Consider the following 57,671-nt stretch of genomic DNA (forward strand, 5'->3'; position numbering starts at 1 on the left):
AATTGAACTTTTTGTTGTTGATCTAGCATAGGTAAAAGAATATTTTTACTCTTTTAAGATACAAAAAAAGGAGTAGAAAATCTTCGATTTCTACTCCTTTTCATTACTATTTAAGTCTTAATAGACTTTTTCAGTGGCCTCAGATTTTCAGCCTCTTTTTTTATACCTTTATCCCATGCAAGAGCAAACACAAATTTTTGGTATTAGAGCTATTATTGAAGCCATAAACGCAGGTGAAACTATTGACAAAGTATTTCTTCAAAAAGGCTTAAAAGGAGAGCTTTTTAGTGAATTAGAAAGCTGTTTAAGAAAAAATGCTATTAACTCCTCTTACGTACCTGTTGAAAAGCTTAACAGGCTTACAAGAAAAAACCATCAAGGTGCTGTTGCTCAAATTTCTCCGATTGAATTTCACAATATTGAAACTTTAGTATTAAATGTTATAGAATCTGGTAAAACGCCGTTATTCTTATTACTAGATCAATTAAGTGATGTTCGCAACTTTGGGGCTATTATACGTACTGCTGAATGTACCGGAGTTGATGGTATCATTATTCAAAAAAAAGGAGGCGCTCCAGTAAATGGTGATACCATAAAAACAAGTGCTGGTGCTGTTTTTAAAGTGCCTATTTGTAAAGTTGACCATATTAAAGATGCCGTATTTTACATGCAAGCATCTGGCATAAATGTTATTGCGGCTACCGAAAAAACAAATAATGCCTTATACGATGTTTCTTTTAAAGAACCTTGTGCCATTATAATGGGGTCTGAAGGAAGAGGTATAAACCCTTCTACATTAAAAGTTGTTGATGCCAAAGCTAAGCTGCCTATATTGGGCGAGATTGAGTCTTTAAATGTCTCGGTGGCTTGTGGTGCTTTTTTATATGAAGTGGTAAGACAACGTCTCTAAGCCTCTTTGTCTTTTTTGTATGTATAGTTTACAATAGTGTTTTCTTCTTCTGTTTCAATATCCTCTATAAAGTTACCATCTGCATCAAAATGTTTTAAAAACGGATCATTATTTTCATTATAGTTTTCTTGTTCCCAAACATATTTTTTAGGCTTTGCAATTTCTTTTCTAAAGAAAAAAGCAAATAATACTCCGGTAATTAAACCTGATAAGTGGCCTTCCCATGATACGCCCTCTTTAATAGGAATGGCATACCATATTAAACTTCCATAAAGAAAAATAACTAACAGAGATAACGCTATAAGTCTATAATGTTTGGCCAAGACACCTTTAAAAAAGGTAAAACTTACTAAAACGTAAATAAGACCACTAGCACCAATGTGATAGGACGGTCTACCTATACACCAAGTGAAAAATCCTGAAAATAAAATTCCAAAAAATATAACCTTCCATGCAATAGGTTTATAGAAATAAAACAAAGCCATAGAAAGTACAAACAATGGAATCGTATTATGATAAATATGTTCTATATCACCATGAATAAATGGACTTAAAATGACGCCTCTTAATCCTTTTAAAGTTTGAGGATACACACCATATTTACTGAAATTATAACCAAAACGTACTTCGTACCAAAACACTAACCAAACAATTAGTACAAATAGTACTGGATATATAATAACTCCTGTCGAGAATTTAAAATGGTCTTGGGGCTTCATCTGGATCTATTTATAGTTTTCTATTTGGTCATGCTCATTCATTACATTAAAGATAGCAAATAGTTAACCAGATTTCACATAAGTGCTAAAATGTCAGATTAGTAAACTAAGAGATTGATATAATATCCTTTTCCGCCTTACTCCACGAAAAGGTATAGCGAAAAGCCCGACTTCTTTTAAAGGGTAAGCAAAAAATAAATATTACCTTTAACTTCCTAAATTCTTTGGAGAGGTTCTTACCTCCGCAGGAATAAATACTTTAATTTTATATTATGAATGAACCTTTAGCCGAACGTTTAAGACCAAAAATCCTAAGCGACTATGTAAGCCAAAATCACTTGGTTGGTAAGCAGGGTAGCTTAACGCAACACATAAAACAGGGGCTAATTCCTTCGATGATTTTCTGGGGACCACCGGGTACGGGAAAAACAACACTTGCTAATATTATTGCTTCAGAATCCGGTAGACCTTTTTACACTCTTAGTGCTATAAATTCTGGGGTAAAAGACATTCGTGATGTTATTGATAAAGCGAAACAAAGTGGTGGATTGTTTACTACAAAAAACCCTATTTTATTTATTGACGAAATTCACAGGTTTAGTAAATCACAACAGGATTCTCTTTTACAAGCTGTAGAAAAAGGTTGGATTACATTAATTGGAGCAACTACTGAAAATCCTAGCTTTGAAGTTATTTCAGCACTTTTATCTCGCTGTCAGGTTTATATTTTAAATGCGTTTAATAAAAACGATTTAGAAACACTTTTAAGGCGTGCTATCGAACAAGATGAATATATCTCCAAAAAAACAATTAAACTAAAAGAAACAACTGCTCTTATTAAGCTTTCCGGTGGCGATGCCAGAAAACTACTTAATATTTTTGAACTTATTGTAAATTCTTATGAATCTGATAAGGTAACCATTACTGATGCATCTGTTTTGGAAAAAATTCAAAGTAATACGGTTCATTACGATAAAACCGGTGAGCAGCATTACGATATCATTTCTGCATTTATAAAATCTATTCGTGGTAGCGATCCAAATGCAGCTGTATATTGGTTAGCTCGTATGGTAGAAGGCGGTGAGGATGTAAAATTTATTGCACGGAGGTTACTCATTTTAGCTAGTGAAGATATAGGGAATGCTAATCCAACTGCTTTAGTAATAGCAAATAATACATTTCAAGCAGTTTCTACAATTGGCTATCCGGAGTCTAGAATTATATTAAGTCAATGTGCGACATACTTAGCATGTTCACCTAAAAGCAATGCTGCTTATAAAGCCATTGGTAACGCACAACAGTTGGTTAAAGAAACAGGTAATTTATCGGTGCCATTAGAAATAAGAAATGCGCCAACCAAATTAATGAAAGAATTGGGTTATGGTGATAATTATAAATATGCTCATAATTACGACCTCAACTTTGCCAATCAGGAGTTTTTACCGGATGAAATTAAAAACACAAAACTTTATGATCCGGGAAATAATGCTCGTGAGGATGCTCATAGAGTATTTTTAAAACAGCGTTGGAAAGATAAATATGATTATTAGCCACTAACCAGGCTTTTGTTTGAACAAATTAATCACAGACAGAACGTAACTCTAAGGAGTAAAGCGACATAATAATCTCTTTACCAATAAACAAAGATTGCTACATCACTATTCGTAATGACGCTATTTTAAAAACTTTAGAATTTAACATTCAATATTTCCTGCTTTAAGACATTATCTACATAATATTCAATAACCCAACTATCACTTTTCATATAAATAATAGCGCTCTTATTTTCTACTAAAAATACGTTATCAAGTTTAGTCTTCCTTATTTTATATATTACTTTTGGAGAACTATCAACTAATTGAAACCCATTTTCAATTTCTTGGGCATATAGAACTTCAGATAACATCTTTTTTATGCCCGCTTCCATAGCAGCTTCTTTTTTAATTGAAGGTACTTCTGCTACTGTTCCAACTTCTGGTTTTGGAGGAGCTACTACCACTTTCGGTTTATTTGCTACTATTTCTTTTTCTTTTTTGAGGTTTTGAATTTCTTGCTTTAATTCCTCAATTTCTTGAGCTACTTCATTCTTTGCATTTGTAGTACTTTGATTTCCTAAAGCTGTTACACTTTCGCTAGGCTTATATTTATAATTAAGTGCCTCGATAGATTTGAAAGCCGCCCTTAGAGCCTCCGTATATGATTTAGAATAATCTTTTTCCCTACTTTCTCCTTGCTTCGATGTATATACTACTCGATCATTACAATCTTTAAGCTCTACCATTAATTTAGTCTTAAACATACCTGAACCCTTCAATACATCAGATTTCAATCCTAAACACCTATTTCTAATTAAATCTTCAGGGTAGTCACTCCCTTCCATTAAAGCTTCAAAGCCATATTTCTTAAATAAGAACTGTGCTAATGAATTTAATTGGTATTTATCTTTTTCCTTTAAAAAATCAAATTTATGAGGAACAATCACATACTTATAGTCGTTCAGATTAGATTGCGAAAAAACAGTAGTAACAATAAAGCATGCTATAATTGCAGAAAAAAATTTAGTCTTCATTTTTATTAAATATATAGTTAAACCCTAGTTGTAAAGATACACTTTGTGCATTATATACGTTTCTTAATTCTAAAAAATTATCTGCCATAACATAAAAATTTACTCCTTTTAGGTTAGCAGACATTCCCAAACCTATATTAGTCATAGAATATGGGTCTATTGTATACGTGGTTTTAACTTGTAGGCCATTAAACAAACGCCTATAATAATATAATGTTAGTGCTAATTGGGGTTGCCTAGGTCTACTTATAGCATATAATTGTAAACCTGTTTTATTTTGATAAATATCTTCTTCGTTTTCACAATTACATATATCGTCTATTTTTTTACCAAATGCATAATTTAATGAAGCATTAAGTTTAACTGGCCGCCATGTAGTATATTTAGTTGCCGTTGTATCCAGTTTAAATAAGTCTTCAAAATTGGTTTCAATATCACTCCAATACTCTTCTGCTGTTTGTCCATTTCCTGTATCAGGAAAAATGGGGTTTATACCTTCAAAAACATAATCTCCTTCTACCTTATAATTTTCAATATCTTTTGTATGCCTAATAAAACCTACATCCAGCAAACTTGCATCTAAGCTCCATTGTTTATTTAATTGATGTGTTAATCCTATATCAAACCCTAAGCCTAAATCCCCTCCTAATAATGCTCGTTTTCTTAAGTCTTTAACAACAGAGTTTGAATCGGAGTCATCATCTTTTAAATTGGCCAACCCAGAAGTTCTAGCTTCTAAATCTAAATTAAAAATATGGTCATAAAAGTTATTTTGTCCTCGTACAGTTACAAAACGACCTTCGTTTTTTGTAGAGTTAACATTCACAATATTTGAATATATTTTCCCTCTAACCCCAAAAGTAAAATGGTCATTTACTTTTTTATTATACCCCACATGCAATACCGAAATAGCCTCTGCAGCTACATTCACATTATTTGCTCTAAAAGACCTTCCTATATTGTTTTGGTTTCCTTCTAAAGCTAAAATTGCCAAATCTTTAGGGAAATAGGCTATAAAATCTAATTCTTGATATAAACCAAAACTTAAATATTCTTTCTTCCCCAATGTGTTTTTTAAAGAAAATCCTCCTGAAAAAATTTCTAATTGTTGATTTACGGAAAAAGAATCTCTTGATCCCATACTGTAAACAGCATTTTGAAGCTTGGTATTAAAATCTATACCATCATTTGCAAAAATATCATAAACAGTACTTCCTGTAATACCAACATTCGCATGAATATGTGATAATAATGGCATTCCAAAATACCAATCATTTTTCACTTCACCTCCCGGATTAATCATTAATGATTGTGGTATATCTGAAAACCCATAAAGTAATTGCTTGTTTTGTGAAAACGAGAAACTGCATGAAGCAACTATAAAAAGCAAAGCGATGTACCTCATATCTCCTCACCTATATTTAAATAAAAAATGGCTTTGGACCTTAATGCTATTCTACCTGGCATGCTTTGATCAATAGCTCCACCTGATAAGATACTTAAAGTAAATACCAATTTTGAAGTGTTTTTTAAAGCTATGAGCGACTCTCCTTCAAATACTTCTGTATGGTTAGATAAAACATCACTACCGTCTGTTGATGGTGGTGCTGAAAATGTAAATGTATGTACGAGTTGATCTATATCATTAATAAAATCTACCTGTATTTCGAATCCTCGATTGATTGAGTTTGTAGCCTCTAATACAAAGTCCGCTTTTATAAGGTTATCAACTACAAATTCATTATTAAAAATATCTATCTCTACGTAGTCACTAATAGGCGGGGTTGCAACACCATTAACTATAAAGCTATCGGCTGGTTCGTCTAAAAATATGAGGCTTGATTCTATAACAGGGGAAATTTCGAAATCATCTGCCTGATCAAAATCTACTTCCTTTACACAAGAAAAAAGGCTTAAGTATATTATGATGGCTAAAAACAAATACTTGTTAAGTTCTTTTAGCATAGAAAAAAGGGGTATCGATTTAGGAAACGTAAAAATATAAAAATTAGTTCATTATAGATATTTCTTTAACTGAATTAAATTATTGATTCGTTTAATATTATTATTAATAGCTGTGTTACGGGTATCAAAAAAACAACTTCCATACCAATATTTTTTGCTCCTATTATATCGGCTTCATAACTATCTCCTATCATAATACTCTGATTACTATTACTATTAGCTAATTGTAAAGCGAAATTAAAAATTTTTGGATTTGGTTTTTTAACTCCGGCCATTTCAGAATTAGTGACTGTTTTAAAGTACTTATTAATGTTAGATTTAGTCAATTTCTTGTATTGCACTTCATCGAATCCGTTCGTAATGATATGTAAATTATAACGATTATTTAAATAATCTAATATCTCAAAAGTATTTTCAATTAGATAATTAAACATTGTTAAATGTGTTATATAATCATCAGCTAATTTATAAATCGTCGCTTCTTCAACCTGACTACCTAAGGCTAAAAAAGTATCGTTCAACCTTCCAAACCGTAAGGCATCTTTTTCTATTTTTTCTTCTTGATATAGCTTCCAATACTTTAAATTTATGGGAACATAATGATACAAAAAGTCGTTTACATCTACGTTTATATGATTTTGTTTTAATATTTTATCGAAAGCTAGTGCAGAGTTTCTATCAAAACCCCATAGCGTATGATCTAAATCGAAAAACACATCTGTAATACCTTTAATCCTCATTTGCAGATTCTAAAATAATATTAAACAATTCCTTAAATCCGTACCACTGCTTTTCGTTACTATAAGTATAATTATGAAATACGGGAATAAACTCGCCGTTTACTTGTTTTACTTCGTGAATAATCTCATTTAAAACTTTCTTTTTATCTAATAAAGAATGTGTTTTTAATAAAGCATAATCCATAAGGTGGTATGGGTGAATTTTTAAAGGTGTTTGTGTTTCGTAATCTAAATCGTAAAACAGGAAAGGCGTACAGGATCCAGCTCTAAAACCTATATGATTCACATAGCCCATAGTATAATCTTCTTGTATTTCTAATTCGATAAGGTTTCTATAAGATTCTGGTAAATTAAGCCTAGAAAAAGATTGTCTGGAAGCTTTTAATGTGGTGTTTAAAATATCTTCCATTCGCAATTTTTCTTTCTTCAAAATCGATATATCTTCTATAGCAAAATAAGATGTTTTTAAACCTACAAGGCAATAATCGGCAACATGTTTTATTAGCGATACAAATTTCTTTTTATTAGGGTTAATACCTTTGTCGTAAGTAGAATAATCACCAATTAAAAAAAAGAACAAAAACTTGACCTTAGTGTTTTTTTGTCTATTTATCAAAAATTTAAACGTATCAAACGGATCGTGTTTAAAGCCAAGAATAACCATAAATCTTATGTACAAACTCTTAAATCTAAATCTAAAAATATCTTTCACAACGCCACCAAGAGTTCGCATAAAACCTTTCAATCTAAAATTATAGGCACTGGGTACATCAATAATAGGCTTAATGGTATAGCTTTTTTCGGAGAACTTAAATTCCTCAAATTGTGCTTGTATAGCTTCTTTAAATTTGTATGCCCAAATATCTACGACAGGCTGATGTAAAAAACCGCACTTATAAGCCAAGCTTTCTGCTGCAGTAAAACGACCAAATTCATCTTTTACATGTGGTAAATATTCTTCATAACGGGATAATAAATAAAAGGAAGCAGCAAAAATATCGAAAGGAATGGCGCTTTTATCTCCATTGTAAAAGAAGCATTTTGTGTTTTCCCAATTCTGTACATTAATATCGAGATCGCTTAGTCCTTGCTCAAATAAAATATCATGACTCTTAACAAAAAACTCATTTCCAAGCTGTTGCTTTGTATAAGACATTTTTAAACTATCGTGCGCTATAAACGTCTCTATTTTGGTGGTGAACTCTACTTTTACACCCAAAATTCTGGTACAAATATGCTTAAAAACATATTTTAATCGGGGTGTAATTTTATGAGTATAAACTAAAAGCATTATAAAATAATTTCATCGGCAAAACTAAAATATGCTTTTTCTGTTATAATTACATGATCTAATACTTTTATATCTATACTTTCAGCTGCTTTTTTTAATTTATTTGTAATACGCCTATCGGCTTCACTTGGTTTTAAAGCTCCAGATGGATGGTTATGAGCTAATATTAATCCTGTAGCACCAACCTCTAAGGCATTTTTCAATACCAATCGTATATCGACCAAAGTTCCTGTAATACCTCCTTTACTTAATCTGTTTTTTTGAATCACTTTATTAGAATTATTCAAATAAACAATCCAAAACTCTTCATGGTCTAACTCGCCAATTTGGGGTTGCATAAGCTCAAAAACCGACTTGCTAGATGTTATTTTACTTTTCTCTAAAGCTTCCTCACCTCTTCTACGTCTTCCTAATTCTAAAGCAGCTGCAATTGTTATAGCTTTAGCTTCCCCTATGCCTTTAAACCCCTTAAGCTGATTGATAGATAATTTACCCAACTCACTTAAATTATTATTGGCACTTGCCAAAATTCGTTTGCATAACGCTACAGCACTTTCTTCTTTATTACCAGAACCTATTAAAATAGCCACTAATTCTGCATCACTTAAAACTTCTCTTCCTTTATGTCTTAGTTTTTCGCGAGGTTGATCATCTTGCGACCAATTTTTTATTGAAAATGATGCTAGTTTTTCTTGCATGAGTTGAATGTATTTTTTTAGTTTTTAATGAGCACAAAATAACGCAATAATTTATAAAGTAAGTAATTTCTTTCTTGTTTTAAAAATAAATTGTGAAGAAAAAATATTGTAGTTTTATAAATTATCTATACTTAATTTAAAACCAAAAATCATTTGAAATATCCTCCAAAATATCATCTGGATAATAACATGAATCACATGATTGAAGTTATTAAAACTTATCCATTAGCAACTGTAATTTCGGTAAAAGATAATCAACCTTTAATTACTCATTTGCCTTTGATTTTTAATGATGAAGGTAAACTTATTGGGCATATTGACAAATTTAATCCGCAAGCGGCATTGTTAAAAGATGATAACGATGTAACTATTGTATTTTCCGGACCGCAATGCTACATTTCTCCCAGTGTATATGCTTCCAAACAACTCCCAACGTGGAATTATATTATGGTTCATTTAAAAGCTACTGTTAAAGCCATTGAAAGTAAAGAAGCTTTAAAAGAATCGTTAATAAATATGACTGCTTTTTTAGAAGCTCCAGACCATAAATATGTTTTAGAACCTGATAACCGTAGCATGAAAGGGTATTTAGATTATATTAAAATGTTTGAAATGACTATTACTAATTGGGAAGGTAAATTTAAACTCTCTCAAGATAAAAAACCACGTGATATGGAAAATGCCAGAGCCGAACTTATAAGAGCTAATCAAGAAAGTATCGAACAGTTTTTAAAGAAAGTATTTTAAGCCTCTAATTATTAGTCGGAGTAAATACAATAAATAAAAATGAATAAAAAACGTTGTTTAAGAATAAGATGGGACACTTTTAAATGATTTCAGGTTGTAATCCAAAAACTAGGCAGTATTGAAGCTATCAAAAAAACTATTATTATTCCTTTATATATCAATACCTAGCCTTGCTATTTCTCAAACAACTCAAACAAAAGTTATTGCTACTGGCGGTGATGGTATTTATTCTATCCTTAGAAAAAATGGTCTTGAACCAACAAAATACTATAAAGCTTTTATTGAACTTAATAAAGAAAATTTAACTCCAGACAATGGTTTAGTTAAAGGTAGAACCTATAAACTTCCAGTAGTAACAAAAGATTCCATTATTACTATAGATACATTATCTATAGTAAAGAAAACTATACCAAAAACCATTGAAAAACCTATTGTTAGTAACACACCAGTAAATCAAATTAATTATCCACTTTTTGGCAAAGATTATGATGATGTGCCTCTGGAAAACAATACTCTAAAGGGAGCTATTTATTATTTAATTTCTGGACATGGAGGCCCCGATCCCGGAGCCATAGAAACTTACAATAGTAAATTAATTTCTGAAGACGAATATGCTTATGATGTTACTTTACGATTAGCACGAAGGCTCATGGCTCATGGTGCAAAGGTTTATCTCATTATTAAAGATTATAACGACGGCATTAGAGACAAAAAAATACTTGAAGTCGATTACGACGAAGTTAATTTCCCAGATAAACCAATTTCGAAAAGTCAAAAATTACGATTAAGACAACGCACAAAAACTGTAAATAATTTATACTTAAAACATAAAGGTGCCTACCAAAGATTAATTGTTACACATGTTGACAGTAGAAGTAAAGGTAAAAATATTGATGTGTTTTTTTACCATCATCATAGCAGTAAAAGCGGGAAACGATTAGCTGAAAATATTCACAGGTCGTTCAAAGAAAAGTATGCTAAACACCAACCTAACAGAATATATTCGGGTACCGTTAACTCCAGAGGGCTCTATCTAATAAAAAATACCTTACCAGCTATGGTATATATTGAACTAGGGAATATAAAAAACAAAAAAGACCAAAAACGAATTCTTAATTACGAAAACAGAGCGGCTTTAGCAAAATGGGTTTTCAATGGACTTTTGGTTGATTTTGATGAGAGCAAAAGACTTCATTAACTTAGAGCAGTCGAAAAAATTTCGATACTATTTTGAATAATACTTTTTAATTTATAAATTCTGGACTCATGTTTCCAGAAATTACACATATTCAGAATTTTATTGCAACTAATCAGGTCTCCTTTTGGTTAGGTAAAACGCGACCTATTAATGAAAAATTAGTTCCTGCAATATTAAAAATTCGAAATAACACCTATACGATTCATGCATTAGATGAATATGAAGATCTTAATTATTATAACCCCATATTAAACTTTATCGTCGTTTTTAGATCTATTGCAATTATTGATGAGTCCGAAGATTTTTTAATGTGGTGTAAGCTAGAATCCTTAGATGCTAACAACCATAAACTTTTAGATTACTATAAAGGCATTTGTAACAATATTGAGGGTATCAATAATTGTTTTCCAAATAACAAGATCGATTATTTTGTCTCTGATTTGGATTTTCAATTGAATGCGGGAGTGATGCAGTTTTTGAGGAGGTAATTTATAAGTTTGAAAACGAAGGTTTTGTTATTCAATTATTCTAGATAAATTATCTTATATGTATACCCTATAAGGCTTACAAAAATGTTATTCTATTTTAATTATACCATAAACCTCTGTAATTTAAGTAATAAAACGTTATTTTCCCCACCCTTTTTCTTTTTTAATTGTATTTATGATATAAGAATTAATAAGTAATAAATTCCCACTTAATTATTCAAAGTAAATGAATAAAAGTTATTGATTCTATATTTAAAATGGGATTACCTCACAAAAAACTTAATGAATAAAGAATTAAAAATATTTCTATCATATTGTCAGAAAAACGATCATCAAGCTGATACAATTGAACATGATTTAAAGACGAAGCATAACTTAACAGTGATCAGAGATATAAGAGATGTAAAAGCATTTGGTAGTGTAAAAAAATTCATGAAATCTGTTAGAGATTCAGACTTTGTAATAAAGTTGATAAGCAAAGAATATCTAGAATCAGATAGTTGCATGTATGAGGTAATCGAGTTTATTAAGGACAACAACCAATTATTACATTATTTGGAAAGGACGATTCCAATTATAATACCAAATGCAAGACAAGGTAAGCACAATATTTTTAAACCATCAGGAAAGCTATTTTGGACAAAATACTGGGCCAATAAACACAAAGAATTGTTTCATGAATATCAAGAATTTATAAAAGGAAACTACTCAATAGACCTTGATATAGCACTTAAAGAATTGCGAAATGATCTAGGTGTTTATAAAACGATATCTGAATGCATTTCTAATGAATTCCTAACATATATATGCAATCATAAACTATGCGTTAATTATAATGGGTTATTGAAAAATGACTATCGTCAAATCCTATTTAAGATTTCACCAAATCAAGTACCTAACTTAAACAGAGAATCTATTCCAAACAAAAGCCAAAGAATTTCAAATTTGGACACACGTTTCAAATTAATTTCTATAGTTGAGAATGCTGATCCGAAGCATCCAGAATTTCCACCGGAAAATCCACAATTTCCTGCTACTCCAACTATTCCAATTACGATAAATGGATTTGATAATGTTTGGCTAAAAGATGAAAGCTACAACCCAACTGGAACACACAAAGATAGACTTGCATATGAAGTTATACGTAAGTTTTACAAGCCACTTCTAAAGTCGAATATAGCAAATGACAAAAAATCTATACCACATTTATCAATGATTTCATCTGGTAGTGCTGCATTTGCAATACAAAGATTACTTAATAACTATAATTTACCACATTTAAAAGTACTAACAGATGAAAATACAAACAAAACAATCATTAATTCACTTAAAAATATAGGGTGTGAAATCTTCTATGCAGATTTGAATGAAAAAGCCTTAACTTGTTCAGAAATCCTCGACTTAACTGATAATCATGGTGGAGTTGATATAAGCTCTCGAGATATGTTAGACCCCATTAATTATGTTTACTATGATTGGCTGAGTTATGAAATACTAAATAACAAGGGCGATTATTATTTCATTCCATTTGGCACAGGTGATTTATTCTCTAATATTTTAAATATATCTGTGAAGGAAGCATTGTCAAGCACCCATGACAAAAGGTTAATTGATACCCGTTATGATTATTCCAAGTCAAATTTTATAGGTGTAACAACATCTGATAAAAAATCAATTATGGATAAACTTTATTCTCCATTTCTTCCGTTCTCTGGTATTCGCCTAAAAGAAATTGAAGAGTATAAAGAAATAGGAGTTTGCGGAGAGTTAACTGGAATACGTTATTTAGAAGAAAACTTAATTTATCCAGCGCTTGAAATTGCTGAAAGAAATAATATTAATTGCGAACCTAGCGGGATTGCTGGTCTTGCAATGTTGCTAAGTATGGAAAGTCAAATTCCAAAGGACAAGAAAATAGTGGTTGTGAATACTGGAAAACTAAAACTCGATCTATACGAGTTATAAACTAAAATATCCACTAACTATTGTCGTACAAATGACCAAATTTATAAAGTAAGGTTTTTTCAGTTTAATAGAATACATAAAATGTTTATTGATGTTTTTTAAAAAAGACACAGATGGCAACTTTCTAAGTTAAAAGAGTTTTAGAAAGATTGAATACGAAAGAAGATATCAATATATACCACTAAGAGTAATTGATAACTTACTAAAAAGTGAAACCAAAAGCTCCTTAGTAAATTGGAAAAAATCATTAATGATCTAGTAAGTTTAAATTTCTAATTCACAAGACATATCAAGACAAAGAAATTTTGAATACGATATATCACGTTCAATAAGAAGAAACAATTTTTAAAATTAAAGCATTATGCCAATAGTAAAATTATCATCTACAAGATTTAAGGTTAACCTTGGGTTTCTTTCAATAGAAACAAATTGGGAGATTAATGAAATACAAAAACATGCGGCTTGGGAAATGTATGTAGAGTTAGCAACAAGAACCGCAACGAATAAACTTTCGAAAGACGAAGGACTACTTAGAGAAACGTTAACTTCTCTTCATTCTCTTTTTGCCATTACCAGAGATATTTTAAAGAAATACGGATCTCTAATTGCTACACCAGAAAACACGGGTGATATAACATTTGGGCATTTAGCAATCAGTGTTTTGAATAAGGTACTCAGGCCTACATTGGCAAAATGGCATCCTATTCTTCTAGATTGGGAACAACAAAAGCCAATTAAAAAAAGTTCAACTGAACATGAAAGTCAATGGGAGTTTAACGATAAATTAAGAGAAGAGCTTAACGTTGTTAGGTTGAAATTAATTGAATATGCTAATGTTTTGGGAGAAGTTTCAGAAGTTTCAAATCTGATCGGTAAAGAATAAAAATGAGGCAAAACAAGATCTCCCATAAAAAGTATTGGTCAAGAAAACTTCGTACGCCTAAATCCATCCTTAACAGCCTCAAAATCCAATCCACCATAATTCCCAGAACTCATAAGCAACAAAGTTTTATTTTCAAATCCCTGCGAAAATAAAAAGTTTTTAAAATCCTCAGGGTTTGTATAAATAATGAGATCCTCACGTTGAAAAGCATTAGCTATTTGTTCATGAGTTACCTCTTCAAGCTTTTTAATTTCAACCGCATGAGGCGAATAAAAAACCACTGCAACATCGGCAGCGTCTAATGCACCTCTATATTCTTTTAAAAACTCCGCATTTAAACTACTGTAGGTATGTAACTCTAAACAAGCTACTAAGGTTCTATCATCATATTGCTCCTTAACAGCTTTTGTAGTCGCTTCTACTTTGCTAGGTGAATGTGCAAAATCTTTATAAGCCACACTGGTACTACTTTCAGCAATTTTTTCCAAACGCTTACTAGCGCCTTTAAAAGTAGCAATAGCTTCATAAAAATCATCTTCATCAATACCCATATGCTGACAAATCCATTTAGCACCCGCCAGATTATTTAAATTATGCTTTCCAAATACTTCAATAGGTAAATCACCTTCCGGTGTTTCTAATAAGGTTTGTCCATTTTCTACGGTATACTCAGGTGTTTGGTATGCCAATTTTCTAATCGTGTTCGCCGAAGCTTCCACTACTCGTTTTACCTCTGGGTCTTCTTCGTTGTAGTTAATGCTTCCACCACTGACAATAGAATCTACAAAAATGCGAAACTGCTCTACATAGTTATCATAAGTCGGAAACACATTGATGTGATCCCATGCTATACCACTTAAAAGTGCGATATTAGGCTTATATAAATGGAATTTCGGACGCATATCAATAGGAGAACTTAAATACTCATCACCTTCTAACACGATAAAATCATTAGCTTCAGTAAGTTTTACCATCACATCAAAACCCTCTAACTGTGCACCTACCATATAATCGACATCTCTATCATGATAATGCATCACGTGTAAAATCATAGAAGTTATGGTTGTTTTCCCATGACTTCCTCCAATAACCACACGTGTTTTATGTTTTGATTGCTCGTATAAAAACTCTGGATAACTATAAATTTTCAAATCCAGTTCTTGAGCTTTTAATAACTCCGGATTATCTTGTTTAGCATGCATTCCTAAAACAATAGCATCTAAATCTGAGGTGATTTTTTCCGGATACCACCCAAAAGTTTCAGGCAATAGTCCTTTGGCATCTAATCTTGATTTTGAAGGTTCGAATATGGTATCATCACTTCCAGTTACTTTGTATCCTTTATTATATAATGCTAAAGCTAAATTATGCATGGCAGCACCACCAATGGCTATAAAATGTACATTCATAAAACAAATATCAAGCTCCAAATTTCAAATTCCAAATTAAACCTGATAAAATAGTCGTATTCAGTGCTCAGTATACAGTAATCGGTGTTCAGTGTTCGTCCAATAATATTTTAGTATAAAGTATTAAGTTTAGGACTTACCTTATAGAAAGGGTACACTTTGACTGCTATTTTTTCTGCTTACTGAGCACTGAACACTGTATACTGAACACTGATTACTGTATCCTAAACCTACAACCCAAGTATCTTCTCTTTTTGCTCCTTAAATGGTTCAATTTTTGGAAGTTCAGCAATGGCTAGCTCAATATATTTTAGAGCTTCCTGTTTGTTTTTTTTGTGCATATGGATTTGAGCCAAACGATAATGAGCCCAAGCTTTAGGAACCCCATCTTCGGCAGAATAATTCTCTAAATAGGTATGCAAACATTGCTCACCCTTTTGTAACTCGATATTATATTCGGCAGCCACCTTACCTATTTGGTAATGCATCGCGTTACGTTGGTGCTTCCTATGGGCTGCTTCAATAGTTTCTATGGCTTTTTCCGGTTCTTCTTCGTTTTTATAAAAATTGGTTAATTTATTATAACAGGTTACAGACTCACCTTCTTTTATAGCCATTTTATAATACGTTTCGGCAAGTTCCGGTTCGTCATCATACTCATAAACATAGCCTTTAGCCAAATAACCATCTACTTTCGAAAGAGCTTCCAATTCTTGAGCATAGTATAACGATTTACTTTTACTACCTCCCAAAATACCCGGTAGTTGCATGTATAATTCTACCAAAGCCCAACGGGTATCAATATGGTTTTTATCCAGTTCGGCGGCCTTTAAAAAGGCTTCTTTCACATCGCCGATAATGCCCAGAGCTTTTAATTTACTAATAGACAAGACTTTCATAGCCAATGCACCACCATATTTATAATGGTAATTGGCATCACTTTCTTTATATTTTATTAGTTTTTTATATTGTATAATGGCATCATCCCATTTTTTTTGATGCCCATAAGCGTCCCCCAATAATTCAATAGCCTTCAAATTATTCGGATGTGTTTTCAAATAATAACTAACAAATTGTTCTGCCTTTTTAAATTGCTGTTGTTTTAAAAGTGCTTCTACTTCAATGAGATTAGATTGAGCCAGAGCCATAAAAGGAAATAAGAAAAGGAGCAAATAAAACTTCATAATTGTATAGTCGAAAACGTAAAAATAAACTTTCTATTTTACTCACAAAAAACTAACTTCACTCAATCAAATAGTCTGTTTACTCATTGCTTATTTTTTGGTATAGCTTTTGAAAGTACTTTAGATATAAACTTTAAAACCCATGAGAAATACTTTACCCCTATTAATAATTATATTATTTGCCACATTTTCTAACGCTCAAAACAGTAAATATGAGAACTTATGGGCTAAAGTTGGTCAATTTGAAGCTGAAGGTTTAGCTAAATCTGCTTTAAAAACAGTTGAAGACATTAACAAATTGGCTAAAAAAGAGAATAACGCACCTCAAGTTATTAAAAGTATGCTCTTAAAAAGCAAATATGCCTTGACTTTAGAGGAAGATGCTCAACTTAAAGTTATCAACGATTTTAATGACGCCATTGAAAAAAGTGCATTTCCAACAAAAAACGTTTTAGAAAGTATCCTAGCCAATATGTATTGGCAATATTTTAATAGAAATGGGTGGAAGATTTATAATCGTACAAAAACTACAGAGAAAGTAGACACCTCCGATTTTAGAACATGGGATTTACAAACATTATTCAACGAGATTCATATACACTACCAAAATTCGTTACAAAACGGATTGATGTTACAATTAGAACCTCTAAGCAATTACGATGATATTTTAGATTTAGAAGAAGGTTCTAAAATTTACAGACCGACCCTATTCGATTTCTTAAGTCATAATGCACTACAGTTTTATAAAACCGATCAAACTCATATTACCAAACCTGCCTATAAATTTGAGATCGAAAATCCTGAACTCTTAGGTAAAAGTGATGTTTTTTCAAAGTTAAAAATAACATCAAAAGATAGTACGTCTTTGCAACTTAATGCTTTAAAAATTTATCAAAATTTAATTAATTTTCATTTAAAAGACAATGCCCCTTTTGCCTTAGCCGATGTAAATATTCGTCGTTTAAAGTTTGTGAATCGACATGCTACATTTAACGATAAAGATCTTATTCTTTTAAACATTTTAAAAACAGAAAAAGACCGTTTAAAAGCATATGAAGTATCTACTTTATACGATTATGAAATAGCAGCTATTTACAATCAACAAGGTGCAAATTACAAACCTAAGACCAATGAAGGTAACCAATGGAAGATTAAAGAAGCCCTTGCTATTTGCAACAATGCTATTTCAAAATTTCCAAAAAGTGATGGTGCTGAAAAATGTACTGTTTTAAAACAACAAATAGAACAGTCAACATTACAAATCACTACAGAAAATTTTCTTCCTATTCAACAGAATACACGCATACTGGTACAGTATAAAAACTTAGATCAACTTCAGTTTAAAATATTTAAGCTCACTCAAAGTCAATTAAAAAAATTTAAAAAAACCTACAGACAAGACAAACAACTAGCATTTATTAAAAAATTAAACATTTATAAAGATTGGAACCATACATTACGAAATGAAGACGATTATCAAACACATACTACCGAAATTTTAATTCCAAAGCTAAATAATGGTAACTATTTAATTTATGTTTCTCCTAAAAACGATGATAAAATCTTAGCATTTAGTATAACACAAGTCACTAATTTAGCTTTAGTAGAAATAGAAAGCCCTAAATACAAAACGTTTCAAATTATTGATCGGAATAATGGAACTCCTATTAAAAATACAGCGGTAGAATTAAGCTACTTTAAGAACAATGATAAAAGCTTAAGTACAGAAAACTACACTACAAATAGTTACGGTGAAATTAAAATTAAAAAGGCTAATATCAGATATAGAAATATTTCTGTTAAAGTTAAACACTTAGGTGACTTAGCTTATTTTGGCAATTATTATGTAGGTCAATCTTATAAGCGCGAAAAAGAAAAAGATGTTTATAAAGCTTTTGTATTCACAGATAGAAGCATATACAGACCCGGGCAAACCGTATATTTTAAGGCCATAGCTATTAAGGCACAAAAAGGAACATCAGAAGTTTTAGCAAATAAGAATGTTTATGCTACACTATACAACTCTAATAGTGAAGAAGTTAAGGAGTTGGAGTTAAAAACCAATGAATTCGGATCGGTTTCTGGCTCCTTTATTTTACCAAATAATGGCTTAAATGGTGAATATCATATAGAATTTGATTCAGATTTAGCATCTATCGATTTATATACAGAACATTATTTCTCAGTAGAAGAATATAAACGTCCAAAATTTGAAACAACGCTTAATCCCGTAACCGAAACTTATAAGGTTAATGATTCTGTAACCATAAAAGGTAATGCATTAGCTTATGCAGGAAGCAACATTACCGATGCTAAAGTAGTATATAGAGTCCATAGAAAAGTGCAGTACCCCCGCTGGTATTTTTGGAGTCACCCAAGTTTTTATAGTAAACCCCAAGAGATTACACATGGCGAAAGTGTAACGAATAACAAAGGGGAATTTGAAATCACTTTTAAAGCCATTCCAGATCAAAGTGTTAACAAAAAGGGACTTCCTGTTTTTAATTACGAAGTAACAGTTGATGTTATCGATTTAAATGGCGAAACCAGAAGTGCTACCTCTATAGTTAATGTTGGGTATCATGCATTAACAATGAATATGACCATTCCTAGCCTCATAGATAAAACTAAAAAGAATAATGCCATTACCATAGATTCTAAAAATTTGAATGGTGAATTTGTACCGGCAAAAGGAACTGTTAAAATTTACAAATTAGATGCACCTAAAAGAGCTTTAAGACAAAGACCATGGAATGCTCCAGATTATCAAGAATTTTCACAGGAGGTTTTTGAAAACCTATTTCCTTATGATGCCTATAATGATGAACAGAATCCTAACAATTGGAAAAAAGAAGAGCTTGTTTTTATATCGTCCTTTAACACAGACAAAACAAAAAAACTCAATCTGGGCAAAATTAAAAAATGGGAATCGGGCACTTATAGTATTGTATTAGAAAGCAAAGACAAGTTTGGACAATTAGTTAAAGATGAAATTAAAACAACCTTATATAGTGATAAAGATAAAACCGTAACAGATAAACAATTATTTGCTATCACAACAAACAAATCAAACTATAAAGTAGGAGAAAATGCCTTAATTACGTTAGGGTCTGCTGCTAGTAATTTAAGTGTTACACTTAACATAGAAAAAAACCATAACATTATAAAAACATATATCATTCAACTAAATAATAACAAAAAAACAATTTCTGTCCCTGTGAACAATGAAGATATTGGAGGTTTTGTTATTAATTACAGTTTTGCAGCTTTCAATAGTTTTAAATCGGGTCTTTTAAATATTTCCGTTCCGTATCCAAAAACAAATTTAGATATTGAAACTACAACCTTTAGAGATAAGTTACAACCCGGAACAGACGAAACTTGGAGTTTTAAAATAAAAGGACCTCAAGGCGACAAGGTTAGTGCAGAATTATTGGCAAGTATGTATGATGCATCATTAGATCAATTTAAGCCATACACCTGGTCTTTCTCTCCTATAAATAAGCCTATTTATTATTCTTATCATCGAAGTAATGCCCATCAAAGTTTTGGTACACGTTATTTTAGTATTTACAATAACCGATACACTAGTGTACATTACACACAATATTATGATCAACTTAATTGGTTTGGATTTAATATTAATGATAATTCATTAAGATTTAAAGGCTTATTAAGCGTATCCAAACCTAAAAATGTATCTGTTTCGGAAGAAGAATCGGTAGCTTTCATGAGCGCAAACGATAGTGCTAACCTAGATGAAGTTGTTGTAGTTGGTTATGGTAGTACAGAAAAAAAAGAAATAACAAGTAGCGTTACAAAGGTTAGTGAAGAAAGCATCAACCCGAATGAAAAACCAAACTTTGGTAATGTTAAAGTTCGTAAAAACCTACAAGAAACTGCTTTTTTCTTCCCACAGTTAACAACAGATACCGAAGGTAACGTTAGCTTTAGCTTTACAACCCCAGAAGCCTTAACTCAATGGAAACTACAATTATTGACGCATACAAAAACCTTAGAGAGCACCACTAAAACCTTAACAACCGTTACTCAAAAAGAGCTCATGGTAATACCAAATGCGCCTCGCTTTTTACGTGAGGGGGATCACATCACAATTAGCAGTAAAATTGCAAACCTTACCGAAAAACAATTATCCGGACAAGCTGTTTTAATTTTAACAGATGCTATTTCTGGAGAAGATATATCGACAAAATTAATTAGGAATCCCGATAATTCTCTCCCTTTGGGAGAGATGGCGAAGCCAGAGAGGGATTTCACAATTCCTACTAAAGGCAATACCCAAGTATCATGGAACTTATCTATTCCAAATGATGTACAAGCCGTTCAATATAAAATAATTGCCAAATCAGGTACTTTTAGCGATGGCGAACAAAACGCATTGCCCGTTTTAAGTAACCGCATGCTGGTTACTGAAACACTACCTATGTGGGTTCGTAGTAATCAAACAAAAACGTTTACGTTAGATAAGCTTGTTTCGACTTACTTAGACTCCGCTCAACACAAGCCGCTCAGCAACCAATCTTCTACACTTAAACATCATAAGTTAACTCTGGAAATAACTTCCAATCCGGCATGGTACGCCATACAGGCACTTCCCTATTTAATGGAGTACCCTTATGAATGTAACGAACAAACATTTAGCCGTTATTATGCTAATGCTTTGGCAAGTTATATTGCAAATTCTAATCCTAAGATTCAAGAGGTCTTCAACCAATGGAAATCTCAAGATGTCCTAATTTCTAATCTAGAAAAGAATGAGGAATTAAAATCTATCCTCATTCAGGAAACCCCTTGGTTACGAGATGCACAAAGTGAAACAGAACAGAAAAAACGCATTGCGCTACTTTTCGATCTAAATAAAATGACTAATGAGCTGCAATCTGCTATTAGAAAATTAAAAAATAATCAAATGAATTCTGGAGCCTGGGCATGGTTTAAAGGTGGCTATGAAAACAGATACATCACACAACACATTATAACCGGCTTTGGTCACTTAAACAAACTCGGTGTCACCCAGAGCCCTTCGACTCTGCTCAGGGCAGACGACGAGAAACCTCACGATCAAATGATCTCAAAAGCCATCGGTTATTTGGATTCTGAATTCGTAAATGAATACAAAGACATTAAAAAATACAATGTTAAAGTAGATTTAAACAAAGATCATTTAAGCTATAAGCAATTACATTATTTGTATATGAGAAGCTTCTTCCCGTCCATTAAAAAGTCGAATGAAGTAGATAAGATCATGCAATATTACCAAACGCAAATTCAAAAATACTGGTTAAATCGTCCTCTATATGCTAAAGGCTTAATGGCATTGATATCACATAGAAATGGCGATTCAAAAACCGCTGATAAAATTCTAAAATCTTTAAAAGAAACAAGTATAACTTCTGAAGAATTAGGTATGTATTGGAAAGAAAACACCAATTCTTGGTTTTGGTATCAAGCTCCTCTTGAAACACAAGCACTTTTAATTGAAGCGTTCTCAGAAATTGAAAACGATACAGAAACAATCGATAACCTAAAGATCTGGTTGCTTAAAAACAAACAAACAAATCGATGGAAAACAACCAAAGCAACCACAGATGCAATATACGCTTTGTTACTTCAAGGAAGTGATTGGCTAAGTGTTACCGATATGGTAAATGTTGTTTTAGGCGGACAAAAAATAACGCCTTTCAATCCCGATAACTATCGGGAAGAAAGTGTAAAAATAGAAGCCGGAACAGGATATTATAAAACATCTTGGAACGCTTCTGAAATTAAACCAGAAATGGGAGAAGTAAAACTTACCAAAAAAGGCAACGGTATTGCTTGGGGAAGTCTTTACTGGCAATATTTTGAAGATTTAGATAAAATCACCTCGGCAGAAACACCTCTTAAACTAAAGAAAAAATTATTCCTAAAACAACATACAGATACAGGTGAATCCATTTCCGAAATCACAAAAGACACACATTTAAAAGTTGGTGACCTAGTAAGAGTTCGTATAGAATTACGAAGCGATCGAGATATGGAATTCATTCACATGAAAGATATGAGAGCTTCAGGATTAGAACCTATAAATGTATTATCACAGTACAAATGGCAAGATGGTTTAGGATATTACGAAAGCACAAAAGATGCCTCTACTAATTTCTTTTTTGACTATTTACCAAAGGGTATTTATGTTTTTGAATATGACTTAAGAGTTAATAATGCAGGTAATATGAGCAATGGAATTACGACCATACAAAGCATGTATGCTCCAGAATTTAGCAGCCATAGTGAAGGTACTCGCTTGTTAGTTAAATAGTACTCTTTTGATAAACCTGAAAGTAGATTAATTTTTAATTTACTATATTTCAGTCTATTAACTAATAAATACATCTTTATGAATTCAAAAGTTTTTATGATCGTTAGAATACTTCTTGGGCTTTTTGTTTTGTTTTTTGGACTTAACAAATTCTTCCATTTTATGGCCATGGAAGAGATGTCTACTGAAGCTGGAGCCTATTTTGGAGCACTATCTTCTGCTAAAGTAATTACTCTAGTAGCTGTTATAGAAATTGTTGCGGGATTGGCATTAATCTTTAACAAATTTGGAGCTTTATTAGCACTTATTTTAATGAGTATTTCAGTCAACGCTGTATTATTTCATGCTACATTAGAACCAGGTAGTATAGCTGGCGCTTTAATTTTACTAGTCTTAAATATTATTGTTTTATATGGTTATAAAGACAAATATTCAGACTTATTGAATTAAATAATTAATAAATCATTCTCGGGTCTGAAAAGTCTTGTAAATTGCTTATTAAAGGTTAATCAATTATGACCTATAGATTTCTTTTCAGACCTTTTTTATTTTCTTAAATTTGCACAAATTTATTATTTGTTTAGACCTTTGGAAAAGCAAAAATTAAATATCCCCAAAACTACAATTGTATGTCTCTTTTTTACCATGCTGTTGAGCTGTGCTGTAAAACAAAGTCTGGCAAAAAATACAGACAAAATTGAAAAAAATCCTCAAATCATTTTTCTAAACTATGCTATTGAAAAAACTCCGGATGGAAATAGAATAGTTCGTTTTATAAGCAAAAAAATAGTAGAAGGGAGACTAAAAAACCATAATAAAAACTCTAAAGAAGCGTATATTTCTGGTGATTTAATCTGCTATCAGCTCGATAAAAAATCAAAAAAAATATACAGTACTATCATAAAAAACCCACTTACCAAAACTATTGAGTTTGTAGATGAGTCCAAATCGTTTCAAATGAAAAAAATGGATTTGGATAGTGCCCAATTTTCCTTAAGGCTACAACTTAAACCTAATACAAAATATATTAGCATACACAGTATTAATGATCCTAAAAAAAAGTCAAAGTCCCTCATTAAAACCAAACTTAACTAACCTATGAGGTATTTTTTAATTTACATAGTAGTTTTTTTTAATATCAATATCATATCTGCACAGGTTTTCGATATGGAAACCATAAAATATTCTGGTGATAATGACAAAAGAATAAATCTCATTATTTTAAGTGAAGGCTATCAAAGCACTGAATTGACTGATTTTATTACAGATGCTACTAATTTTTCAAACGATATGTTCAGTCAATCGCCTTTTTCAGAATATGCCGATTATTTCAACGTATATGCTATAAAAGTGCCATCTAATGAAAGTGGCGCAGACCATCCCGGCACTGCTACTGATGAGGATGGAACACCTGTTGTTTTTGTTGACACCTATTTTAATGCTACCTTTGATGCTTTTAATACTCATAGACTCCCATATTATGGTATAGATTATGCAGATGCTGCCCCAACTGTATCAAAAATACGTTCTGTTTTAGCCGATAATTTCCCAACTTACGATCAGGCTTTAATTTTAATTAACACACCTACATATGGAGGTAGTGGAGGTGAATTTCCAATAGCTTCAACTTTAGCAACCGATATTGCTATTCATGAACTAGGACATTCTTTATTTAATTTAAAAGATGAATACCCGCTTCCCGACATATATTATGCTGAAGCCATCAATATGACACAAGAGACTGACCCTAATCTAGTAAAATGGAAAAATTGGATGGGGGATAATGGCATTGGTATTTATGTTCATGGTTCATCTGGGGTTCAACCAAATTGGTATAAACCACAGAGCGGAAATAAATGCAAGATGGAAAAATTGGATACCCATTTTTGTTCAGTTTGCAAGGAAGGTATAATCGAAAAAATACATGATTTAACTTCACCTATTGATTCTTACACCCCAGTTTCAAATACGATTTCAAGCCCAAGTTTCCCTCTTGATTTTAATTTGAACCTAATTAAGCCTAACCCCAACACACTTGAAAGTTCATGGTCACTTAACGCTGTTAATTTTGCCACAAATGTTGATGATGTAAGTATTTTAGAAACCGATTTAAATGTAGGATCCAATGATTTAACTGTTGTAATAACAGATAACACAACGCTTTTAAAAGTCACGAATCACGAATCCATTCACGTATATACAGTTACCTGGACAATTAACCATTCTTCTCTGGGAGTTGAAGATATTGAAAGTAACGTCAATAATTTAGTCATTACCATGTATCCAAATCCTGCGAATACCACGGCTAATTTTAAAGTTGAAAGTAATAATGATACCCGCTTAAAAGTTGATATTATTAGTTTAGATGGCAAAAGCGTTAAAACAGTACCATTATCAAACTATGAAACCCAACAGGTAGATATTAGTAATTTAAACACAGGTATCTACATAGCAAATGTTTATACAAATAATATACTGGTCGCTAGTAAAAAATTGGTAAAACAATAAGTTATTGTTTAGGAGGATATGCTATAAGTATCTTTTCTACAATCTTATTAAATTGTACTTCTCGTTGTTCTGGTGTGGCATTAGGATTAAAACTAGATTCACTTACCGCCTGCCAAAATAATTGTTTTTTATTTTCATCAACAAAATCGATGGTTATTTGACGATTCATATTTGCCTGTCCTACTGGTATACCTATAGAAATTCCACCACCAGCATTACGTCCGCCGCCACCCAAACCAACACCAACCGTGTTACGTTGAGCCTCTTGATACTCACTACTTTTTATATCGATAAAAAAATCTGGAGTATCAGAAAAACTAAACCCTTTTGCTGTCATTTTTGCGTCTATAGCATTTAACAGACGTTTCGTATCTAATTCACTTAACCCTGTATTCATATCACTATAATAATTATAGGTTTTATAAGAACTAAATTGAGTGGTTCTATCATAATCATAATTAACACGAATAGGTGCACATCCTAAAATAAGTAAAGCGAGTAAAATGATTTTTAAAAATTTCATAGCCATATTTTTAAATTTGATGAAATCTTAATTTCTATCAAGTAAGTTTAACGACTCAATTATAAAATTGAAGTTTTACTAAGTTAATCAAAAACTATTCCATGGATTAAAGTTAGAAGTTTTTTGAACTTGAATTCAATATCCCAACATTTGATTTCTAATATTATTTATCATGATATCCTATTCTAAAAGCATCTTTTTAATTTATGTCCTTTTTAATAATTACCAAAAATCAATTTAGAAGGTATTAAAAATGGGTTAGAAACTGCCGGAAATAAAGATGTAACGATTAAGGAATTAGAAGGGTTAAATCATTTGTTTCAAACTGCTAAAACAGGAAGTATGCATGAATACAGTAAAATTGAAGAAACTTTTTCTCCTATGGCTTTAAAAATTATAAAAGATTAGATTTTAGAACGGTTTTAATCAATCGTTCAACATTTTCCACAAAGTATCCTTTAACTCAGTAATACCCTGTTGAGCTACGGATGAAATAAATAAATAAGGAATAGGAAGTTCGTTATCTAGTACTCCTTTAAGTTCTGCTTTCAATTCATTATCAAGCATATCACTTTTCGATATGGCTATCATACGATCTTTGTCTAGCATTTCGGGATTATAGCGACGAAGTTCATCCAAAAGGATATCATACTGTTTTCTAATATCGTCCGCATCTGCAGGTATTAAAAACAGTAAAATTGAATTACGCTCTATATGGCGTAAAAAGTAATGCCCTAAACCTTTTCCCTCGGCAGCACCTTCAATAATTCCGGGAATATCGGCCATAACAAAAGTTTGAAAATCACGATACTCTACAATCCCTAAATTAGGCTTTAACGTAGTAAATTCGTAATCAGCAATTTTTGGTTTAGCTGATGTAATAACTGATAGCAACGTAGATTTACCTGCATTTGGAAAACCTACTAATCCAACATCCGCTAACACTTTCAATTCCAGTGTAATATATTTTTCTTCCAACGGAAGACCTGGTTGTGCATATCTTGGAGTTTGATTCGTTGACGACTTAAAATGCCAATTACCTAATCCTCCTTTACCACCTTCTGCAAGAATTTTTTCTTCACCATCTTCGGTAATCTCTAAAATAACAGCATTGGTTTCAGTATCTCTAATAATCGTACCTAAAGGCACGTCTAAATACACATCTTCCCCATCAGCTCCAGTACTCCGACTCTTACTGCCATGTTCACCATGACCAGCTCGAATATGTTTTTTGAATTTTAAATGAAAAAGTGTCCACAAATTAGAATTCCCCCTAAGAATAACATGACCTCCGCGTCCACCATCACCACCATCTGGCCCTCCTTTAGTAATATACTTTTCTCGATGTAAGTGCACAGATCCCTTACCCCCGTTACCAGAAGCCACATACATTTTTACATAATCAACAAAATTTCCTTCGGTCATAATTTATGTCATTCCGCAAATCCCGATAACTCCCGATAGCTATCGGGACGGGAGGGAATCTTTTTAATTGAAGTCCTATTTTCCAAAAACCATATCCCTTCATTAGGTAGAATGGTACAACTCTGGATAATGAGATTCCTATATGTAATCTACAGGCCGTCTATTACACTACTCAAACGCACTGTAATATCTTCAATACTACCTACACCATCAACTCCAAAATATTTATTTTGTGCAGAATAAAAGTCTTTTAAAATAGCCGTTTTATCATAATACTCTGCTATTCTATTTCTAATAATAGATTCATCTGCATCATCAGATCTTCCACTAGTCTTACCTCGCGATAATAAACGTTCTACCAAAATTTCATCATCAACTTCTAAAGCAATCATAGCATTTATTTGAGAATCTTTGCTATCCATTAACTTAGCTAAAGCATCTGCTTGAGTATTTGTACGTGGGAAACCATCAAAAATAAAACCATTAGCATCAGTGTTTTTTTCAACTTCAGCATTTAACATGTCAATAGTAACTTGATCTGGAACCAATTCCCCTTTATCCATATAAGATTTTGCCAACATCCCTAAAGCAGTTTCGTTTTTAATATTGTATCTAAAAACATCGCCTGTTGAAATATGCACTAAATTATATTTCTCCTTTAAAAAATCTGCTTGCGTTCCTTTTCCTGCACCTGGAGGGCCAAATAGCACTAAGTTTGTCATGTGTTGTGTTTCTTTTATTTGATATATTTCTGGTAAATTTCTTCCCAATCCATTGTAGTCTAGGCCATAACCAACTATAAATTTATTAGGAATCTCAATACCGACATAATGTAGTTTAAAATCTTTTTTATAGGCTTCTGGCTTGTAAAATAGCGTTGCTATTTTTAGCGACTTAACTTTTTCATTCTCAAAAATTCTATGAACTTCAGCCAAGGTATTTCCTGTATCAATGATGTCTTCCAAAATAATAACAGTACGCCCTGTTAAATCTTGAGTTAAACCAATAAGCCTTTGAATATCTTCGGTGGATTTAACACCTTCGTAAGATGCTAATTTTATAAACGTAACTTCACAAGGTTTTGGGTATTCTTTTACAAAATCGCTTACAACCATAAACGACCCGTTTAAAATACCAACAAATACAGGAATTTCGTCTCCTACATCGTTAGCAATTTCTACTGCTAAACGCTGTACTGCATCATTAATTTCTGTAGCAGAAATAAATGGTTTGAAGTGTTTGTCATGTAGCTTTATCACGATTAGCTATTTTTGAAGGTGCAAAGATAACTATATAGATTACAAAAAACGATTTTTTTGATTTATGATTTAGGTGCTAATTAATATTTAAATGTATTTTTGCGTATCCTTATTTAATTTCAGTTAATAAAGAAATCAATGAACTACTTTTCTTCAAATTTCAAACTTGGTATTCTTGGTGGTGGTCAATTAGGCAAAATGCTACTTAACGATACCAGAAAATTTGATATTCATACTTGTGTTTTAGATTCCAGTAATGAAGCGCCTTGTAAAATTGCCAGTAATGAGTTCCGTTTGGGTGACTTAATGGATTATGATGCTGTGTATAATTTTGGAAAACAAGTAGACGTATTAACCATTGAAATCGAAAATGTAAATGTAGACGCTTTAGAAGCGCTTGAAAAAGAGGGTGTAAAAGTATACCCTGCATCTAAAACGCTACGAACCATTCAAAACAAAGCAACTCAGAAACTGTTTTATGTCGACCATAATTTACCAACAGCTTCTTTTTCACGCTTTGCTTATACTTCTGAAATTAAAGAAGCTATAAGTCATGGAGGATTAACCATGCCTTTTGTTTGGAAATGCGCTCAATTTGGATATGATGGTACTGGTGTAAAAATTGTAAAAACACTTCAAGATTTAGAAAATTTACCAAATGTAGAGTGTATCGCAGAAACCTTGGTTCCTTTTAAAAATGAACTTGCAGTTATTGTGGTTAGAAATGCATCTGGAGACATTAAAACATTCCCGGTTGTAGAGATGGAATTTCATCCGGAAGCAAATCAAGTAGAGTATGTTATTTGTCCTGCCAGAATTTCGGACGAAGTTGCAAAAAAAGCTACAGAAATAGCTTTAAAAACATCTAAAGCCTTTAACCATGTTGGGCTATTAGCAGTAGAAATGTTCCAAACCCAAAATGATGATATTTTAATCAATGAAGTGGCTCCCAGACCTCACAACTCGGGACATCAAACTATTGAAGCAAGTTATACATCTCAATTTGAACAACATATAAGGGCCATCTTAGATTTACCTTTAGGCAGCACCGATAATAAAGTTGGTGGCGTTATGGTAAACTTGGTTGGAGCTGAAGGTTATACAGGTAATGTCGTTTACGAAAATATTGAAACCATAATGGGAATGGAAGGAGTAACACCTCATATTTATGGTAAAAAACAAACACGTCCGTTTAGGAAAATGGGACATGTTACTATTGTAAATAAAAATTTAAACGAGGCTCGAAAAATAGCCGAAGAAGTTAAAAAATCAATTAAAGTTATAAGTGAATAATATCTCCCCGAGCGCAGTCGAGGGGTCTTTTAAATACGTTTAGTTTCGATATATAGGTCTCGACTGCGCTCGACCTGACATAAAATAAAAGTTTATGAAAAAAGTAGGAGTAATCATGGGAAGCAAAAGCGACCTTCCGGTAATGCAAGACGCTATAGATATTTTAAAAGGGTTTGATATTGAAGTGGAAGTGGATATCGTTTCGGCTCACAGAACCCCTGAAAAATTATTCGATTATGGAAAACATGCCCATACAAAAGGATTTGCAGTTATTATTGCCGGTGCAGGTGGCGCAGCACATTTACCCGGAATGATTGCTTCATTATCGCCTCTTCCTGTTATTGGTGTGCCTGTAAAAAGCAGTAATTCTATTGACGGTTGGGATTCTGTTTTATCTATACTACAAATGCCCGGCGGTGTTCCTGTTGCTACAGTCGCTCTTAATGGTGCAAAAAATGCAGGTATATTGGCTGCGCAAATTTTAGGCACTAGTGACAACTGTGTTTTAGATAAAGTTTTAGTTTACAAAGAAGGCTTAAAACAAAAAGTAAACGAATCGGCTAAAGATCTATAATAAGAAAAAAAGGTCTTGAATTTAAAAAATTCAAGACCTTTTTACTATTAATGTATAATTCTATGAGTTAGTCACTCTGTATATCTTTGACTACAAAAATACAAAAAATTTTATTATGCATACATAATAAAATTATTTTTTAACATATTTTCTCAAAATGACAAAAAATATATTAATAAAACCTTTTGAAACCACTTATAATTCGGCTCCTTTCTCAAAAATAAAAAATGATGATTTCCTACCTGCTTTTAAACAGGCTATTGCTGATGCTAAGTTTGAAATTGATGCCATAACCAACAATGACATCGCTCCTACTTTTAAAAACACTATTGAAGCTTTAGACTTTGCTGGAGAACAATTAGATAGAATTTCCAGTATATTCTTTAATTTAAATTCTGCCGAAACGAATGATACCATTCAAAAAATAGCACAAGAAATATCTCCGCTTCTATCTGAATTTAATAACGATATAACTCTAAATGAAGACTTATTTAAACGCATAAAAACCATTTATAACAGTAAGGATTCATTGGATTTAACTGTCGAACAGCAAACACTGCTTGATAAAAGGTATAAAAGTTTTTCACGTAATGGTGCTAATTTACCTAAAGATAAAAAACAGGAACTTCGAGATATTGATAAACAACTAAGTCAATTAACACTCAAATTCGGGGAAAATGTATTGGCAGAAACCAATGCTTTTGAAATGTTAATCAATAACGAAGATGACTTATCTGGTTTACCTGAAGGTGCTAAAGAAGCTGCTAAACAATTAGCTGAATCTAGAAAAAAAGAAGGCTGGCTGTTTACATTAGATTACCCTAGCTATGTACCTTTTATGACCTATGCAGATAATCGTGAATTAAGAAAAAAGCTCGCACTAGCCGCCGGATCAAAAGCATTTAAAGGCGACGCGCTAGACAATCAGGATAACATATTACAAATAGTAACATTAAGATTTCAACGTGCTAACTTGTTAGGTTACAAAACCCATGCACATTTTGTTTTAGAAGAGCGCATGGCAAAAACACCTGAAACTGTTGAAAGTTTTTTAAATGAATTACTAGAAAAGGCAAAACCAGCTGCCGAAAAAGAATTTAAAAATCTTGAAAAATTTGCCAAAGAATTAGATAACATCGACCGACTTGAAAAATGGGATGGATCGTATTATTCTGAAAAATTAAAACAGAAACTGTTTAGTCTTGATGATGAAAAGCTAAAACCTTATTTCAAATTAGAAAACGTTATCAATGGTGTTTTTACTGTTGCTAAAAAATTATTCGATTTAAATTTTGAGGAAATTGATACCATAGATAAATATCATAAAGACGTTTTAACTTATAAAGTAACTAATAATGATGGTGATTTAATTTCCCTTTTTTATGCAGATTTTTTTCCGAGAGCTGGAAAACGAAATGGTGCGTGGATGACATCTTACAAACCACAATCTATAAAAAATGGTATTAATGACAGACCTCACGTATCTATAGTTTGTAACTTCACTAAGCCTGTCCTGAGCGCAGACGAAGGGGCGACAAAAAGCAAGCCTTCTCTTTTAACCTTTAACGAGGTTACAACTTTATTTCATGAATTTGGGCACGCATTACATGGTATGTTAGCAAACACTACATACCCCAGTTTATCTGGAACCAGTGTATTTTGGGACTTTGTTGAATTACCAAGTCAGGTTTTAGAAAATTGGTGCTATGAAAAAGAAGCTTTAGAACTTTTTGCTACCCATTATGAAACCGGAGAGGTTATCCCGATGGATTTAGTCGAAAAAATAAAAGAATCTGCTACCTTCCATGAAGGGATGCAAACACTTAGGCAAATAAGTTTTGGGTTATTAGACATGAGTTGGCATGCAAACGAGGCACCCGACACTATAAAATCTGTTAAAGCTCACGAAACTAAAGCTTTTAAAAATACAACGCTTTATCCTGAAGTACCAGAAAATTGTATGAGCACTGCTTTTTCACACATCTTCCAAGGAGGTTATTCGTCTGGTTATTACAGTTACAAATGGGCTGAAGTTTTAGATGCCGATGCTTTCGAATATTTTAAAGAAGCTGGTATTTTCGATAAAACAGTAGCTAGCAAGTTTAAAGATAACGTATTATCGCAAGGAGGAACAGAAAACCCAATGACCTTATACAAACGTTTTAGAGGTCAAGCTCCTAAACCAGAAGCTTTACTTAAACGTGCTGGATTAATTAAATCTTAAAACAAAAGTCTGGGTTTAAGTAACCCAGGCTTTTGTTTAACTTTTTCTGTCGCCAAAATCTTGTTATAATTTAACCTGAGTTTAATATAAGTACACCAAATTTGGATGTCAGGTTGAGTACTTCGGCTACGCTCAGTATTAACTAAAGTCGAAACCTATTTAAACTTGTAAATTTTAATGACCTTTCGACTGCGCTCAAGGCGACAAGTGATAATATTATTGAGTTTATTCTTAAAATGAGTTTATCTTAAATTTAACTCAGGTTAAATTATACTTTTAGTTTTTAATGAACCGCTAAAATGCTTCATTTAAAAACTCATTCAAAGGTTTTATAACCTTAAAATGTTTTAAAATAACTTCTTTCAGACTAGTTGAATTATAATATTTAGCTAAAGGAATTTCTGCCATAGCATAAAACTGCTTTTTATAGATAAGGGCTGTTTTCTCTGCGACAGCTTCATACTTTTTATCAATACGTTTAGCTTCATCACCTTTCACACCCCTTAAAGTGTTATTAAACTCTGTTGTAGTAACAATATTTAAAAAGTTATCTGTATTATTTGCGATATGCTCTCTTACAAGCTTTAATTCTGGAGGTTTCACATTAAACATACCACCACCAACATGAATTGTATTTGCACTTATTCCTAAAAAATATCCCGGAAGCATGGACTTTTTACCATTGGGAGAAAACCCTGCTTTTAATAAAGTATGGTAAGGTGTTTTATCTTTTGAAAACCGAACATCTCTATTAATTCTAAAGAGCGCTTTCTTTTCATCGTCTAAAATTCTGCTATCCCATTCATTTAGGGTTAAAAGTAATTCGGAAAGCAACACTAAAAAAGGGGTTTTAACATCATTTTCATACCTTTTTTTATTGGCATGAAACCATTCTTTGTAGTTGTTCTCTTCTAACTCGTTGAAAAAATCGGTGTAAGCTTTGGTTATCATTTTTTATCCTGTATTATGCTTAATGCTAATTTTGTTAGTGGTTCCCAGTAACTTTTATGTTCTTTTCTCAATTGATACCAGCCAGACAATGGCTTTTTACTTTTAAATGGGCTAAATACTTCTAAAGGGGCAGAAATAGCTTGGGTATTATAATCCTTTCCTAGCTTAAATACCATATTCTGTTTGGTTGAAAAAAATGCAAATACTTTACCTTTATAATGTATTGCTTCAGAACTCATCATTTTTCCTTCAGTAATATGCTCATATTTAGAACAAAATTCTCCTCTAATAACATTAAAAAATTGTTTTGGTTCCATAGATCTTTTCAATAAGAACTCAAAGTTAGAAAATAGAAGCCAACATTAAAGAGGTTAAATATGACACTCTAAGGTGTTGATTATGACGAAAATTAATAATATCTTTAAAACTGAAATATGTAACTATGAAACATGTAAGTATTCTGGTTCCAAAGCATAACACTATTCTAAGTAGCGTCGTTGGCCCTTATAAAATTTTTAATAGTGTTAACGATTTTCTTATACAAACAGGAAAAAGCAAAAAGCCTTTTTTCGATATAAACCTGGTTGGGATAGACTATGGAACAGCACTCTATGACGGTGCATTCTCTATACACTGCAACGCTACTATACATGATATTGATAAAACCGACCTTATTATTATCTCAGCTGTTAGACCTAACTGTGTCGCAGAAAGCATAAAAACCAATCACGCATTTATTCCTTGGATTAAGCAACAACGCGAACAGCATAATACAGAAGTAGCCAGTTTATGCCTTGGGGCATTTATTTTAGCTGAAACAGGCTTATTAGACAACAAACAATGTGCAACACATTGGGCTGGTATCGATCTATTTAAACAGAGATATCCGCAAATTGATGTATTTCCGGAAAAAATTGTTACTGACCAAGATGGTATTTATTCTAGTGGCGGTGCTTATTCGTTTTTAAATCTTATTGTGCATTTGGTTCATAAATATTGCGGACAAGAGGTTGCGATTTACGTATCTAAACTCTTTGAAATTGATATAAGTAGAGACAACCAAAATCAATTTGCCATTTTTAAAGGACAAAAAGAACATGCCGATGTTTTAGTACAAAAAGCTCAGATATTCATTGAAGAGAATGTTACTAAAAAAATTTCGGTAGAACAGCTATCGGAAAGTTTAGCCGTTAGTCAACGTCATTTTATTCGCCGATTTAAAAAAGCCACAGCCAATACACCATTAGAATATATTCAGCGTGTAAAAATTGAAGCTGCTAAAAACAGTTTAGAATCTACGCAAAATACTATAAACGAGGTGATGTTTTCGGTAGGGTATTCAGACACAAAAGCCTTTAGATCTTTGTTTAAAAGGTATACTGGTTTAACACCGATGGCTTATAAAAATAAATATAATAGAGAGTTGGTTAATTATTAATTTGCTAGAATAAGTTGATACATTTTTCCGTTTACTGCTTATGAGCTTTATGAAATTACTCGTACATCTTATTATTATTTTTCTTCTAACAGTTTTAACACAAGTTGGGGGAGTAATTTGGATTATTACATGGATACTATCTTCTAAGTTTAAAAAGAAGAAACGGTTTATTTTTCCCATTTTATATTTAATATGTAATCTTTTGATAGTTCCTCCAATTGCAAAACAATTTGGTAGAGAACAATTACCTGTTTTCGATAAAAAACTTAAGCCTCGAAATTTTATTTACCCTTTGCTATTTAGAAATTACGTAAACCCTAAACTAAAAACAGAACTTGAAGATTCAGCTCATGTTTTATTTAAATCAAAAATTTCAATCACATATCTAGATGCCAATTTTCCATTTATAAATGGCTTTCCTTTGCTGCCCCATTTAAGCCATAGCGATGGAAAAAAGATTGATCTTTGTTTTATGTACCTAGACAAAAACTTAAAATCAACAAATAAAAAACCTTCTGTTTCCGGATATGGCATTTACGCAAATTCTGAAAGTAACTTCACATCAAAACCTTGTTTAGAAAAGGGTTATTGGCAATATGATTTTTCGAAATATTTATCCTTAGGAAAAATTCATGATTTAACTTTTGATAAAAAGAAAACCAAACAATTAATAAATCAATTATTAGAAAAACCTTCAACTGGGAAAATATTTATTGAACCTCATCTAAAAAAATCATTAGGATTAATTGAAGAAAACAAAATCCGCTTTCACGGTTGTCAAGCAGTTCGTCATGATGATCATATCCATCTTCAAATTAAATAGCTCTAGTAATTCTAGATTAAATATTCTTTATGAAATTGTACATCTTCTCTCTTGTTTTCTCATCAGGCATTTTACCATAACCAGCCATCATATTATCAATAGCATGATGTGGTTTTGATGTACCAGGAATCACACAGGTCACTAATTCATTAGACACAATAAATTTTAGAAAGAACTGCCCCCAGCTATTTATATCATATTCTTTTACCCACTCTGGTAGGGCTTTACCTTTTACATGCCTAAACAGACTACCACTTTCATAGGGTCGGTTAATTAAAACGGCAGTATTATTTTTTCTAATAGTTTCAAATAAAGACTTTTCGGCATGACGGGATCTTATGGAATAATTAAATTGTACAAAATCTGGTTTTTCTGCTTTAATGACATTTTCCAGTCGATAATGAGACGCATCCGTATAATGCGTAATGCCCCAATATTTAATCTTGCCTTGCTCTTTCCAATCTTTAAGTGTTTTTACATGAACTCTCCAATCGACCAAATTGTGAATTTGCATTAAATCCATCTGTTTGCGCTTCATTAATTTAAAGGAACTATTCATTTGATTAATTCCTGCTTCTTTTCCACTGGTCCATACTTTTGTGGCATAGAAAAAATCTTTATTAAAATTATTTGTACTGGTTAAATCACCAACAACACGTTCCGAGCTTCCGTACATTGGAGAAGAATCTATAACCTTACCACCTAATTTCTTCATTTCTAACAAAACCTGAGTTAAACGTTTTCGATCTGCATTAGAATTACCAACATCAAAAGTCTGCCATGTACCTAAGCCAACAACTGGTAACAATTGATTTGATAATGGAATTTTTCTCTGTAACATGGTATCTTTAAAATTAAACGCTGATAGTACCGGAGACAAGGCCATTGCTAATCCTGCAAGCCCTGATAGTTTTAAAACTTCTCGTCTATTAAAATTATTATTCATCATGTTTTATTGTGTTTGAAATTAATTCTTTTTCTTTAATCTTATACACTTTTCCTAATCGATTTCCATTAAACGACCATAACAATGCAACTGGTAGTGAGATGAGAGCAATTATAGACAATCCTAAACCAAAAGATATGAGCAAAGAAAATAACCACCCCGTTAAAGCATCTCCACCCCTATAAATTATAGTATCAATAAAATTCTTAACTCTATATTTCTCTTCTTTATTACATACCGTAAACAATATTTCCTTCGAAGGCTTTAAAAGCGAAAAATTTCCAGCTCGATGGACTATAATTAAAGTTCCTATTACCAATACAGATGGATTTATACTTAAAAAAGCAAAACCAATAGCTATTAAAAAAGGAACTAAAAATAATGTTATTTTCAATCCGTATTTTTTTATAACGCTACTAGTTATGAAAACTTGACTGAATACAGTTAATGTGTTTGTTATTAAATCAACCTTTGAAAAATACAATAGCCGTCGACTGCTTTCTGTAATGGAATTTTCAACTATATGAGCTTGTTCAAAATATAAAAACGTTGAAATAGCTGTATAAAAAATCATGAACAAAATGATGCTCTGCAAATACTTTGATTTCATTCCTTTTTTGATAGATAATAGAATATCTGGGGCTAATATGACATTTGAATTAAAACCATTATTTGATTTCAAATGCTTGTTTTCTTCTTTAAGATTCACAATTTTTTTAATCGCAAATAACACTATTAACATACATACTCCTGCTACTAGAAAAAGGTTTTCAATTGAGGTTTGAGTAACCAGTAACGAAGAAATGATTGGACCAATTAAAGCGCCAATACTCCCACCCGCTGCAATAATACCGAACAAACGTTTAGATGATTCACTTGAAAAAACATCGGCCATAAAACTCCAGAAGAGAGACACCACAAAAAGATTAAAAACGCTAAGCCATATAAAAAAGGAAGCCGCTAAAAGCTTAGACCCATGAAATATTTTAAAAAGAATATAAAATATTATAATATTAAAAAGGAAAAAAGTGTAAGACAAAAAAAGTACTTTCTTTAAAACAAACTTTTTTGTTATGTATAAAAATAGTGGCACTACCAAAAGCATTGCAACAAACGTCCCTGTAAATAACCATTGCATATTATTTGCTCCATTAACAATCCCCATTTCATCCCTAATTGGTCTTAAAATAAAATAACCGGATAGCAAACTAAAAAAATATATAAAAGACCAAAGAACTATTAGTTTCTCTGATTTTTTCATCATAACCACACTGGTTACTATTCTAGAACAAGCACTTTTCATCAGTTTAAGTTTTATTAAACCAAATATGAAAAAGGCAACCCTAAAAGTCTGATTGATTTATTTAAATGAATGACTTATTTATAAATCAGGGATAAATCTTTTATAGTAAGAAGGAGTTGATCCAGTATGTTTTTTAAATGCTGCATTGAAGGCAGATAAAGAATTAAACCCACATTCGTAAGCAATACTGGAAATTTTAATGTTTTGATAGTCTTTATGCTTAAGTAACTTTTTAGCTTCTTCAATTCTATATACATTAATGTATCCTGAAAAGTTTGTATTGAAATAATCGTTAATTATATGCGACATTACATATACCGGTACTCCCAAAGATTTTGACAATTGTTTTAAGTTGAAATTAGAATCAAGAAAAGGTTTTTCAACGCTCATTAATGTCTCTATTTCTTTTATACGTGCCTCTAAGTCTTGATGTGATAAATTGATATTATTATATTTCTTTTTTCTTGAAATTAAATAAAAGAACTGGGGATTCTTCATTAAGAAAAAACTTAAAAAAAACACATAGACACCATAAACAATTGGTCCAAGTAAATAAGGTGTCATACCAAGAATATAATTGGAAAAATATGAAAACTGCAGAAACACAGTACCACCAACCAATAAACTTAACCACAGCCATTCTTTTTTTTGGCACTTTGCTATACCATTTATAAAAACATAAACTATAATTAAAGTATAAAATAACTGATGATAAAGTAGCATACTATACCCTCCAACATTCCAAAAGCTATTTGAAGTTAGCGAGAAGCTGTTAGCCAAAATTATAAATGAAGGAATAAAGTGTAACAGGTTAATTTGTAACCAACTCTTTTCGTTTACAAAATAGTACGTGTATAAATAGAGTAAAGGACCAAAAGCCAAATGTGCAGCAAACCCTAAATTAATAAACCAATTGGGAGTTTCACTTAAGTAAACCCATAAAATAGATTTTACAATTCTTATAGTAATAGAAAAGAAAAATAAACCCAGTAAATAGTTTTTAATATGTCGCTTCCTTTCAAAGAAACTAAATAATGCTAAATAGATGCTTTGGAATGCGCCTAAACAAGCTAAGATTAATTCTACATTCTTATTTAGCTTGACTACTTTCACTTGAATTCATTTTAACTAAAATACTTATTTCATTGATTAAAATGGCTCACATTATAAAAATTTATGAAAACTTTAATAGCATTAAACAAACTTTCAATAATTATTGAAAGTTTAGAAATTATTATTATCTTTGTTACATGGAATATCAAGAAGCAAAAGAAAAATTTATTAGTACATGGGGAAGTTTAGGCTCTTTATGGGGCATAAACAAGGCTATGGCACAAATACAATCTTTGCTTTTTATTTCAACAAAACCACTTTCTATGGAAGAGATCATGGAAGATTTAAAGATTTCACGAGGTAATACCAGTATGAATTTACGACAGCTTATGGATTGGGGTATTGTTACAAAAGAACTTATTCCGGGCGAACGTAAAGAGTTTTTCACTACCGAGAAAGATGTACAGGAATTAGCAAGACACATAGCCAAAGAAAGAAGTAGAAGAGAAATTAAACCGGTTATTAAAATTTTAAAAGACGTTAGCTCTATAAAAGATGATGGTACCGCAAAAACCAAAGAACTTATAAAACAAACTAAAGCCTTACACGATTTAGCAAAAACAGCAGATGCTATGATGAATAAAATAGTGAGTCAAGACCAAAATTGGTTAACTAAATCTTTACTTAAATTTATAAAATAAAAAAATTTAAAATGTACTTTCAATATTTTCTGAAATTTTAATAATATGAAAACACAAATACCAAACTGGCTTATTATTCTTGGAGGATGCGGCCAAATATTCACAGCAATGATTTATCCTTACATACGTCATAAAGTATTTGATTGGTATAACGACGTAAAACAACTGAAATCTTTAAATCAAGAAATTGCAAAAACCTATGGTAGATATATTCAAGGTTTAAACTTTTCATTTGGTTTAATTGCAATACTATTAACTGGTGATTTACAAAATGGAACCAGATTAGCTTTAGCTTTAACAGGTTTAATTGCTGCTTATTGGGTTGGAAAAGTAATGACACAGATTGCCTATTATCCTATGTATCAAATTCCTCAAAAAACAATTTTTAAAATTGGAAGCTATTTTATGAATAGCCTGTTTATCCTTTTTGCAATTGTTTATACATGGCTGTTCATTATCAATTTTACTACTTACTTCAACTTTTAAATAAAATAGATGGAATCTACAATAATTACATATCAAGAAAAAGCAAAAAACAACAAAATAGAAATAATTGATTTCTATAATGAAGCAACAGAAGATTACAAATTCTGGAGTAAAGATTACAATATGCATTTTGGATACTTCATACCATTTAAAACAAATATTTTTAAAAGAGATACCATGCTTAATGAAATGAATAATCAAGTACTAAAACGATTAAAACTCCCTTCAGAAAAAACACTTTTAGCAGATTTAGGTTGTGGTATGGGTGGCTCAATGAGGTTTGCCTTAAAAAAGAAGAAAAATATTGCTGCGTTTGGTGTAACATTGTCAGATTTTCAAGTTAAAAAAGGCAATGAGTTATTACAAAACCTAAATGGTACTATCCTAAAAGAAAATTATAATAAGACATCATTTTCATCAAATATTTTTGATGGCGCTATTGCTATTGAAAGTTTTTGTCATTCTGGCCATGGTAAAGAGGCTTTTAAGGAAGCTTTTAGAATATTAAAACCTAATGGCAAACTTATAATAGCTGATGCTTTTCTTAAAAAGAAAGAAAAGGACCTCTGCAAAGGGGGGCATTATGCATACCATAAATTGTGTAATCATTGGAGTTTAGAAAGGTTAGGTTATATAGATGACGTTATTCAAGAATTAAAAAAAGTAGGCTTCTCAAAAGTTAAAATCGAAAATACTTCGTTTAAAGTAGCGCCATCGGTATTGCACGTTCCTTTTACTATTATAGGCTTTATAATGAAAAAAATATTTCGTTCAAAAAAATTGAAAAGAGAAAGTCTGCACAATTTAAAAGGTTCTTTTTATGCATTATTATCGGGTTTACATATGAAAAGCTTTGGATATTATTTAATAACCTGTACTAAATAGACTTTTAAGTTTCAATTAAACCAATTAAGAATTTTACATGATTTATTAAACCTTTAAAAAAGTCATTTTTTTACCTTATTTTTGAAATTCAAAATATTTGTATATATAATGCCTAACCATCAAATTAATCCAAATCAATGGATAGATTTATATTCTGATTACTTATACAACTACACGATTACACGTGTTAGTGATAAAGAGATTGCTCAAGATTTGGTACAAGATACTTTTTTGGCTGGTTTAAAATCGATGAAAAACTTTAAGGGAGAAGCTAGCGAACGCACTTGGCTTATCTCCATTTTAAAGAGGAAAATCATAGATCATTACCGCAAAATAAATTCAAATAAAGGAAAAGCAGAAGTACGTATTAGTTATAATAACGACTCCGAAACAGAAGGCGATTGGCTAGAAGAACGTGTTGCAGACCCTTTTGATAAAACTGCAGAAGACACAATGCAAAATAGTGAGTTAGGTGATACCATTCATAACTGTTTAGGGAAATTACCAAAAAAACAAGCAGATGTTTTTAAAATGAAAACCATTCAAGGTTTTGAAACCGAAGTTATTTGTAATGAATTAAGTATTACAGCGTCTAACCTTTGGGTAATCATACACAGAGCACGCACGGCTATGGCAGATTGCTTAAAAGAAAATTGGTTTTAATTATGAGTAAAATTAAGATTTTAATCCCTTGCGAAGATGCAAATCATGTATGTGATAAAACGCAATATAAAGAAGCTACATTATGGGAGAAAATTATACTCAATATACATTTAATATATTGTAGAGTCTGTAGAAAATACACAAAAAACAATACGAAACTTACCAAGGTTATAAAAAAATCTAAAGTGGAATGTTTAGACAAAAAGTGTAAAGAAACTATGAAGCTAGATTTTGAAAAAGCTTTAAAAGAATATTCTAATTAATAGAATATAAATAGCAGTATTAGCCATAAAACAGGTATACCTTCTACCCAAAATGCACTATAACTTTTTCCTTGTTCTGTTTTAGAAAATAATAAAAACAGTAAAGTAATACAGGTAATTATCATTAAAACAATGATGTCCACCCCACTTATTTCATTCTTTAAAAAATCTAAAAAGAAGCATACTACCAATAATACACTTCCTATTATTTTTGTTTGTTTCACCCCTATTTTCTGAGGAATAGTTGATAACTTTAAACTATCATACCTTAAGTCTCTAATTTCAAAAGGTAGCATTAAAACCATGATAAAAAGACACCTCTGAATCACAGTAATAACAACATCGGTATCTATAGAATAATTATTATTTATTAAAGGAAGTAAAACAGTAACACCGGTCCAAATAAGGGCTATTAAATAAATTTTCAGACCGCCGATACTTCTTAAATTATGTTGTCTATCTAAAAAAAAATGTTTTGGCAAAAAAGGAATGGCATATAAAAATGTAATAACTGCAAAACCAGCAATATAAATTAAAGTCGTTACACTTAACTTAAAAGCATAATAACACATTAAAAGAAAGCTAAAAAAGGAAAATATTTGAATCAATTTTAATCCATTTGCCAAGCTTCTATGGTGAAACTTTGCTATCCCAAAGTACTTAACAAAATTATATCCGGTTATAGAAGCATAAAACACAAAACAAAGTATGTTTTTATCGTAGGGAATTTGAAATTCCATAAGCGTAATCCATGTTAACGAAAACACCGATAAAGCCACATGAATACTACTGTTTAAATAGAAATTAAAAAGCTGTTTTATAAACTTCATAATGTAAAAATAATCAAAGTGTTGATAACCTATTCAAATGGTTAAAAAGTTTCCATTTTATGCAACAAAACACATCAAATATTATGTATTTTTGCGAATTATATAATAATTTCAGTTTTAATGAATACAAACGCTTTTGCATTGCGTCATATCGGCCCTAGAGAAGAGGATCAAAACCTTATGTTAAAAACCCTTGATATCGATTCTTTAGATCAATTGATTTATGAGACAATTCCAGATGATATTCGCTTAAAAAACGGGTTAAATTTGGAAGCTCCTATGACCGAACATGAATATTTACTCCATATTCATGAGTTATCTAAAAAAAACAAAGCCTATAAAACATATATTGGTTTAGGCTATCACCCAACTATATTACCTGCCGTAATTCAAAGAAATATTCTTGAAAATCCGGGTTGGTATACAGCCTATACCCCTTATCAGGCAGAAATTGCTCAAGGAAGGTTAGAAGCGCTTTTAAATTTTCAAACCATGGTCATCGACTTAACCGGTATGGAAATTGCCAACGCGTCGCTTCTTGACGAGAGCACGGCTGCTGCAGAAGCTATGAGTTTGTTATTTGCAGTTCGTGAACGCGATCAAAAAAAAGCAGGGATCAATAAGTTTTTTGTTTCCGAAAACATATTACCTCAAACCCTATCCTTATTACAAACCAGAGCAACCCCTATAGGTATTGAATTAGTTGTTGGTAATGAAGATACTTTTGATTTTTCTTCCGAATACTTTGGAGCTATATTACAATACCCTGGAAAAAATGGGCAAATAACCGATATTAAGACTTTTATAACTAAAGCAAATGAAGCGAGAATTAAAGTTGCTGTTGCTGCCGATATATTAAGTTTAATAAAACTGGAAGCTCCCGGAAAATTTGGAGCAGATGTCGTAGTTGGCACAACACAACGTTTTGGTATCCCTATGGGATATGGAGGGCCGCATGCTGCCTTTTTTGCTACTAAAAAAGCCTATAAACGTGATATACCTGGTAGAATTATTGGCGTTACTAAAGACAAAAACGGCAATAGAGCCTTACGTATGGCTTTACAAACCCGCGAGCAACATATAAAAAGAGATAAAGCGACTTCAAATATTTGTACAGCTCAGGTTTTATTAGCTGTTATGGCAAGTATGTATGCCGTATATCATGGCCCTAAAGGGTTACAATTTATAGCTAATAAAGTTCACAACAAAGCCTCCGAATTGGCAAAAGCCTTAGAAAAATTAGGATACAATCAAATCAACACATCCTACTTTGATACACTTCAAATAAAAACAAATTCTAAAAAAATAAAAGCAGTAGCCAAAGAGAAAAAAGTAAATTTATATTATCCAGATAAAGAAACCGTAGTTATTTCAATTAATGAAACAACTGCGATTAGAGATATTAATTACTTAATTTCTGTTTTTGCAGAAGCTGCTAAAAAAGAAACCGTTACTATTTCGAATATTAACAAAGCCAATAATATTTTAGAAGCTACACAAAGAACATCTACTTTTTTAACATCAGATGTTTTTAATACACACCATTCTGAAACCGAATTAATGCGTTACATAAAATTTCTTGAACGCAAAGATTTAGCATTAAATCATTCTATGATTTCTTTAGGATCTTGTACCATGAAATTAAATGCTGCCTCAGAAATGTTACCATTAAGCTGGTTTAAATGGGGTAATATCCATCCATTCGCACCGTTAAAACAGGCTAAAGGCTATTTAACAATATTAAAAGAATTGGAAGACCAATTAACAGAAATAACAGGTTTCGCTGCTACTTCTTTACAGCCAAATTCTGGAGCACAAGGTGAGTTTGCCGGACTTATGGTTATTAAAGCCTATCATGAATCTCGCGGTGATCATCATAGAAATATCTGTTTAATTCCATCATCAGCACACGGTACAAATCCTGCTAGTGCGGTTATGGCTGGTATGAAAGTAATCGTTACAAAGTCGACTGTAGAAGGTAATATCGATGTAGATGACTTACGTGAAAAAGCAGAATTGCACAAAGATAATTTATCTGCTTTAATGGTAACTTATCCTTCTACACATGGTGTTTATGAGTCTGCTATTAAAGAGATTACTCAAATTATTCATGACAACGGCGGACAGGTTTATATGGACGGTGCCAATATGAATGCCCAAGTAGGGTTAACAAACCCGGGGAATATTGGAGCAGATGTATGCCATTTAAATTTACACAAAACGTTTGCCATTCCACACGGTGGTGGTGGCCCAGGCGTTGGCCCTATTTGTGTTGCAAAACAACTCGTACCATTTTTACCTGGAAACCCTATTATAAAAACTGGAGGAAAAAAGGCTATTACAGCTATTTCGGCTGCACCTTTTGGATCTGCTCTTGCTTGTTTAATATCGTATGGTTATATAAAAATGTTAGGAGCCGAAGGTTTAACAAAATCGACTAAAATTGCGATTTTAAATGCAAACTACATCAAACATCGTTTAGAAGGTAGTTTTAATACCTTGTATTCTGGTGAACGCGGACGTGCAGCACATGAAATGATTGTAGATTGCCGACCTTTTAAAACACATGGTATTGAAGTAACTGATATTGCAAAACGTTTAATGGATTATGGTTTTCATGCTCCAACAGTATCTTTTCCAGTAGCTGGTACTTTAATGATTGAGCCTACAGAAAGTGAAAGCAAGGCAGAAATTGATAGATTCTGTGATGCCATGATTTCTATTAAAAAAGAAATTGACAAGGCTTCTAAAGATGATGACAATAATGTTTTAAAGAATGCACCACATACATTAGATATGATAACATCAGATGAATGGTATTTTCCTTACTCTCGTGAAACTGCAGCCTTTCCTTTAGAATATGTTAGAGATAACAAATTTTGGCCCAGCGTAAGACGTGTGGATGATGCTTATGGTGATAGAAATTTAATTTGTTCCTGTACGCCTATAGAAGCTTATGTAGAGGCATAAATAGCCTTTTGAACATCGTAAATTAAAACAAAATCGAATTTGCCTTTTATTAAAAATAGGTATCTTGCTTGTACACTAAAAAATTTTAAGGCATTTTATGAATATAAAGATAACTGGTACTGGGAGTTATATTCCGTCTAACGTTGAAAAAAACATAAACTTTCATAACCACACATTTTTAAATAATGACGGAACTTCTATAAATGCAACAAATCAAGTCATAGTAGAGAAATTCAAAGCTATTACAGGTATTGCTGAACGCCGTTATACGAAAGAGCACTTAAACTCATCTGACTTAGGTTTTTTTGCTGCAGAAAAAGCTATAGAAGATGCAAAAATAGATCCTGAAACTATAGATTATATCATAGTAGCCCACAACTTTGGAGATGTTAAACATAACACGAACCAAAGTGATATGCTACCTTCTTTGGCCTCAAGAATTAAGCATAGTTTACGTATTAAAAACCCAAAATGTGTAGCCTACGATTTACTATTTGGTTGTCCAGGTTGGGTAGAAGGTGTTATCCAAGCCAAAGCATTTATAAAATCTGGCATGGCAAAACGTTGTTTGGTTATTGGATCTGAGACACTATCTAGAGTCGTTGACAAGCATGACAGAGATTCCATGATTTTTTCTGATGGTGCCGGAGCTACTATTCTTGAAGAAACCAGTGAAGAAGGTGGGATTTTATCACATGAAACAGCAAGTTTCACTTATGATGAAGCTTATTATTTATATTTTGGGAATTCAAACAATCAAGAACTACCAAAGGATACACGGTATATAAAAATGGATGGGCGAAAAATTTACGAATTTGCACTCACTAACGTCCCTAAAGCCATGAAAACTTGCCTGGATAATAGCAATATTGATATTAAAGATGTAAAAAAAGTGTTCATTCATCAAGCCAATGAAAAGATGGATGAAGCCATTCTAAAACGTTTTTACAGACTTTACAGAACCGATATTCCGGAAAATATTATGCCTATGAGTATTCAAAAATTAGGTAATAGTTCCGTGGCAACCATACCAACTCTTTTCGATTTGGTGAAAAACAATAAATTGGAAAATCATAGTTTAAACAAAGGCGATGTTATTATTTTTGCAAGCGTTGGAGCTGGTATGAATATAAATGCTATTGCCTATAAATATTAAAAAAATCCTTCTTTTTAACATAAGTGAGACGGACATCTCTTTTAGAGATATCATCTGTACAAGTTACTATAACCGATAATCGTCTGAAGGCATTTTATTATCATTGTAATTACCAATCTATCCATCACTACTCCAAAGAGCCATCATCATCTAAATTTCTAGAAAAAAGGCCTTGAATCTCATTTATTTTCTGGAAACTCCTCATACTATATAAGTTTATGAAAAAACAATAGTTGTATTAATAATGAGAAAAGTAAATAATATTTAATCGTAGTTAATATCATTAAGAAAAGTGCGTGAAGCTACTTTATTTTAATAAATCTAAATATATTTACATGTTATAAATCCGTTCCAAAAACATGAAAATCCCGCAAATATTTTATAAATTAATCTATCAAAAACATATAAACTATGTTTTAAGAAATTTAATATCTCTATTGCGTCCTATTCTACCTAAAAAACTCCGACTACCTCCTTCTGGAATACTTAAATTAAACACAAATTCGGGGCCAATAAAAATGGCGACTAACCAAACCAGTTATCTCACACAATTACTTTTCTGGGATGGTTATAAGAACTTTGAATATTCAGAAATTTTCGAAAAACTTTCTAAAAATAAAAACATAAACACTTTTTTAGATATTGGTTCTAACATAGGCTATTATTCGTTAATAGCATGTAAAGCTAATCCAAAAATCAAAGCGTATGCTTTTGAGCCAGCTCTTGGGCCTAAACACTTTTTAAAAAAGAATATAGTTTTAAATAACCTCGAAAAAAACATAAAAGCTCTTGACTTAGCATTGAGTAGTACAACAGGTTTTATCGATTTTTACGAAGTAGAAAGCTTAAAATATAAAAAGTTACCATATAATTTAGCAGGAGAAGGTAATGCTGGCACAAAAACAACATCAAGGAATTTTATAAAAAATACGGTAAAAGCAACAGACTTAAAAAGCTTTGTAAAAACTGAGAAAATTGAGAAAATCGATTTAATTAAAATCGATACTGAAGGTACAGAGATTGATATTTTGAATTCAGGAATAGAAATCATTAAATCATTCGAACCAATAGTGATATGTGAAACATTATTTAATACCATTGAAAACGAACTAGATGATTTTTTTAATACATTAGATTTTGAATTTTTCAATCACACACCGTATGGTTTAAAAAAAGTTTCGAGTATAAAAAGAGAAACAGATAATGGTATAAGAAACTGTTTCTTTGTACCAAAGTCAAAATTAGAGTTAGTTTCAAGTTTCATATATAAAGGTTAAATTTATAAATGAATTTCTATATTATCATTCCAGCACACAATGAACAAAGTTCTATAGGACTCACTTTAGATTCGTTGGCAAAACAGTCCTTACTACCAAAACGTATTGTAATTGTAAATGATAATTCAACAGATAAAACTCAGGATATTGTCGAAGTTTATACTGAAAAGTACGCTTGGATTTCTCTAGTAAATTCTAAATCATCTAACGAACATTTACCCGGTTCGAAAATCATTAATGCCTTCTATAAAGGATATGATACTTTAGATGACAACTATGATGTGATTTGTAAGTTTGATGCCGATTTAATTTTTCCTAATAATTATCTAGAACAACTGGCCAATCATTATAAGAAAAATGAAAAACTAGGCATGGCTTCTGGCTTTTGCTATATTGAAAAAAATAATAATTGGGTATTAGAAAACTTAACGCGAAAAGATCATATTCGTGGTGCATTAAAAGCCTATAGAAAAACGTGCTTTCTTCAAATTGGGAAGCTTAAACCATCTATGGGCTGGGATACCGTAGATGAGTTATTAGCTAAGTTTTATAATTGGGATATTTTAACTGATGACTCTTTAAAAGTAAAACATTTAAAACCAACTGGTATTAGTTATAATAAAGCTTCAAAATATTTACAGGGAGAAGCTATGTACAAAATGCGTTATGGGTTTATTATTACTTTAATTTCTGCAATGAAATTAGCCTACAAAAAGAAAAGTCTTAGGTTATTTAAGAATTATATGTCCGGTTATTTTAAAGCTAAAAAAAGTAAAATTGAATATCTTGTTTCTGAAAAAGAAGGGGAATTTATCAGACGCCTACGTTGGAAGGGGATGCTAAATAAATTTAAGTAATTCAAAAAAACAAATTTTATATAAAGAACATAAGAGGTTCGATTTATAAGATTCCCTCCCGCCCCGATAGCTATCGGGAGCTATCGGGATTCGAGGGAATGACAAAATATACTATTTAAAGCTCCATCCTTTATAACTGCTTGAGGATTCTAGTTGAGTCTCTAAAGTATCGTCTAATTCGGGAAAGAAATCGATTCCAGTTAACCTTTCAATAGAATCTACAGAAACGACAAATTCATATAATGGCGCATTCGATTGTTTATGAGGTATCAAGAAAGCTATCATCTTTGTTTTACCGGAATTGTTATCAATTAACACTTTATAAAATTGATTAGGAACGGCTACCTCATCGTCACCTATAGTATGCATCTGTCCTTTTAAAACACCTCCTGTAACAACAAAAACACCATCATATTTATTGGCCCAATAACGCACTTTCTGTTCAAGTTTATTCCATATCCCCGAATTAAATTGGTGCTCTTGTGGACTAATATTACTTGTTAAAAATGTTTCATCATGAGCCATTTTACTATACCGCCTATCTCCTGCCGGACATAAATGTCCGCGATCATATCCTGAATTTTTGTAACTTTTCCAATGCGCAGCACCTGTTTTTACAGCATTATCTATTTCAAAATAAGGACGCTTAAAATTACTATTAGAAAGATGTGCTTTTTTTAATTCATAAGCCACCCATTCGGCTTGCTCGTGTGGTTCACTATAAGACAATGAATACCCATCGTGATGAATTATTTGCTCGGTTGTGCTTGTAGGCAAAAAATATTCATTCGTACTATTTTTAACTTCCTTTCCTGTTTCAACAATCTTATGCTGTTCTTCTTCATTTAAAAAATACTCATAACCATAAATTCCGAAAACAATAAGAATTGCTACGAGTGAGTAAATTGTCTTTCTATTCATACTCTAATCTAAAACAAACTCTAAAGGCTGTCCGGTAGCTCCGTTTGGAAAACTAATATTTAAAAGCGCAGACATGGTTGGAGCAATGTCTGTTATTTCTGTTTTTTGATATGTTTCACCATTTTTTATACCCTTTCCAAAAAACAAAAGGGGTACATGCGTATCGTAGTTTAAACCACTGCCGTGTGTAGATCCTGTTTTTGAGTAAGAGATAAACGCAGGGTCGTTTACTAATAAAATGTCTCCTGACCGTTTTTGATTAAACCCATTTTGCAATAACACTTCAATACCGGTAGTAAAATCGACTTTGCTCATAGTGGTAGCCGTATAAGCTTTTGAAATATTTTTATATGTTATTTGCTCATTCACAATAGCATCTTGTACCTCATCTAACTTCAATCCTAATGCTTTAATTTTTTCTCTATTTAAGAAAATTTGACTGTTACTAATATTCTCCAAAATATCTGTTGTTCCAAAAGTAGTCTTTAGAAACTTCTGGAATTTTTCTTTACGTTCTGCATTATTTAAATATCCTGCTGGAATTTTTACAGACTGTAAATATGCAGGGACATCTACAGCTCCATGATCTGCAGTTAAAAATACTGTATAAGCTCCTTTTCCTACCTTAGCATCAAGAATAGTAAATAGTCTTTCTAAATCTTTATCTAACCGAATATATGTATCTTCAACTTCTTTTGAATTTACTCCAAACTTATGCCCTACATAATCTGTGCTAGAATAGCTAATAGTTAAAACATCTGTAATAGCATCTTTCCCTAATGCCTCACCCTCTAATGCTGCTAAAGCAAAATCTGTAGTTAAACTGTTTCCGTATGCGGTCGCTTTTAAAATATCAAAGTTGCCGTTTTTTTCTTTTAATACATTTAAGTCATAAGGAAACGTTGCTGTTTTTTTTCCTTTAAACACACCTTCAAATGTATTTAAATCGCTTCCACTCTCTATATACGAATCGATGTCGTACATAGTATTCCAAACTTTGAAATAAGACTCAGCGATATCAGATTTGTTAAAATCCTTTACCCATTTTGGTAAATCATTCATATAAAATGAACTGGAAATCCAATGACCTTCATCCATCCCATGAAACCAATAAGCAGCATTTGCTGTATGTCCGGCAGGTAAAATAGCACCTCTGTCTTTAATAGAGATTCCTATCGTTTTACCTCTCATTTGAGTAAACAATCTATTCTCGTCTGCTAATGTTGATGTTTTCATTCTATGAGGTGACATTTGTCCTGCTATACTTTTAGTTCCAATAGATTGAACGGAATCATTTCCAGCACAATAAACATTACTCTTGGTTTCTTTATCATACCAGTTATTTCCTATAATTCCATGGTACTTTGGTGTAGTGCCTGTATAAATCGATGCATGTCCCGGACCTGTATAGGTTGGTATATAATTAAAATGATTGTTCTTACAATTAAAGCCTTCATTCATCATACGTTTAAATCCACCTTCCCCAAATTTATTATAAAACCGTGTTAAGTAATCATATCGCATTTGATCGACTACTATGCCCACAACTAACTTTGGATTAGATTTAACAACATCATTGGCAGTTTCATTTTGGCCTTTAAATGACATGCAAAAACAGAAAACCAAACAAAACGAAAATATATTTTTCATCACAACAATTTTATTTCTACAACCCAAAAATACAGATTTTAAAGCATCATAAATTAAAATTAGGGTTAAATACTATTAACTTTTTTTTACTTTAGCGCTAACAAACTTTAATATGACATACCTTAGTAATATTGGTGCTTATTTTTTAATGATTGTTGAGATGTTTCGCAAGCCTACCAGATGGTCTGTGATGAAGAAATTAATATTGAAAGATATTGACGATTTAATTATAGGTTCTCTAGGCATTGTTGCATTTATATCATTTTTTGTTGGTGGTGTTATAACGATTCAAACCGCTCTAAATATAAACAACCCGCTTATTCCTAAATATTTAGTTGGATTTGCTACCAGACAATCTATTATACTAGAGTTCGCCCCAACCTTTACCTCTATAATAATGGCAGGAAAAGTTGGTTCTTTTATAACGTCTAGTATAGGTACTATGCGTGTAACAGAACAGATAGACGCTTTAGAAGTTATGGGTATAAACTCCTTAAATTACCTCATTTTACCTAAAACAATTGCATTATTACTATATCCTTTTGCAATAGCCATAGGCATGTTTTTAGGAATTTTTGGTGGTATGGCTGCGTGTGTTTTTGGGGGTTATACATCTTTAGAAGATTATATTTTAGGAATACAAACCGATTTTCAATCTTTTCATGTTATTTACTCATTTATAAAGACTTTTGTATTCGCTTTTATTCTTGCCACAATCCCTTCTTTTCATGGTTATTATATGAAAGGTGGTGCTCTTGAGGTAGGAAAAGCAAGTACGACATCTTTTGTTTGGACATCTGTTGTTATTATACTGTTAAATTATATATTAACTGATATGATGTTAGGCCGATGATAGAAGTAAAAAAATTACATAAATCGTTTAGTGGTGTTGAAGTTTTAAAAGGCATTAGTACCTCCTTTGAAAAAGGCAAAACAAACCTTGTTATTGGACAAAGCGGTTCTGGGAAAACTGTTTTTCTTAAGTGTTTGTTGGGGCTATTTGATTACGAAGAAGGTGCTATTGAATATGATGGAAAAATATTTTCTCAATTAACAGAAGACGAAAAGCGGAATCTCCGTGCCGAAATTGGTATGGTATTTCAAGGAAGTGCTTTATTTGACTCTATGACAATTGCAGAAAATGTTATGTTTCCATTGCAAATGTTTACAAATCAAAGTAAAAGCGAAATGGAAGATCGTGTAAACTTTGTTCTAAATCGTGTGAATTTAGAAGATGCCCATAATAAAATGCCTAGTGAAGCCTCTGGGGGTATGCAAAAACGTGTTGCAATTGCCAGAGCTATAGTAAACAATCCTAAATACTTATTCTGCGATGAGCCTAATTCTGGGCTTGATCCTAAAACAGCTATTGTTATAGATAACCTCATTCAAGAGATTACAGATGAATACCAAATTACAACCGTAATTAATTCTCACGACATGAATTCTGTAATGGAAATTGGTGAAAAAATTGTCTTCTTAAAAGATGGACTAAAGGCTTGGGAAGGCTCTAACAAGACCATTTTCAAAACTGATAACGAAGTGGTAACAGATTTTGTCTATTCTTCTGAGCTAATGAAAAAAGTTCGCCAAATGTATATTGAGGAAAAACAATAATAGCTTAATCGAATATTTTATTAGTTAAAGTATAAGAAAAGCTCTTAAACGACTCGGTTAAATTAAATATCTTTTTTGATTCTTTTTTTAATAGTAACACTTCAAGATTTGTTAAATTTTAAAAATATGGAAAATTTAACAAAATATATTTTTATTTAACAAAAATTCAATTTTATAACATAATATTAACGAATAACAAAAAAGATAGTCATAAAATTATGATTATATTAAAAAAATGATTAATTTGGTTAACCAGTTTGGTAAACCAGTTTTTAAAAAATTAGATTTCGATAATATAGATTAAACAGCAATCAACTAAATATTGCTTACTTTAAACTATAATATTATGAAAAAAAATGAAAATTATTTAAGCAGAACATTTTGCTTGAACGTACTACTTATTGGAATATTATTTCTAATAGCTAGTTGCTCTAATGAACCCCCTACCATTGACCTTGCCAACGAAATAGAAGAAGAAATAGTGGACGAAAAAGGTCCTTCTACGGCTAAATCTTCAAAGTCTGTCAAGATGTCCATCACTGGAATTTCTGCCAGTGCTACGCATAGCTCTAATTACTCTGCTTCCAGAGCCATAGATGGCAATTTAAATACAAGATGGACTGCCAGTGGAACTGTATATCTATATTTAGATCTTGGTTCTACAGCATTAATTGACTATGTTAAAATTGCACATCACGCAGGAAACAGTAGGGTATACACCATGAAGTTCCATGTACGTAATTCAACTAGTGCTAGTTGGAATCTTGTCGGAACTAAATCGAGCCCAGGAAACACTAATGGCCTTTATGATTACGACCTAGTTAACAGTAATAACAGATACATGAGAGTTACATGTACTGGTAATACTTCGAATGGTTTTAGTGATATTAAAGAACTGGAAATTTGGGGTACGCCTGGTAGTGGTAGCAGCGGAAGTTCGGCTAAAGATATTTTGGGTGGCCTTACGAATTGGAAATTAAACGCATACTCCGGCTCTCTTAATGTAAGTAGTAGCAACAATGGCTTATCTTATGTTGACAGTGCATCAAAAAATGATAACTCTAATTGGTTTTATGGCTCCAACGGATATGCTTATTTTAAAACGTACCCTGGTAACCCTACAAGTAGTAGTGGTACATCTAACCCAAGAACAGAATTAAGAGAAATGACCTCAAACGGTTCTAGTTTAATACATTGGGACGGCACCACTAGTACCGAGCATAGTATGAAGTGGACCGTAAGAGTGGATGATTTACCACCCTCAGGCAAGGTATGCTTTGGTCAAATTCATGCTATAAGTGGATCTTCTTTTGATGACATCCTCAGAGTGCAGGTACAGGGAAGTAGTGGACAAAATTCTGGATCTGTGACATTAAGGCTTTTAGGGTATGCCACTGAGGACCTATTGGGCAGCGGACAGTCTATTAATTTCAATTTCAATATGGATACAGCTTATTCGTTTGAATTAACCATGCAAAATAAAATCGTAAAACTTTATGCATTAAATTCAAGTGGTTCAAGAACATCAACACTTTTTACTTCTGGTAGCATAGATTCTGATGCGAATTATTTTAAAGCAGGATGTTATTTACAATCAACATCAAGTAGCGATAGTGGTTCTTCAGTTTATGGATTAGTGGGAATTTCGTCTCTTAGCGTTTCTCATTAAAAAATAAAGTAATAAGTTCAGGATAGCTAACATTAAAGCAATAAAAGCGGGAGATTTTTCTCCCGCTTTTCAATATCACATATTATTATTTCATATTAAAAATTAAGTTTGTAGCTCATAACATTGTTATGAAAAAAAGTCGGCACAAGTAGTAGCTGTGTTTCTGGAATATAATCGATATCTGCCGCATAAATACCACGCTCTCTTGTATCGAGCAATAATGTTTTTTGCCAATTGGTTGCATCTACGTAAAAAACACGCCCTTTCCAATCTGACACCACAAAATCTCCATTTTCTAATTTTACTATACCATCTGCATTTCCTAAATCTTCGACAAGTACTTTAGGCGTATTAGTCTCGAAATTATAAGCTCCGAAACATTGTCTTCCAAAATCTACAAAGAAAATATCCTCTTTTTGATGCAATAGTCCATTTAGCCTCCCTTCTTCACTTATTTTAATCATATTAATTTCTCCATGCTCTAAAACATAAATAGAATTAGTATTAGACCCTGAAGCATAAACAACACCTTCTGGACTAATTGTAAGATCATTTAATTGCGGTTCTCCTTCTACAGTGTAAGTATTGACTATTTTTTGTTCTTTTATATCTATTTCTACAATTTTGTCTATATCATTTACATATAATTTACCTTCAAAAATCCCCATGCCTTTAGGTGCGCTTAGACCTTCAATCCATTTTAATTCTATAATAGTTCCTTTTGTATCTATAGTCGATATAAAACCATTATTATCTTTTCCCCATGGAGATTCATTTATATTGGCAACAAAAATGGTATTTAATGCTTTATTATAAAGAACAGATTCACTAGTTGTTAAAAGAGTATCTGTTTGCCAGACTAAATCCAAGCTAGGCGTTTTCTTTAAATTTTCTTTAATCTGATTCGGGCTTTCCTCTTTTTTCTCTTTACATGAAAACCCTAATAAAAGAAGCACTAAAAGGCTCCCTAAAACACTATGTTTCATCGTATTATTTTTAAAAATTAATTTATTCTTTTAACTATCAAAGTATCTAGATCTAATTCTAACCTCAGCCATTTTTCAAGTTTTTCTTTATCTTTTTTTCTTATTTCTTCTTTAGCACTATTCGCCCATTTTACCGAAAAAACAGGTAGCGTATCTATCTTAGTAAAATTAGAGTTTATAACACTGGCATAAGAAAATTGCTCAATAGTTTCATAATGTATTTTCGCTTCTTTAGTCAGTTCCTCAAAATCAATATAATTACGTTCTAATTTTGAAAGTTGTTTAACCTTACCTTCCAGATAAGCTATTTTTTGAGTTTGGGATAATAAATCTAGAGAGTCTCGAGTACGTAATTCTTCCATATATCTGAAATTATCCAAATTTTTAGATTTATTCTGATTGACTATAAGTTGGGTTTCTATCAAGGCACTATAATCATTCATCCTACCTTGTAAAAGCGCAATGGTAGATTCCGGAACCTCATCTAAACCAAATGTATTCAATTCTATTACAGAACCTTCCTTTCCTAAATATTTATACGCAGCATTATTCTTTAAATATTCGGCATGTGGCAATGCGTTTAATTCATTATTTACAAAGTTTTTAGCGTCTCTATTAAAATTACTTTCTTTTAAAACATTTAAAAACGTCCATACGGCTGGAACCATAACCACTACGGCTAATAATGTTGCTATTTTGGAAATACGACTCCGCTTTTTAGAGTTTACATATTTAAGCATAGGAAAACGCAGCACTTTTAATACAATAAATGTTGCCATGGCAATAAAAATGGTATTTATTGCAAACAAATACATCGCACCTAAAAAGTACTCCCAATTGCCTTTAGCTAAACCATATCCTGCAGTACAAAGTGGTGGCATTAAGGCTGTAGCAATTGCAACTCCAAAAATAACCGAAGCAATAGTTCCCTTTTTAGTACGTGCAATAATCAATGCTAAGCCTCCAAAAAATGCTATTAAAACATCTCGAATATCTGGTTTCACTCTCCCTAAAAGTTCAGAATTATCTTCTCTTAAAGGAAACAACCAAAAGAATAAGAAAGCGGTTAACAAACTTAAAACAATCATAGTTGCTAAGTTTATCAACGATTTTCTTAAGGTATCAACATCGTTAATTGCTATAGAGAGCCCAACACCTAAAATAGGACCCATTAATGGTGAAATTAACATGGCTCCTATAACAACTGCTGTAGAATTGGCATTTAAACCTACTGAAGCCACAAAAATTGAGCAAATTAAAATCCATGCAGTAGCACCCTTAAACGGAATATCTCCTTTAATGGCCTCTATGGTGGCATCTCTATCGGTATCGTCT

At 31.9% G+C, this 57,671-nt stretch carries 50 protein-coding genes (1 of these 50 running past the window's edge); 28 read left to right on the forward strand and 22 right to left on the reverse strand.

Translation table 11 applies throughout. The features are described 5' to 3' along the window. The first annotated feature begins 175 nt into the window (after positions 1–175). Positions 176–910: a 23S rRNA (guanosine(2251)-2'-O)-methyltransferase RlmB gene (rlmB, locus tag Q4Q35_RS20080; protein ID WP_303279821.1), complete on the forward strand. Its 735-nt coding sequence runs from the start codon at positions 176–178 to the stop codon at positions 908–910. On the opposite strand, the gene Q4Q35_RS20085 is transcribed toward rlmB, so the two are convergent. Beyond that, positions 907–1,629, reverse strand: coding sequence for a rhomboid family intramembrane serine protease (locus Q4Q35_RS20085; protein ID WP_303279822.1), 723 nt, complete (start codon positions 1,627–1,629; stop codon positions 907–909). The genes rlmB and Q4Q35_RS20085 overlap by 4 nt on opposite strands. 272 nt (positions 1,630–1,901) lie before the next feature. Between Q4Q35_RS20085 and Q4Q35_RS20090 the strand changes: the two genes are divergently transcribed. After that, positions 1,902–3,179, forward strand: a complete 1,278-nt coding sequence (locus Q4Q35_RS20090; RefSeq protein ID WP_303279823.1) for a replication-associated recombination protein A — start codon at positions 1,902–1,904, stop codon at positions 3,177–3,179. A gap of 137 nt (positions 3,180–3,316) precedes the next feature. On the opposite strand, the gene Q4Q35_RS20095 is transcribed toward Q4Q35_RS20090, so the two are convergent. From Q4Q35_RS20095 to radC, 6 genes are all read right to left on the reverse strand, one after another. Beyond that, positions 3,317–4,198 (reverse strand): hypothetical protein, encoded by an 882-nt coding sequence (locus Q4Q35_RS20095; protein WP_303279824.1) that lies wholly within the window; start codon positions 4,196–4,198, stop codon positions 3,317–3,319. After that, a complete protein-coding gene (locus Q4Q35_RS20100; RefSeq protein WP_303279825.1) occupies positions 4,188–5,603 on the reverse strand; it encodes a DUF5723 family protein in 1,416 nt (471 codons plus the stop codon). Before Q4Q35_RS20100 ends, Q4Q35_RS20095 begins: the two co-directional genes overlap by 11 nt. Next, positions 5,600–6,163 carry a hypothetical protein gene (locus Q4Q35_RS20105; protein WP_303279826.1) on the reverse strand — a complete coding sequence of 188 codons (564 nt, stop codon included), beginning with the start codon at positions 6,161–6,163 and terminating at the stop codon, positions 5,600–5,602. Before Q4Q35_RS20105 ends, Q4Q35_RS20100 begins: the two co-directional genes overlap by 4 nt. A 74-nt stretch (positions 6,164–6,237) precedes the next feature. Next, the gene (locus tag Q4Q35_RS20110) at positions 6,238–6,903 is read right to left on the reverse strand and encodes a YjjG family noncanonical pyrimidine nucleotidase (protein ID WP_367892766.1); all 666 of its coding nucleotides are present in this window, start codon (positions 6,901–6,903) and stop codon (positions 6,238–6,240) included. After that, positions 6,893–8,194: a polysaccharide deacetylase family protein gene (locus tag Q4Q35_RS20115; RefSeq protein WP_303279827.1), complete on the reverse strand. Its 1,302-nt coding sequence runs from the start codon at positions 8,192–8,194 to the stop codon at positions 6,893–6,895. The genes Q4Q35_RS20110 and Q4Q35_RS20115 overlap by 11 nt, the downstream gene beginning before the upstream one ends. Continuing rightward, positions 8,194–8,892 carry a RadC family protein gene (gene radC, locus Q4Q35_RS20120; protein WP_303279828.1) on the reverse strand — a complete coding sequence of 233 codons (699 nt, stop codon included), beginning with the start codon at positions 8,890–8,892 and terminating at the stop codon, positions 8,194–8,196. The genes Q4Q35_RS20115 and radC overlap by 1 nt, the downstream gene beginning before the upstream one ends. 153 nt (positions 8,893–9,045) lie before the next feature. On the opposite strand from radC, the gene Q4Q35_RS20125 reads away from it, so the two are divergent. The 5 genes from Q4Q35_RS20125 to Q4Q35_RS20145 all read left to right on the forward strand — a co-directional run bounded on the left by Q4Q35_RS20125 (position 9,046) and on the right by Q4Q35_RS20145 (position 14,173). Beyond that, positions 9,046–9,639, forward strand: a complete 594-nt coding sequence (locus tag Q4Q35_RS20125) for an FMN-binding negative transcriptional regulator (RefSeq protein ID WP_303279829.1) — start codon at positions 9,046–9,048, stop codon at positions 9,637–9,639. 118 nt (positions 9,640–9,757) lie between these two features. Next, positions 9,758–10,837, forward strand: coding sequence for an N-acetylmuramoyl-L-alanine amidase family protein (locus Q4Q35_RS20130; RefSeq protein ID WP_303279830.1), 1,080 nt, complete (start codon positions 9,758–9,760; stop codon positions 10,835–10,837). 68 nt (positions 10,838–10,905) lie between these two features. Beyond that, positions 10,906–11,325: a hypothetical protein gene (locus tag Q4Q35_RS20135; RefSeq protein WP_303279831.1), complete on the forward strand. Its 420-nt coding sequence runs from the start codon at positions 10,906–10,908 to the stop codon at positions 11,323–11,325. 282 nt (positions 11,326–11,607) lie between these two features. Next, entirely contained in the window at positions 11,608–13,290 is a 1,683-nt protein-coding gene (locus tag Q4Q35_RS20140) for a pyridoxal-phosphate dependent enzyme (protein ID WP_303279832.1), read from the forward strand. Positions 13,291–13,651: 361 nt separating this feature from the next. Continuing rightward, complete coding sequence (locus Q4Q35_RS20145; RefSeq protein WP_303279833.1) at positions 13,652–14,173, forward strand: hypothetical protein; 522 nt, start codon at positions 13,652–13,654, stop codon at positions 14,171–14,173. 38 nt (positions 14,174–14,211) lie between these two features. Here the strand turns inward: Q4Q35_RS20145 and Q4Q35_RS20150 are convergent, their stop codons facing one another. Next, positions 14,212–15,582 (reverse strand): UDP-N-acetylmuramate--L-alanine ligase, encoded by a 1,371-nt coding sequence (locus Q4Q35_RS20150; RefSeq protein ID WP_303279834.1) that lies wholly within the window; start codon positions 15,580–15,582, stop codon positions 14,212–14,214. Positions 15,583–15,812: 230 nt separating this feature from the next. Beyond that, positions 15,813–16,766 carry a tetratricopeptide repeat protein gene (locus tag Q4Q35_RS20155; RefSeq protein WP_303279835.1) on the reverse strand — a complete coding sequence of 318 codons (954 nt, stop codon included), beginning with the start codon at positions 16,764–16,766 and terminating at the stop codon, positions 15,813–15,815. Between the two features lie 142 nt (positions 16,767–16,908). On the opposite strand from Q4Q35_RS20155, the gene Q4Q35_RS20160 reads away from it, so the two are divergent. The 4 genes from Q4Q35_RS20160 (at position 16,909) to Q4Q35_RS20175 (ending at position 25,593) form a co-directional block, all read left to right on the forward strand. Further along, a complete protein-coding gene (locus Q4Q35_RS20160) occupies positions 16,909–23,085 on the forward strand; it encodes an alpha-2-macroglobulin family protein (protein WP_303279836.1) in 6,177 nt (2,058 codons plus the stop codon). Between the two features lie 78 nt (positions 23,086–23,163). Beyond that, the gene (locus Q4Q35_RS20165) at positions 23,164–23,535 is read left to right on the forward strand and encodes a DoxX family membrane protein (RefSeq protein ID WP_303279837.1); all 372 of its coding nucleotides are present in this window, start codon (positions 23,164–23,166) and stop codon (positions 23,533–23,535) included. 138 nt (positions 23,536–23,673) lie between these two features. Then, positions 23,674–24,180: a hypothetical protein gene (locus Q4Q35_RS20170; RefSeq protein WP_303279838.1), complete on the forward strand. Its 507-nt coding sequence runs from the start codon at positions 23,674–23,676 to the stop codon at positions 24,178–24,180. A gap of 3 nt (positions 24,181–24,183) precedes the next feature. Further along, positions 24,184–25,593, forward strand: a complete 1,410-nt coding sequence (locus Q4Q35_RS20175; RefSeq protein ID WP_303279839.1) for a T9SS type A sorting domain-containing protein — start codon at positions 24,184–24,186, stop codon at positions 25,591–25,593. Position 25,594: 1 nt separating this feature from the next. Here the strand turns inward: Q4Q35_RS20175 and Q4Q35_RS20180 are convergent, their stop codons facing one another. The 3 genes from Q4Q35_RS20180 to Q4Q35_RS20190 all read right to left on the reverse strand — a co-directional run bounded on the left by Q4Q35_RS20180 (position 25,595) and on the right by Q4Q35_RS20190 (position 28,800). Beyond that, on the reverse strand, positions 25,595–26,116 hold the full coding sequence (locus tag Q4Q35_RS20180) for a DUF4136 domain-containing protein (RefSeq protein ID WP_303279840.1): 522 nt from the start codon (positions 26,114–26,116) through the stop codon (positions 25,595–25,597). A gap of 426 nt (positions 26,117–26,542) precedes the next feature. Continuing rightward, positions 26,543–27,541, reverse strand: coding sequence for a GTPase ObgE (gene obgE, locus Q4Q35_RS20185; RefSeq protein ID WP_303279841.1), 999 nt, complete (start codon positions 27,539–27,541; stop codon positions 26,543–26,545). 149 nt (positions 27,542–27,690) lie between these two features. Continuing rightward, the gene (locus Q4Q35_RS20190; RefSeq protein WP_303279842.1) at positions 27,691–28,800 is read right to left on the reverse strand and encodes an adenylate kinase; all 1,110 of its coding nucleotides are present in this window, start codon (positions 28,798–28,800) and stop codon (positions 27,691–27,693) included. A gap of 138 nt (positions 28,801–28,938) precedes the next feature. Between Q4Q35_RS20190 and Q4Q35_RS20195 the strand changes: the two genes are divergently transcribed. The 3 genes from Q4Q35_RS20195 to Q4Q35_RS20205 all read left to right on the forward strand — a co-directional run bounded on the left by Q4Q35_RS20195 (position 28,939) and on the right by Q4Q35_RS20205 (position 32,891). Next, the gene (locus Q4Q35_RS20195) at positions 28,939–30,093 is read left to right on the forward strand and encodes a 5-(carboxyamino)imidazole ribonucleotide synthase (RefSeq protein ID WP_303279844.1); all 1,155 of its coding nucleotides are present in this window, start codon (positions 28,939–28,941) and stop codon (positions 30,091–30,093) included. Between the two features lie 94 nt (positions 30,094–30,187). Then, positions 30,188–30,667 (forward strand): 5-(carboxyamino)imidazole ribonucleotide mutase, encoded by a 480-nt coding sequence (gene purE, locus Q4Q35_RS20200; RefSeq protein ID WP_303279845.1) that lies wholly within the window; start codon positions 30,188–30,190, stop codon positions 30,665–30,667. 157 nt (positions 30,668–30,824) lie between these two features. Next, the gene (locus Q4Q35_RS20205) at positions 30,825–32,891 is read left to right on the forward strand and encodes a M3 family metallopeptidase (RefSeq protein WP_303279847.1); all 2,067 of its coding nucleotides are present in this window, start codon (positions 30,825–30,827) and stop codon (positions 32,889–32,891) included. Positions 32,892–33,185: 294 nt separating this feature from the next. Here the strand turns inward: Q4Q35_RS20205 and Q4Q35_RS20210 are convergent, their stop codons facing one another. Continuing rightward, entirely contained in the window at positions 33,186–33,842 is a 657-nt protein-coding gene (locus Q4Q35_RS20210) for a DUF2461 domain-containing protein (RefSeq protein ID WP_303279848.1), read from the reverse strand. Continuing rightward, a complete protein-coding gene (locus Q4Q35_RS20215; protein ID WP_303279850.1) occupies positions 33,839–34,159 on the reverse strand; it encodes a hypothetical protein in 321 nt (106 codons plus the stop codon). The genes Q4Q35_RS20210 and Q4Q35_RS20215 overlap by 4 nt, the downstream gene beginning before the upstream one ends. Before the next feature lie 125 nt (positions 34,160–34,284). On the opposite strand from Q4Q35_RS20215, the gene Q4Q35_RS20220 reads away from it, so the two are divergent. Further along, on the forward strand, positions 34,285–35,280 hold the full coding sequence (locus tag Q4Q35_RS20220; RefSeq protein WP_303279852.1) for a GlxA family transcriptional regulator: 996 nt from the start codon (positions 34,285–34,287) through the stop codon (positions 35,278–35,280). Positions 35,281–35,482: 202 nt separating this feature from the next. Continuing rightward, complete coding sequence (locus tag Q4Q35_RS20225) at positions 35,483–36,103, forward strand: hypothetical protein (protein WP_303279854.1); 621 nt, start codon at positions 35,483–35,485, stop codon at positions 36,101–36,103. Between the two features lie 16 nt (positions 36,104–36,119). Here the strand turns inward: Q4Q35_RS20225 and Q4Q35_RS20230 are convergent, their stop codons facing one another. The 3 genes from Q4Q35_RS20230 to Q4Q35_RS20240 all read right to left on the reverse strand — a co-directional run bounded on the left by Q4Q35_RS20230 (position 36,120) and on the right by Q4Q35_RS20240 (position 39,465). Continuing rightward, positions 36,120–37,052, reverse strand: coding sequence for an aldo/keto reductase (locus Q4Q35_RS20230; protein ID WP_303279856.1), 933 nt, complete (start codon positions 37,050–37,052; stop codon positions 36,120–36,122). Next, a complete protein-coding gene (locus Q4Q35_RS20235) occupies positions 37,042–38,352 on the reverse strand; it encodes an NTP/NDP exchange transporter (protein WP_303279858.1) in 1,311 nt (436 codons plus the stop codon). The genes Q4Q35_RS20230 and Q4Q35_RS20235 overlap by 11 nt, the downstream gene beginning before the upstream one ends. 78 nt (positions 38,353–38,430) lie before the next feature. Then, entirely contained in the window at positions 38,431–39,465 is a 1,035-nt protein-coding gene (locus tag Q4Q35_RS20240; RefSeq protein WP_303279859.1) for a helix-turn-helix domain-containing protein, read from the reverse strand. Positions 39,466–39,602: 137 nt separating this feature from the next. On the opposite strand from Q4Q35_RS20240, the gene Q4Q35_RS20245 reads away from it, so the two are divergent. The 5 genes from Q4Q35_RS20245 (at position 39,603) to Q4Q35_RS20265 (ending at position 42,403) form a co-directional block, all read left to right on the forward strand. Beyond that, the gene (locus Q4Q35_RS20245; RefSeq protein ID WP_303279860.1) at positions 39,603–40,106 is read left to right on the forward strand and encodes a GbsR/MarR family transcriptional regulator; all 504 of its coding nucleotides are present in this window, start codon (positions 39,603–39,605) and stop codon (positions 40,104–40,106) included. Between the two features lie 45 nt (positions 40,107–40,151). Continuing rightward, on the forward strand, positions 40,152–40,592 hold the full coding sequence (locus Q4Q35_RS20250; protein ID WP_303279861.1) for a hypothetical protein: 441 nt from the start codon (positions 40,152–40,154) through the stop codon (positions 40,590–40,592). 9 nt (positions 40,593–40,601) lie between these two features. Continuing rightward, on the forward strand, positions 40,602–41,477 hold the full coding sequence (locus Q4Q35_RS20255) for an SAM-dependent methyltransferase (RefSeq protein ID WP_303279863.1): 876 nt from the start codon (positions 40,602–40,604) through the stop codon (positions 41,475–41,477). A 108-nt stretch (positions 41,478–41,585) separates the two neighbouring features. Beyond that, entirely contained in the window at positions 41,586–42,140 is a 555-nt protein-coding gene (locus tag Q4Q35_RS20260) for a sigma-70 family RNA polymerase sigma factor (protein ID WP_303279865.1), read from the forward strand. Between the two features lie 2 nt (positions 42,141–42,142). Beyond that, positions 42,143–42,403: a hypothetical protein gene (locus Q4Q35_RS20265; protein ID WP_303279866.1), complete on the forward strand. Its 261-nt coding sequence runs from the start codon at positions 42,143–42,145 to the stop codon at positions 42,401–42,403. On the opposite strand, the gene Q4Q35_RS20270 is transcribed toward Q4Q35_RS20265, so the two are convergent. Then, entirely contained in the window at positions 42,400–43,233 is an 834-nt protein-coding gene (locus tag Q4Q35_RS20270) for a UbiA prenyltransferase family protein (protein WP_303279867.1), read from the reverse strand. The two genes, Q4Q35_RS20265 and Q4Q35_RS20270, sit on opposite strands and share 4 nt — an antisense overlap. A gap of 120 nt (positions 43,234–43,353) precedes the next feature. Here Q4Q35_RS20270 and gcvP point away from each other — a divergent pair, with 120 nt between their 5' ends. From gcvP to Q4Q35_RS20290, 4 genes are all read left to right on the forward strand, one after another. Continuing rightward, a complete protein-coding gene (gene gcvP / locus Q4Q35_RS20275) occupies positions 43,354–46,203 on the forward strand; it encodes an aminomethyl-transferring glycine dehydrogenase (protein WP_303279869.1) in 2,850 nt (949 codons plus the stop codon). A 97-nt stretch (positions 46,204–46,300) separates the two neighbouring features. Further along, positions 46,301–47,359 carry a 3-oxoacyl-ACP synthase III family protein gene (locus tag Q4Q35_RS20280; protein ID WP_303279871.1) on the forward strand — a complete coding sequence of 353 codons (1,059 nt, stop codon included), beginning with the start codon at positions 46,301–46,303 and terminating at the stop codon, positions 47,357–47,359. 359 nt (positions 47,360–47,718) lie between these two features. Next, the gene (locus tag Q4Q35_RS20285; RefSeq protein WP_303279873.1) at positions 47,719–48,636 is read left to right on the forward strand and encodes an FkbM family methyltransferase; all 918 of its coding nucleotides are present in this window, start codon (positions 47,719–47,721) and stop codon (positions 48,634–48,636) included. Between the two features lie 8 nt (positions 48,637–48,644). Beyond that, positions 48,645–49,493: a glycosyltransferase family 2 protein gene (locus tag Q4Q35_RS20290; RefSeq protein ID WP_303279875.1), complete on the forward strand. Its 849-nt coding sequence runs from the start codon at positions 48,645–48,647 to the stop codon at positions 49,491–49,493. 111 nt (positions 49,494–49,604) lie between these two features. On the opposite strand, the gene Q4Q35_RS20295 is transcribed toward Q4Q35_RS20290, so the two are convergent. Both Q4Q35_RS20295 and pafA read right to left on the reverse strand, forming a co-directional pair. Next, the gene (locus tag Q4Q35_RS20295) at positions 49,605–50,414 is read right to left on the reverse strand and encodes a DNA/RNA non-specific endonuclease (RefSeq protein WP_303279876.1); all 810 of its coding nucleotides are present in this window, start codon (positions 50,412–50,414) and stop codon (positions 49,605–49,607) included. 3 nt (positions 50,415–50,417) lie between these two features. Beyond that, positions 50,418–52,064, reverse strand: coding sequence for an alkaline phosphatase PafA (gene pafA / locus Q4Q35_RS20300; protein WP_303279877.1), 1,647 nt, complete (start codon positions 52,062–52,064; stop codon positions 50,418–50,420). Positions 52,065–52,176: 112 nt separating this feature from the next. Between pafA and Q4Q35_RS20305 the strand changes: the two genes are divergently transcribed. The 3 genes from Q4Q35_RS20305 to Q4Q35_RS20315 all read left to right on the forward strand — a co-directional run bounded on the left by Q4Q35_RS20305 (position 52,177) and on the right by Q4Q35_RS20315 (position 55,350). Continuing rightward, a complete protein-coding gene (locus Q4Q35_RS20305; protein ID WP_303279878.1) occupies positions 52,177–52,917 on the forward strand; it encodes an MlaE family ABC transporter permease in 741 nt (246 codons plus the stop codon). Further along, positions 52,914–53,681, forward strand: coding sequence for an ABC transporter ATP-binding protein (locus Q4Q35_RS20310; RefSeq protein WP_303279879.1), 768 nt, complete (start codon positions 52,914–52,916; stop codon positions 53,679–53,681). Before Q4Q35_RS20305 ends, Q4Q35_RS20310 begins: the two co-directional genes overlap by 4 nt. A gap of 346 nt (positions 53,682–54,027) precedes the next feature. After that, positions 54,028–55,350: a polysaccharide lyase family 7 protein gene (locus Q4Q35_RS20315; RefSeq protein WP_303279880.1), complete on the forward strand. Its 1,323-nt coding sequence runs from the start codon at positions 54,028–54,030 to the stop codon at positions 55,348–55,350. A gap of 95 nt (positions 55,351–55,445) precedes the next feature. Here the strand turns inward: Q4Q35_RS20315 and Q4Q35_RS20320 are convergent, their stop codons facing one another. Continuing rightward, complete coding sequence (locus tag Q4Q35_RS20320; protein ID WP_303279881.1) at positions 55,446–56,336, reverse strand: hypothetical protein; 891 nt, start codon at positions 56,334–56,336, stop codon at positions 55,446–55,448. A 17-nt stretch (positions 56,337–56,353) separates the two neighbouring features. Next, a protein-coding gene (locus Q4Q35_RS20325) for a DUF389 domain-containing protein (RefSeq protein WP_303279882.1) crosses the window boundary here: on the reverse strand, positions 56,354–57,671 show its 3' portion. It continues 146 nt past the right edge of the window; 1,318 of the gene's 1,464 nt are visible here — the last part of the coding sequence; its start codon lies off the right edge, out of view; the stop codon is at positions 56,354–56,356.

Source organism: Flavivirga aquimarina (assembly GCF_030540835.1).
Lineage (GTDB): Bacteria > Bacteroidota > Bacteroidia > Flavobacteriales > Flavobacteriaceae > Flavivirga > Flavivirga aquimarina.

Coding starts and splice junctions, on each gene's coding strand:
- rlmB (WP_303279821.1), top strand. CDS start 176: ATGCAAGAGCAAACACAAATTTTTGGTATTAGAGCTATTATTGAAGCC.
- Q4Q35_RS20085 (WP_303279822.1), bottom strand. CDS start 1,629: ATGAAGCCCCAAGACCATTTTAAATTCTCGACAGGAGTTATTATATAT.
- Q4Q35_RS20090 (WP_303279823.1), top strand. CDS start 1,902: ATGAATGAACCTTTAGCCGAACGTTTAAGACCAAAAATCCTAAGCGAC.
- Q4Q35_RS20095 (WP_303279824.1), bottom strand. CDS start 4,198: ATGAAGACTAAATTTTTTTCTGCAATTATAGCATGCTTTATTGTTACT.
- Q4Q35_RS20100 (WP_303279825.1), bottom strand. CDS start 5,603: ATGAGGTACATCGCTTTGCTTTTTATAGTTGCTTCATGCAGTTTCTCG.
- Q4Q35_RS20105 (WP_303279826.1), bottom strand. CDS start 6,163: ATGCTAAAAGAACTTAACAAGTATTTGTTTTTAGCCATCATAATATAC.
- Q4Q35_RS20110 (WP_367892766.1), bottom strand. CDS start 6,903: ATGAGGATTAAAGGTATTACAGATGTGTTTTTCGATTTAGATCATACG.
- Q4Q35_RS20115 (WP_303279827.1), bottom strand. CDS start 8,194: ATGCTTTTAGTTTATACTCATAAAATTACACCCCGATTAAAATATGTT.
- radC (WP_303279828.1), bottom strand. CDS start 8,892: ATGCAAGAAAAACTAGCATCATTTTCAATAAAAAATTGGTCGCAAGAT.
- Q4Q35_RS20135 (WP_303279831.1), top strand. CDS start 10,906: ATGTTTCCAGAAATTACACATATTCAGAATTTTATTGCAACTAATCAG.
- Q4Q35_RS20140 (WP_303279832.1), top strand. CDS start 11,608: ATGAATAAAGAATTAAAAATATTTCTATCATATTGTCAGAAAAACGAT.
- Q4Q35_RS20145 (WP_303279833.1), top strand. CDS start 13,652: ATGCCAATAGTAAAATTATCATCTACAAGATTTAAGGTTAACCTTGGG.
- Q4Q35_RS20150 (WP_303279834.1), bottom strand. CDS start 15,582: ATGAATGTACATTTTATAGCCATTGGTGGTGCTGCCATGCATAATTTA.
- Q4Q35_RS20155 (WP_303279835.1), bottom strand. CDS start 16,766: ATGAAGTTTTATTTGCTCCTTTTCTTATTTCCTTTTATGGCTCTGGCT.
- Q4Q35_RS20160 (WP_303279836.1), top strand. CDS start 16,909: ATGAGAAATACTTTACCCCTATTAATAATTATATTATTTGCCACATTT.
- Q4Q35_RS20165 (WP_303279837.1), top strand. CDS start 23,164: ATGAATTCAAAAGTTTTTATGATCGTTAGAATACTTCTTGGGCTTTTT.
- Q4Q35_RS20175 (WP_303279839.1), top strand. CDS start 24,184: ATGAGGTATTTTTTAATTTACATAGTAGTTTTTTTTAATATCAATATC.
- Q4Q35_RS20180 (WP_303279840.1), bottom strand. CDS start 26,116: ATGAAATTTTTAAAAATCATTTTACTCGCTTTACTTATTTTAGGATGT.
- obgE (WP_303279841.1), bottom strand. CDS start 27,541: ATGACCGAAGGAAATTTTGTTGATTATGTAAAAATGTATGTGGCTTCT.
- Q4Q35_RS20195 (WP_303279844.1), top strand. CDS start 28,939: ATGAACTACTTTTCTTCAAATTTCAAACTTGGTATTCTTGGTGGTGGT.
- purE (WP_303279845.1), top strand. CDS start 30,188: ATGAAAAAAGTAGGAGTAATCATGGGAAGCAAAAGCGACCTTCCGGTA.
- Q4Q35_RS20205 (WP_303279847.1), top strand. CDS start 30,825: ATGACAAAAAATATATTAATAAAACCTTTTGAAACCACTTATAATTCG.
- Q4Q35_RS20210 (WP_303279848.1), bottom strand. CDS start 33,842: ATGATAACCAAAGCTTACACCGATTTTTTCAACGAGTTAGAAGAGAAC.
- Q4Q35_RS20215 (WP_303279850.1), bottom strand. CDS start 34,159: ATGGAACCAAAACAATTTTTTAATGTTATTAGAGGAGAATTTTGTTCT.
- Q4Q35_RS20220 (WP_303279852.1), top strand. CDS start 34,285: ATGAAACATGTAAGTATTCTGGTTCCAAAGCATAACACTATTCTAAGT.
- Q4Q35_RS20230 (WP_303279856.1), bottom strand. CDS start 37,052: ATGATGAATAATAATTTTAATAGACGAGAAGTTTTAAAACTATCAGGG.
- Q4Q35_RS20235 (WP_303279858.1), bottom strand. CDS start 38,352: ATGAAAAGTGCTTGTTCTAGAATAGTAACCAGTGTGGTTATGATGAAA.
- Q4Q35_RS20245 (WP_303279860.1), top strand. CDS start 39,603: ATGGAATATCAAGAAGCAAAAGAAAAATTTATTAGTACATGGGGAAGT.
- Q4Q35_RS20250 (WP_303279861.1), top strand. CDS start 40,152: ATGAAAACACAAATACCAAACTGGCTTATTATTCTTGGAGGATGCGGC.
- Q4Q35_RS20255 (WP_303279863.1), top strand. CDS start 40,602: ATGGAATCTACAATAATTACATATCAAGAAAAAGCAAAAAACAACAAA.
- Q4Q35_RS20260 (WP_303279865.1), top strand. CDS start 41,586: ATGCCTAACCATCAAATTAATCCAAATCAATGGATAGATTTATATTCT.
- Q4Q35_RS20265 (WP_303279866.1), top strand. CDS start 42,143: ATGAGTAAAATTAAGATTTTAATCCCTTGCGAAGATGCAAATCATGTA.
- Q4Q35_RS20270 (WP_303279867.1), bottom strand. CDS start 43,233: ATGAAGTTTATAAAACAGCTTTTTAATTTCTATTTAAACAGTAGTATT.
- gcvP (WP_303279869.1), top strand. CDS start 43,354: ATGAATACAAACGCTTTTGCATTGCGTCATATCGGCCCTAGAGAAGAG.
- Q4Q35_RS20280 (WP_303279871.1), top strand. CDS start 46,301: ATGAATATAAAGATAACTGGTACTGGGAGTTATATTCCGTCTAACGTT.
- Q4Q35_RS20285 (WP_303279873.1), top strand. CDS start 47,719: ATGAAAATCCCGCAAATATTTTATAAATTAATCTATCAAAAACATATA.
- Q4Q35_RS20290 (WP_303279875.1), top strand. CDS start 48,645: ATGAATTTCTATATTATCATTCCAGCACACAATGAACAAAGTTCTATA.
- Q4Q35_RS20295 (WP_303279876.1), bottom strand. CDS start 50,414: ATGAATAGAAAGACAATTTACTCACTCGTAGCAATTCTTATTGTTTTC.
- pafA (WP_303279877.1), bottom strand. CDS start 52,064: ATGAAAAATATATTTTCGTTTTGTTTGGTTTTCTGTTTTTGCATGTCA.
- Q4Q35_RS20305 (WP_303279878.1), top strand. CDS start 52,177: ATGACATACCTTAGTAATATTGGTGCTTATTTTTTAATGATTGTTGAG.
- Q4Q35_RS20310 (WP_303279879.1), top strand. CDS start 52,914: ATGATAGAAGTAAAAAAATTACATAAATCGTTTAGTGGTGTTGAAGTT.
- Q4Q35_RS20315 (WP_303279880.1), top strand. CDS start 54,028: ATGAAAAAAAATGAAAATTATTTAAGCAGAACATTTTGCTTGAACGTA.
- Q4Q35_RS20320 (WP_303279881.1), bottom strand. CDS start 56,336: ATGAAACATAGTGTTTTAGGGAGCCTTTTAGTGCTTCTTTTATTAGGG.